Source organism: Pseudomonas jinjuensis, from assembly GCF_900103845.1.
GTDB lineage: Bacteria > Pseudomonadota > Gammaproteobacteria > Pseudomonadales > Pseudomonadaceae > Pseudomonas > Pseudomonas jinjuensis.
Genome location: NZ_FNIJ01000011.1, coordinates 1 through 57,671, shown reverse-complemented (window position 1 = coordinate 57,671; position 57,671 = coordinate 1). Strand labels below are relative to the sequence as shown.

The window sequence follows — 57,671 nt, the reverse complement described above, 5'->3', positions numbered from 1 at the left end:
GAAGGCCAGCGGCACGCTCAGCTGGTGCCGGCGCAGGTCCAGCCGCGGCAGGCGGGTCAACTGGATGTCGCTGCGGGCGAAGCGTCGCTGCAGGTAGTCGCGCAGTACGTAGGCGATGGTGTCCGGCGAGTCGAAACGGGTGTCCACCTGGCCGTCCCGGTAGCGCAGGCGGTCGGTATACAGCTCGACCTGGCCGCTCAGGGCGGTCCGGTATTCCGCCGGCAGCACCAGGTGAAATTCGCCGCGCAGGCGGTTCGGCGGCTCCGGAGCCAGGTCCAGGCGCAGGGTGTAGCCGCGCGCCAGACGCCGCGCTTCCGGCAGGTCCCGGTCCGGTTCCAGCCAGTTGATCTCCACCTCCGGCAGGGTGCCCCGGTCTCCCGGCAGCACATCCAGCCGCAGCGGCCCATCCGGCTGGGCCGGCAGGCTAATGCGCAGTTCGCGCCGGGCGTAGAAATCGCCGCCTTCGCGCAGGCTCAGCACGCCGTCGATCAGTTCGGCCTGTGCGGGAACGAAGGGCTCGCCGCGAAATTCGCCGCGCAGGTCGATCGCCAGTTCCGCCTGTGTGGTCGGCGCGGGACGCAGCCAGTCGAGGCCGAGGATGGCCTCCAGCCGCGCGCTGTCATGGCTGGCCAGCAGGGTCAGGCCGACCACCAGAGGAATCCAGCCCAGCGCGCCGAGCACCACGGCCCGGCGCAGCAGGCTCCAGTGACGCAGCAGGGGCCACAGGGCGAACGGCGGAACCAGGCTGGCGATTCCGGAAAGCAGGCTGCAACCGAAGGCCAGGATGACGAACCAGACGTAGCCGGCCAGGATCAGCACCAGCCCGCCAAGGATCAGCCACGTCTCCATCCCCTGCCCCGCCGCGGCTCAGCGCTCGTCGATCTTGAAGTGCGCGCGGGCGGTGGCGATGGGCTCGTCGCGGTTGGCCTGCCAGGCGGTGATGGCGACGTTCGCCACCTTGCGTCCCTGGCGCCAGACCTGGCACTGCGCGAAGGTATCGCGGAATTGCCCGGCGCGCAGGTAATCGATGGAGAAATCGATGATCTTCGGTATGCGCGGGACGCCCATGAACATCAGCAGGTGCAGCAGCGCCGAATGCTCCATGAAGCCGGCGATCGCTCCGCCGTGCAGCGCCGGCAGGATCGGGTTGCCGATGTTTTCCTGGCTGGCCGGCAGTTCGAAGATAGCCTCGTCGCCCATCGGCAGGCAGCGGATGCCGAGCAGCCGGGCGTAGGGGATATGTTCCAGCAGCGGGCTGTAGTCGTTGTTCGCGCGGGCTTCGAGGACCAGTCGTTCGAGCATGCTCATGCCGCACCCCCGGTCTTGAACGCCGCCGCCGATATCGGCTTGCCGATGCGCATGAAGGTGCCGACCACGTGCGCGACCGGCTTGTGCGGGTCGTCCTGGTAGGCGAAGCCGCGGGTAAAGATGACGTCACGGGTGACGCGGTAGCATTCGGCGAAGCCGTAGACGTCCTTGTGCGGTTCGGCCGGGCGCATGTAGTCGACGCGCAGGTCGATGGTCGGGCAGACCTCGGGGCTGGGCAGCACGCAGAGGGTCGACACCCCGCAGGCGGTATCCATCAGGGTGGTGATGGCGCCGCCGTGAATCACGCCATTTTCCGGATTGCCCACGATGGATTCGCTATAAGGCAGGCGCAGTGTCACTCCCTTGGGTTCTGCCGCAACAGCCTCGATACCGAGCAACTGACAATGGCGCAGAACCCGGAGAAAACCGCTCACGCGCTCTAGCAAGGGGGTTTCGTTCATATCGTCCTTTCGATCCGAAAACAGCGAGAGGCCGCATCATACTCCGGCCAATATTGCGCCTACAGAAAAAGCGAAGTGAAGATTTATATATTCCGTCAGGAACTTCTCACAAACGCTTCAACTCCAACGGCATAACACCACAGGACAGCCATCCCATGGAGGCAATGATGAAAAAAGCTCTTCCCCTCGCTCTGCTGCTGGCAACCGGCCTTGGCCTCGCCGCCTGCGACAAGAAAGAGGAACCCCAGGCGCCGACCACGCCGCCGGCTACCGAGCAACCCAGCGCACCGGCTCCGACCACTCCGCCGGCTACCGAACCCGCTCCGGCAACCCCGGCGACTCCGAGCACCGCACCGGCTCCGTCGGGTGAAGAGCAGGAAGGCCAATAACTTTCCCGCATTGAGCACGAGGCCCGCATTTGCGGGCCTCGTCGTTTCTATTCCGCCTCTTTCACAGGCTCCAGGCAGGTCTGGGTGAATACCATCACCTGCAGCACGTCCGAGTGGAACTCCCGGCGGTACAGCACCAGCACCACCCCAGTGGTCACCAGCATGAACAGCCAGGGATTGATGAACCAGGCGAGCATCGCCAGGCCGAAGTAGTAGGAACGCAGCCCCAGGTTGAACTGGTTGGCCGCCATCGATACCACCCGCGCGGCGCGATCGGCGAACGCCCTGCGCTCCTGCTCGTTGACGTGCCGTTCGCCGACCATCGGCGCCGACCCCACCAGTACCGCGGCGAAGTTGTACTGGCGCATGCACCAGCTGAAGGTGAAGAAGGCATACACGAACACCACCGCCAGGGCGAGCAGCTTCAGCTCGGAAAGGCTGCGGCTGGCCGTCTGGGTGAACGGCAGGTCCGCCAGTACCGAGATGGTCCGCTCGGCCGAGCCCAGCAGGGTCAGGATGCCGGCCAGGATGATCAGGGTGCTGGAGGCGAAGAAGGACGCGTTGCGCTCCAGGTTGCCGATCACGCTGGCATCGGCCACCCGGTTGTCGCGCAGCAGCAGGCGGCGCATCCAGTCTTCCCGGTAGAGATGCAGCACGCTGGCCAGGCATGGCGTATCGCGGCCCTTCCAGATGGCGTAGCGGGTGTAGCCAACCCAGCAGAACACGAACCACAGCACTGCGATGAGGTTCCACAGGTATTGCGCGTCGAACAGTTCGGAAACGTCGGTCATGACTATCCTTGGCCGGCCGTGACGAAGGGCGCGGCTCGATCCGGTGAATGAAGGGAAAGCGCCTGGATAGACGTCAAAATCGCCGAAAAAGACACCCGAACGCCAGGAAAAACATCACCCCCTGTAGGAGCAGGCCATGCCTGCGGCCGGCACTCGCCGCGCGCCCCTGCAGGGCGTGATATGCCTGCACACGAAAAAGCCGCCCGAAGGCGGCTTTTCCCGATACGGCGATGGTTCAGGCCAGCGCTTCGCTGGGTTTGCCCAGCAGGCGGTCGATGCCCACCATCAAGGCCAGGGTGGCTACCGAGGGGATCAGCCAGGCCAGGCCCTGCTCGGTCAGCGGCAGGTGGGTCAGCCACTGGGGCATCCACTGGTCGAGGCCGGCGCCCTTGAGCGCATCGATGACGCCGAGCAGCAGCGAAACCGCCATCACCGGGGCGACGATGCGGGTCTGCGAATGCCACAGGCCGGCACAGAAGCTCAGCGCCACCAGCACGATGCACGGCGGGTAGATGGCGGTCAGCACCGGCACCGAGAAGGCGATCAGCTTGGTCAGGCCGAGGTTCGACACCAGCAGCGAGAAACCGGCGAGGATGATCACCAGGCTGCGGTAGGACAGCGGCACGATGCGGCAGAAGTATTCCGCACAGGCGCAGGTCAGGCCGACCGCGGTGACCAGGCAGGCCAGGGCGATCAGCACGGCGAGGAAGCCGCTGCCCAGCGAGCCGAAGGTGTGCTGCACGTAGGCATGCAGAACGGCGGCGCCGTTGCTGGCGCCGGCGGCGATGTCGTGGCTGCCGGCGCCCAGGCGGAACAGGCTGATGTACACCAGCGCCAGCCCTACCCCGGCGATCAGGCCGGCGATGACGGCGTAGCGGGTGATCAGGCGCGGCGACTGCACGCCACGGGAGCGGATGGCATTGACGATGACGATGCCGAACACCAGCGCGCCGAGGGTATCCATGGTCAGGTAGCCATTGATGAAGCCCTGGGAGAACGCGGCGTTCTGGTAGGCCGGTTCCGCGTGACCGACGGTGCCGGCCGGCAGGACGAAGGCAGCGATGCCCAGCGCGGCGAGCGCGATGATCTTCAGCGGCGCGAGGAAGCGTCCGACGGTATCCAGCAGCTTGCCCGGATACAGGGAAATCAGCAGCACGACCAGGAAGTAGATCAGGCTGTAGATGAACAGCGGCATGGGGCCATGCCCGGTCAGCGGCGCCAGGCCGACTTCGAAGGACACGGTGGCGGTACGCGGGGTGGCGAACAGCGGGCCGACCGACAGGTAGCAGACTGCGGCGAGCAGACCGCCGGCGATCCGGCCGATCGGATGGCTGAGAGTGTCCATCGCCCCACCGACCTTCGCCAGCGCGACCACGGTGATCACCGGCAGACCCACGGCGGTAATCAGGAAGCCCAGAGCCGCCATCCACACGTGCGGCCCGGACTGCAGGCCGACGATGGGCGGAAAGATGATGTTGCCTGCCCCGACGAACAGGGCAAAAGTCATGAAGCCAAGCGCCAGGACATCCTGGCCTTTGAGAGTGTTCATTTAAGGGAAATACCACAATGCTGAAACGGGGTTAGCAGAGGTCTTCCTGAGGCTCGTGGCCTGCCAACGCTCCTGCGGTTGTTACCCGCCATCCGTGACGGTGAGGAATACGTCCGCCCGGATAGGGACGAACGGCACGCCGGGCATCACCCTTGTGGGGGAGTGGCCCAAGTAGTTGCTAGCCTAACGATTTGCGCCGATGACCGGCACTGACACATGTCAGGCTGTCCGGGGAATGCAAGCGACTGTCGCTTTGACGACAGTGAAAAACGAAAAAGGCCACCCGGGCGGGTGGCCTCTTCCAGTCAGACGGCAAGCGGATGCTTACTTCTTGACTTCCCAGCCAGTCAGCTCGGCCAGGGCCTTGCCGATGTCAGCCAGGGAACGCACGGTCTTCACACCGGCGTCCTGCAGGGCGGCGAACTTCTCGTCCGCAGTGCCCTTGCCGCCGGAGATGATGGCGCCAGCGTGGCCCATGCGCTTGCCCGGAGGGGCGGTCACACCGGCGATGTAGGAAACCACCGGCTTGGTGACGTTGGCCTTGATGTAGGCAGCGGCTTCTTCTTCAGCGGAACCGCCGATCTCGCCGATCATGACGATGGCTTCGGTCTTCGGATCTTCCTGGAACAGCTTCAGGATATCGATGAAGTTGGAGCCCGGGATCGGGTCGCCGCCGATGCCCACGCAGGTGGACTGGCCGAAGCCGGCGTCGGTGGTCTGCTTCACGGCTTCGTAGGTCAGGGTGCCGGAACGCGACACGATGCCTACCTTGCCCGGCAGGTGGATGTGACCCGGCATGATGCCGATCTTGCACTCGCCGGGAGTGATCACGCCCGGGCAGTTCGGGCCGATCAGGCGTACGCCCAGCTCGTCGCACTTGACCTTGGCTTCCAGCATGTCGATGGTCGGGATGCCTTCGGTGATGCAGACGATCAGCTTGATGCCGCCGAAGGCAGCTTCCAGGATCGAGTCCTTGCAGAACGGAGCCGGAACGTAGATGACCGACGCGTCGGCGCCAGTGGCTTCCACGGCTTCCTTGACGGTGTTGAACACCGGCAGGCCCAGGTGGGTGGTGCCGCCCTTGCCGGGGGTCACGCCGCCGACCATCTTGGTGCCGTAGGCGATGGCCTGTTCGCTGTGGAAGGTACCCTGGCTACCGGTGAAGCCCTGGCAGATGACCTTGGTGTCTTTGTTGATCAGGACGCTCATTACTTACCCTCCGCGGCCTTGACGACTTGCTGGGCGGCGTCGGTCAGACCGTTCGCAGCGATGATGTTCAGACCGCTATCGGCCAGGACCTTGGCGCCGAGGTCGGCGTTGTTGCCTTCCAGGCGAACCACGACCGGAACCTTCACGCCAACTTCCTTCACGGCGCCGATGATGCCTTCGGCAATCATGTCGCAGCGAACGATGCCGCCGAAGATGTTCACCAGAACAGCCTTCACGTTCTCGTCGGAGAGGATGATCTTGAACGCCTCGGTCACGCGCTCCTTGGTAGCGCCGCCGCCCACGTCGAGGAAGTTGGCCGGCTTGCCGCCGTGCAGGTTGACGATGTCCATGGTGCCCATGGCCAGGCCGGCGCCGTTGACCATGCAACCGATGTTGCCTTCCAGCGCGACGTAGTTCAGTTCCCACTTCTGCGCATGGGCTTCACGAGCGTCGTCCTGGGACGGGTCGTGCATGGCGCGCAGCTTGGGCTGACGGAACATGGCGTTGGAGTCGATGTTGATCTTGGCGTCCAGGCAGTGCAGGTTGCCGTCCTTCTTGATCACCAGCGGGTTCACTTCCAGCAGTGCCAGGTCGTAGTCCTGGAACAGCTTGGCCAGGCCGACGAAGATGTGGGTGAACTGCTTGATCTGGTCGCCTTTCAGGCCCAGCTGGAAGGCTAGCTCGCGGCCCTGGTACGGCTGAGCGCCAACCAGCGGATCGATGGTGGCCTTGAGGATCTTCTCGGGGGTCTCGTGAGCGACCTTCTCGATGTCCACGCCACCTTCGGTGGAGGCCATGAACACGATGCGGCGGCTGGAACGGTCGACAACGGCGCCGAGGTACAGCTCCTTGTCGATGTCGGTGCAGGACTCCACCAGGATCTTGCTGACCGGCTGGCCGTTGGCGTCAGTCTGGTAGGTCACCAGACGCTTGCCCAGCCAGTTGGCGGCGAACGCCTTGGCGTCCTCCTTGCTCTTGACCAGCTTCACACCGCCCGCCTTGCCGCGGCCACCGGCGTGTACCTGGGCCTTAACGACCCACTCGGTACCACCGATCTTTTCACAGGCTTCTGCGGCCTCTTCGGGGGTGTCTACGGCGAAGCCCTTGGATACGGGCAGGCCGTACTCAGCGAACAGCTGCTTACCCTGATATTCGTGGAGATTCATGCTTGTCTACCGTTTTCGTCTTGGGTATTGCGCATTCGGCGCGACGCTCGACGCATCGCACCACCTGTGACCATCTCCTCCGGGAAGGAGAAACGGTCCGGCGGGGTCGGCCGGCAGTCCCTCGCAAGTACTGCCGGCCTCCCCCGCCGTGGTTCTTTCGTCTTAGCGCTTCTTGCGGTTGGCGATGTGGATGGCGTGGCCATTCACTGCCAGGGCCGCTTCGTGCAGCGCTTCGGACAGGGTCGGGTGGGAGAAGACCATCATGCCCAGGTCTTCGGCGCTGGTGCCGAATTCCATGCCGATCGCGCCCTGCTGAACCAGTTCGGCAGCGCTTGGGCCGATCACGTGAACGCCCAGCACGCGGTCGGTCTTGGCATCGGCGATGACCTTGACCAGGCCGGTGGTGTCGTTGGCAGCCATGGCGCGGCCGCTGGCGGCGAACGGGAAGGTGCCGACGTTGACTTCGACGCCTTCGGCCTTCAGGCCCTGCTCGGTCTTGCCGACCCACGCGATTTCCGGGTGGGTATAGATGACCGACGGGATCAGGTCATAGTTCATCTGCGCCTTGTGACCGGCGATGCGCTCGGCGACCATCACGCCCTCTTCCGAGGCCTTGTGCGCCAGCATCGCGCCGCGGACCACGTCACCGATGGCGAATACGCCCGGAACGCTGGTCCGGCAGTAGTCGTCGACGAAGATGAAGCCGCGCTCGTCCAGGGTCACGCCGCTGTCGGCGGCCAGCAGGTCGGCGGTCACCGGGCGACGGCCGACGGCGACGATCAGCTTGTCGAAGGTTTCCTTCTGCTCGCCGTTGGCGTCGGTGAAGGTAACGGTGACCTGCTTCTTCTTGATCTCGGTGCCGGTGACGCGGGCGCCCAGACGGATGTTCAGGCCCTGCTTGGTGAGGACCTTCATGGCTTCCTTGGCGATCTGCTCGTCGGCAGCCGGGAGGAACTTGTCCAGGGCTTCCAGAACGGTCACTTCGGCACCCAGGCGGGCCCATACCGAACCCAGCTCCAGGCCGATGACGCCGGCGCCGATCACGCCCAGCTTCTTCGGTACGCTCTGGAATTCCAGGGCGCCGGTGGAGTCGACGATGACGTCCTGGTCGACCGGGGCCGGCGGAATCTCGACCGGCTTGGAGCCGGAAGCGATGATGATGTTCTCGGCTTCCAGAACCTGGGTCTTGCCGTCCAGGCCGGTCACTTCGACCTGCTTGTTGGCGAGGACCTTGCCGTGGCCTTCGAGGGAGGTCACGCCGTTGGCCTTGAACAGGGTGGCGATGCCGCCGGTCAGGTTCTTGACGATGTTGGCCTTGCGCTCGACCATCGCCGGAACGTCGATGGTGACGCCTTTGGCTTCGATGCCGTGGACCTTAAAGGCTTCCTTGGCTTCGTGGTACTTGTAGGAGCTGTCCAGCAGCGCCTTGGACGGAATGCAGCCGACGTTCAGGCAGGTGCCGCCGAGAGCGACCTTGCCTTCCTTGCCGATGTACTTCTCGATACAAGCGGTCTTCAGGCCGAGCTGGGCGGCACGGATGGCGGCAACGTAACCGCCGGGGCCGGCACCAATCACAACCACGTCGAATTTCTGACTCATATTCAATCCTTATTCCGGTGAGGCGGACGGCCCCTCGTGGGGGCCGCCGAGTAATACGGGGCCGTCGGGTAGAACGACTCAGACGTCCAGCAGCAGGCGCGCCGGATCTTCCAGAAGCTCCTTGATCGCCACCAGGAAGCTCACCGCTTCCTTGCCGTCGATCAGACGGTGGTCGTAGGACAGCGCCAGGTACATCATCGGCAGGATCACTACCTGACCATCCACGGCCATCGGACGTTCCTGGATCTTGTGCATGCCCAGGATTGCGGTCTGCGGCGGGTTGACGATCGGAGTGGAGAGCAGGGAACCGAATACGCCACCGTTGGAAATGGTGAAAGTACCGCCGGTCATGTCTTCGATGGTCAGCTTGCCGTCACGGGCCTTCTTGCCGAACGAAGCGATGGTGCCTTCGACTTCGGCGAGGCTCATGAACTCGGCGTTGCGCAGTACCGGTACGACCAGGCCGCGATCGCTGGAAACCGCGACACCGATGTCCTGGTAGCCGTGGTAGACGATGTCGTTGCCGTCGATCGAGGCGTTGACGCCCGGGAAGCGCTTCAGCGCCTCGGTGGCAGCCTTGACGAAGAAGGACATGAAGCCCAGGCGCACGCCGTTGTGCTTCTTCTCGAAGAGGTCCTTGTACTTGTTGCGCAGGTCCATGACCGGCTTCATGTTGACCTCGTTGAAGGTGGTCAGCATGGCCATGGCGGACTGGGCTTCGACCAGGCGCTCGGCGACCTTGGCGCGCAGGCGGGTCATCGGTACGCGCTTCTCGACGCGATCGCCGGCGGCGAAGACCGGAGCCTCGGCGGCCGGAGCGGCAGGCTTGGCGGCCGGGGCAGCCGGAGCGGCCTTCTTGGCCTCGACGGCGGCGACCACGTCTTCCTTGGTCACGCGACCGCCCTTGCCGGTGCCGGCGATGCTGTTCGGGTCGATGGCGTTCTCTTCGGCCAGCTTGCGCGCAGCCGGGGAAAGAATCGCTTCTTCGGCAGCGGCGGCTGCGGCAGGCGCAGCAGCCGGAGCAGCAGCGGCAGGAGCTGCTGCGGGCGCGGCGGCAGCGGCGCCGCCCTCGCTCAGACGGCCCAGCAGTTCGTTGCTGAGTACGGTGTCGCCCTCGTTCTTGACGATCTCGGCGAGGACGCCATCAGCCTCGGCCAGCACCTCGATCACGACCTTGTCGGTTTCGATGTCGACGATCAGCTCGTCACGCTGCACGGCGTCGCCCGGCTTCTTGTGCCAGGTGGCGACGGTGCCGTCAGCGACCGATTCCGGGAAGGTTGGGGCTTTGATTTCGATAGCCATTCTAAGTGTTCCTTAAAGATTCGGTTTCAACTGCGCTTGGGCGTTAAACAGTAAAGGCGTCCTGCAGCAGCTTGTCCTGCTGCTCCGCGTGCATCGACGCATAGCCACAAGCGGGAGCCGCCGAGGCGTCGCGGCCCGCGTACTCGAGGTTGAGGCCTTTCTTGTGCGCATTGATGACACGGCGCATGTGGTGCTGGCTGCAGTACCAGGCGCCCTGGTTCATCGGTTCTTCCTGACACCAGACCACGTGCTTGAGGTTCTTGTACGGAGCCAGGGCTTCGGCCAGATCCTCTTCCGGGAACGGATAGAGCTGCTCGATACGGATGATCGCGATGTCGTCGCGACCTTCGGCACGGCGCTTCTCCAGCAGGTCGTAGTAGACCTTGCCGCTGCACAGGACGATGCGGTTGACCTTCTTCGGATCCAGGCCGTCGATCTCGCCGATGACAGTCTGGAACGAGCCGTTGGCCAGTTCTTCCAGGGTCGAGATGGCCAGCTTGTGGCGCAGCAGCGACTTCGGCGTCATCACGATCAGCGGCTTGCGCAGCGGACGGATCACCTGGCGGCGCAGCATGTGGTAGACCTGAGCCGGGGTGGTCGGTACGCAGACCTGGATGTTCTGCTCGGCGCACAGCTGCAGGTAGCGTTCCAGACGCGCGGAGGAGTGCTCCGGACCCTGGCCCTCGTAGCCGTGCGGCAGCAGCATGGTCAGGCCGCAGAGGCGCTGCCACTTGATCTCGCCGCTGGTGATGAACTGGTCGATCACCACCTGCGCACCGTTGGCGAAGTCGCCGAACTGGGCTTCCCAGATCACCAGCGCGTTCGGCGTGGTGGTGGCGTAGCCGTATTCGAAGGCCAGCACCGCCTCTTCCGAGAGGTACGAGTCGTGGATGGTCATGCTCGGCTGGCCGTCATAGAGGTTGGCCAGCGGTACGTAGACCGAACCGTCCTTCTGGCTGTGCAGCACGGCGTGACGGTGGGAGAAGGTGCCGCGGCCGACGTCCTGGCCGGTCATGCGCACCGGGTGGCCTTCGAACAGCAGGGTCGCGTACGCCAGGTTCTCGGCGAAGCCCCAGTTGATCGGCAGACCGCCGGCGGTCATCTTCTGGCGGTCTTCGAGGATCTTCGAAACCTGGCGCTGGACGACGAAGCCTTCCGGGGTTGCCAGCAGCTTGCTGGACAGTTCCTGCAGGGTCTTCAGGTCGAAGCGGGTGTCGTGACGGGCGGTCCAGGCATGGCCCAGGTACGGACGCCAATCGACGAACAGTTCCTTGTTCGGCTCCTTGACCAGGCTTTTCACCACGTGCAGGCCGTTGTCCAGCGCGTCGCGGTAGCCGTCGACCTTGGTCTGGACCTGCTCGGCGCTCAGCACGCCGTTCCTGACCAGCGCGTCGGCGTACAGTTCACGGGTGGTGCGCTGTTTGGCGATCTGCTGGTACATCAGCGGCTGGGTGCCGCTCGGTTCGTCGGCCTCGTTGTGGCCGCGGCGACGGTAGCAGACCAGGTCGATGACCACGTCACGCTTGAACTGCATGCGATAGTCGACGGCCAGTTGGGTGACGAACAGCACGGCTTCCGGATCGTCGCCATTCACATGGAAGATCGGCGCCTGGATCATCTTCGCCACGTCGGTCGCATACTCGGTGGAACGAGCGTCGTCCTGACGGTTGGTGGTGAAGCCGACCTGGTTGTTGATCACGATGTGGATGGTGCCGCCCGTCTTGTAGGCACGGGTCTGCGACATCTGGAAGGTTTCCATGACCACGCCCTGCCCCGCGAACGCGGCATCGCCGTGGATGGAGATCGGCACGACCTTGTCGCCGTTGCCATCGTTGCGGCGGTCCTGGCGGGCCCGCACGGAACCCTCGACCACCGGGGAAACGATTTCCAGGTGGGACGGGTTGAACGCCAGGGCCAGGTGGACTTCGCCGCCGGTGGTCATGACGTTCGAGGAGAAGCCCTGGTGGTACTTCACGTCACCGGAGCCGAGCTCGACGATCTTCTTGCCTTCGAACTCGTCGAACAGGTCGCGCGGGTTCTTGCCGAGGGTGTTGACCAGCACGTTGAGGCGGCCGCGGTGGGCCATGCCGATGACGATTTCCTTGGCGCCGTAGGAGCCGCTGCGCTGGATGATCTCGTCGACCATCGGAATCAGGCTCTCGCCGCCTTCCAGGCCGAAACGCTTGGTGCCCGGGTATTTGGTGCCCAGGTACTTTTCCAGGCCCTCGGCCGCGGTCAGGCGCTCGAGCAGGTGGGCACGCGCTTCGGCGGAATACTCCGGACGGCCACGCACGCTCTCCAGGCGCTGGGCGAACCAATGGCGCTGCTCGGAGTCGACGATGTGCATGAACTCGGCGCCGATGCTGCCGCAATAGGTCTGCTTGAGGGAGTCGAGGATTTCGCGCAGGGACGCCTCTTCCTTGCCGATGTACAGCTCACCGGTGCGGAAGGTGGTGTCGAGGTCGGCAGCGGTCAGGCCGTAATGGTCGATCGACAGGTCGGAGGGCGCGGTGCGCACCCAGAGGCCCAGCGGATCGAGCGTGGCAGCCTGGTGGCCGCGCAGGCGGTAGGCCAGGATCAGACGCAGGACTTCTACCTGCTTCTTCTCGTGCTCGGTGCTTACGCTGCCAGCGGAGACCGGCTGTGCGCGGCGCTGGTTCTTGGCCAGCAGGACGAAATGATCACGAACGGAGGAGTGCGAAACGTCGGGAGCGGGATTACCGTCGGTGGGGAGTTTCTGGAAGTACGTGCGCCACTCTTCGGGCACAGCGTTGGGATCGTGCAGGTAGAGCTCGTAGAGCTCTTCGACGTAGGCAGCGTTGCCACCGGATAGATGGGCACTGTTCCACATCCGCTGCATTACGCTTTCGTGCATGCTTGGTCACCCTCGGTAAGGGGACACCACCTGGCATGAAGCCGAGCGGCTTGCGAGTTCTCCGTCGGGAGTTCGTCAAAGCCGTTGCGGTTACCGCCGGTAGCCCGGGTACCAGCCCGGATGCCCCTGCTGGTCATCTATATATTTTCAAATCAGAACCACCGCTTTGTGGGCGGTGGTTCGTTGGATGCTGCACCGCCGGAATGATTCCGGCGGCGCAGGTCTTGCTCTTACAACAGGTACAGCACTTGCAAACCGCGCAGATCAGGTACCGCTCTGCAGCAGCATGTTACGAATGTGACCGATCGCCCGGGTCGGATTCAGACCCTTCGGGCAAACGTTCACGCAGTTCATGATTCCACGGCAGCGGAATACGCTGAATGGGTCGTCCATAGTCGCCAGACGTGCCTGGGTCTCCGTATCCCGGCTATCGGCCAGGAAACGGTAGGCCTGCAGCAGCGCAGCAGGGCCGAGGAACTTGTCCGGGTTCCACCAGAACGACGGGCAGGAAGTCGAGCAGCAGGCGCACAGGATGCACTCGTACAGACCATCCAGCTTCTCGCGCTCCTCCGGCGACTGCAGGCGCTCGATGGCCGGCGCGGCATACTTGTTCTGCAGGTACGGCTTAACGCTTTCGTACTGCTTGTAGAAGATGCGCATGTCGACGACCAGGTCGCGGATCACCGGCAGGCCCGGCAGCGGGCGGATCACCAGCTTGCCGCCCTTGAGGCCGGCGGCCGACAACGGAGTGATGCACGCCAGGCCGTTCTTGCCGTTGATGTTCATACCATCGGAACCGCAAACGCCTTCACGGCAGGAACGACGATAGGAGAAGCCTTCGTCCTGCTCCTTGATCAGCGCCAGCACGTCGAGGACCATCACGTCCTTGCCGTCGGTATCGACCTCGAAGTCCTGCATGAACGGGGCTTCGTCCACGTCAGGGTTATAGCGGTAAACACTTACTTTCAACATGGCGGCCACCCTTAATAAGTACGAACCTTGGGTTCGAATGCCGGAACAGTCTTCGGCGCGAAGTTGACGGAACGCTTGGTGACGCGCTTCTCACCCGGGAAGTACAGGGTGTGGCACAGCCAGTTCTCGTCGTCGCGCTCCTCGAAATCTTCGCGGGCGTGCGCGCCGCGGGATTCCTTGCGGTGTTCGGCCGCAATCGCGGTGGCTTCGGCCACTTCGAGGAGGTTCTGCAGTTCCAGCGCTTCGATGCGCGCCGTGTTGAATGCCTGGCTCTTGTCGGCGATCTTGACGGTCGCGATGCGCTCGCGCAGATCGGCCAGCTGGGCGATGCCCTTCTGCATGTATTCGCCGGTACGGAATACACCGAAGTAGTTCTGCATGCACTGCTGCAGCTCGCGCTTGAGCGGAGCGACATCTTCGCCCTTGGTGCGTTCGTTCACGCCGTTCAGGCGCTTGAACGATTCTTCCAAGTCGCTCTCGGAGGCGCCACGAACGTCGATGCCTTCCTTGAGCGCCTTCTCCAGGTGCAGGCCGGCGGCGCGACCGAACACCACCAGGTCGAGCAGCGAGTTGCCGCCCAGGCGGTTGGCGCCGTGTACCGACACGCAGGCCACTTCGCCCACGGCGAACAGGCCTTCGATGATGGTGTCGTTGCCGTTGGCGTCCTGGGTGATGGCCTGGCCATGGATGTTGGTGGCAACGCCGCCCATCATGTAGTGGCAGGTCGGGATGACCGGGATCGGCGCGACGACCGGGTCAACGTGGGCGAAGGTCTTGGACAGTTCGCAGATGCCGGGCAGGCGGCTGTGCAGGACTTCCTCGCCGAGGTGGTCGAGCTTGAGCAGTACGTGGTCCTTGTTCGGGCCGACGCCGTTACCGGCGATGACTTCCTTGACCATCGAGCGCGCAACGACGTCGCGGCCAGCGAGGTCCTTGGCGTTCGGTGCGTAACGCTCCATGAAGCGCTCGCCGTGGGCGTTGATCAGGTAACCACCTTCGCCACGGCAGCCTTCGGTAACCAGTACACCGGCGCCGGCGATGCCGGTCGGGTGGAACTGCCACATCTCGATGTCCTGCACCGGTACGCCGGCACGCAGGGCCATGCCCACGCCGTCGCCGGTGTTGATCAGGGCATTGGTGGTGGAGGCATAGATACGGCCGGCACCGCCAGTGGCCAGAACCACGGCCTTGGAGCGGATGTACACGGTATCGCCGGTTTCGATATCGATGGCGATCACACCAACGATGGCGCCGTCCTGGTTCTTCACCAGGTCGACCGCATACCACTCGTTGAGGAACGAGGTGCCGCTCTTCAGGTTGGCCTGATAAAGAGTGTGCAGCAGGGCGTGACCGGTACGGTCAGCCGCAGCGCAGGTACGGGCAGCCTGGCCGCCCTTGCCGAAGTCCTTGGACTGGCCGCCGAACGGACGCTGGTAGATGCGGCCCTGCTCGGTACGGGAGAACGGCAGGCCCATGTGCTCGAGCTCGAACACGGCTTCCGGACCTACGGAGCACATGTATTCGATGGCGTCCTGGTCACCGATGTAGTCGGAGCCCTTGACGGTGTCGTACATGTGCCAGCGCCAATCGTCGTTCGGGTCGGCCGAAGCGATGGCGCAGGTGATGCCGCCCTGGGCGGATACGGTGTGCGAGCGGGTCGGGAAGACCTTGGTGACCACGGCGGTCTTGTGGCCGCCCTGCGCCAGTTGCAGCGCGGCACGCATGCCGGCGCCGCCGCCGCCAACGATGATGGCGTCGAAAGAAAGAGTACGAATGCTAGCCATGGATCAGTTACCCCAGAGAATCTGCACACCCCAGACGAAGAACGCGAACATGGCCATGCCGCAGACTGCCTGGACGAGGAAACGCACAACGGTCGCCGACTTGCCCAGCGCCATCGGGGTCAGGTAGTCAGTGGTGATGGTCCACATGCCGACCCAGGCGTGAACGCTCAGGGCCACGAGAGTCAGCAGGCTGAAGATGCGCATCAGGCCATGGGAGAACAGGCCATGCCATTCCTCGTAGGAGATATCCGGGTGAGCGACGAGGTAGCCCAGCAGGAAAAGAACATAAGCCGCGAGAACGACCGCGGAAACGCGTTGCGCCATCCAGTCATAGAGGCCCGAACGCGAGAAGTTTGTGACATTAGTTACCATACCCACACCCCCGCCAGAACGATCAGCACCACCGAAACGGCGATGACGATTTTGGAACCACGCTTACCGCCTTCCAGGGTCTCGCCGACACCTGCGTCCATGACGAGGTGACGAATACCGGCCACGAGGTGGTACAGCAGCGCAGACAGCAGGCCCCAGATCACGAACTTGGCCAGCGGACTGGTCAGACACGCCTTCACCTGCTCGAAGCCTTCTTCCGAAGCCAGGGACTTGTCGAGCGCGAACAGCAGCACGGCAATGCCCAGGAACAGAATTACGCCGGAGATACGATGAAGAATGGACGTGTAAGCAGTGACAGGGAGTTTTATGGTCCTAAGGTCTAGGTTTACTGGTCGTTTGCTATTCACGGCTTTTTTCACACTGAGAGCCCCAGGAAACAGGGCTAGTTGTCGGGAGGTGCACTTGTCAGGTACCCATCACCTTTTGGGAGTGACAACCGCCCCGTGGAGCAAGGCCTCGAGGGCCCTAGGCGGCTGGTCGCGCAGTATAGACAGTTAGGCTCCTAATGACAATGGAAACGCCTACTCCTAAGGACTTATTGTCGCACCTCCCCAAAAAGCGTAAAAAGCCGCTTTTTTCGCCAAAAACAATGGCTTGGGAGAGCTTCCGATACACCTTCTGGCAAATTGACTTTCAGATTTATCTCTCTATAGTGGTGCGGGCCCTGCGTGGGGGGTCGTACAGATGATTTCAAGCATAAATAGGAGGCCATCATGGCTGACAAAAAAGCGCAGTTGATCATCGAGGGCGCAGCCCCCGTCGAACTGCCCATCCTCACCGGCACCATGGGGCCCGATGTAGTCGATGTACGTGGCCTGACCGCCACCGGCAGCTACACCTTTGATCCTGGCTTTATGTCGACCGCCTCTTGCGAGTCGAAGATCACCTATATCGATGGCGACCAGGGCGTGCTGCTGCACCGCGGCTATCCCATCGAACAGCTCGCCGAGAAGTCCGACTACCTGGAAACCTGCTACCTGCTGCTGAAGGGCGAGCTGCCCAACGCCACGCAGAAGGAACAGTTCGTCAACACCATCAAGAACCACACCATGGTTCACGAGCAATTGAAGAGCTTCCTCAACGGCTTCCGCCGCGACGCCCACCCGATGGCCGTCATGTGCGGCGTGGTCGGCGCCCTGTCGGCCTTCTACCACGATTCCCTGGACATCAACGATCCGCGCCACCGCGAAATCTCCGCGATGCGCCTGATCGCCAAGATGCCGACCATCGCCGCCATGGTTTACAAGTACTCCATGGGCCAGCCGATGATGTATCCGCGCAACGACCTGAATTACGCGGAAAACTTCCTGCACATGATGTTCAACACGCCTTGCGAGACCAAGCCGATCAGCCCGATCCTGGCCAAGGCGATGGACCGCATCTTCATCCTGCACGCCGACCACGAGCAGAACGCCTCCACCTCCACCGTGCGCCTGGCCGGCTCCTCGGGTGCCAACCCATTCGCCTGTATCGCCGCCGGCATCGCCGCGCTCTGGGGCCCGGCCCACGGCGGTGCGAACGAAGCCGTACTGCGCATGCTGGACGAGATCGGTGACGTTTCGAACATCGACAAGTTCGTGGCCAAGGCCAAGGACAAGAACGATCCGTTCAAGCTGATGGGCTTCGGCCACCGCGTCTACAAGAACTTCGACCCGCGCGCCAAGGTCATGAAACAGACCTGCGACGAGGTTCTGGGCGAACTGGGCATCAACGACCCGCAGCTGGAACTGGCCATGAAGCTGGAAGAACTGGCTCGCCAGGATCCGTACTTCAAGGAGCGCAACCTGTACCCGAACGTGGACTTCTACTCGGGCATCATCCTGAAGGCCATCGGCATCCCGACCAGCATGTTCACCGTGATCTTCGCCCTCGCCCGTACCGTCGGCTGGATCTCGCACTGGCAGGAAATGCTCTCCGGCCCGTACAAGATCGGCCGTCCGCGCCAGCTCTACACCGGTTACCAGGAGCGCGACTTCATCGCCCTGAGCGACCGCAAGTAAGCGAACGCGAAAAGAAAAAAGGCTGCCTCGGCAGCCTTTTTTCATTGTTGCATCCCCTGCCCTGCAGACCCGCAGCGACACCTGCCAGGACGGATTACCACCTCGCCCGGGCTGTATTCGAAGCAAAAGAAAAGGCTGCCGTACAGGCTGTGCGAAAACGTAGCGAGCGAAGGTCAGGCAAGGCGCAACGACCAACGGGAGTAACAGCCGAAGGGCGAGCGTAGCGAGTCAATCAGGCGAAGAAGCGGAGTTTACGAGCTGTAAATGAGCATTCTGAGCCTGATTTCAACGCGGCATAACCGAGCGCAGTAGTTTTCGCACAGCCTGCGAAGCAGCCCCTCCTTTATATGCATGGCGGCCCGTCAATGCCGCCCTTGTTTATCTGCCAGCGTATACCGGCTGGCCAGGGAACTGCGGCTCCCGCGCCGGGCGCGCGCTGGCCTCGGGCATCGCTTCCGGCCGGTAACCCAGGCGCAAGCCACCCCACTGCTGGCCGGCGACATAGATCGGCACAGACAGATCGTGCATCAGCTCGCCGGTATCGCGGCAGTAGGTCTGCAGCAGCAGTGCCTGCTGGTGGCTGCCGCAGCGGATGCCGGTGCGGTCGTTGAACAGGCGCTTGCTGCGGCTTTTCATCCGGTCCACCTTCGGATCGCCGATCGGCGGCTGGTTGAACGCCTGGTTGTGGGTCGGCACGTACCCCTCCGGGGTGCAGGCGATGGCGTAGACCAGCCCCTCGTGGCGCTGCAGCAGGTTCTCCTGGATGCCCGGCAGGACTTCGTCGGTATAGCGGTCGAAGCGTGTGCGGTACTTCTGCGGATCGGTGCCGGCCAGCGGCCGGTAATCGCGGTCGAACAGGTCGTCGAGAGTGATCCGGCCGTTGTCGATATCCGCCGCGAAACGCTCGGCGATGGCCTGCGCGCCTTCGCGGGCGAGGTCGTAGGCACGCTGGTGATAGTCATCCAGCGCGACTTCCGCGAGCCGCTCGCTGATCGCTTCGGCCTGCGCCTCCAGTTGCATCGCCTCTTCGGCCAGACGATGGGTCTGTTCATCGCTGACGCGCAGGTCGCCGCGCATCTGGTCCACCGCGGCGAACAGGCTGTCCAGCTGCAGGCGGTTGATCTCGGCGCCCTCGGCGATCTCGGTGATCTGCCGCTCCACCCCGGAGGCCAGCTCGGCGATGGTTTCCAGCTGGCAGCCGGTGCGCTCGACCTCGGCGACACCCTGGTCGAGATCGGCGGCCAACTGGCGGATCTGCTCCACCACTTCGCCCGTACGCTGCTGGATGTCCTCGACCATCCGCTCGACTTCCTCGGTGGCATTCGCCGTCCGCCCGGCCAGCCCGCGCACCTCCTCCGCCACCACGGCGAAGCCACGGCCGTGCTCGCCGGCCCGCGCGGCCTCGATGGCGGCGTTGAGAGCCAGCAGGTTGGTCTGGCTGGCGATCGACTGGATCACGTGGGCGACGCGCTGGATCTCCTCGCTGCGCTGGCTCAGCGCCTCGATGGATTCGCGACTGGCACTGGCCCGGACGCTGAGCTGATGCATGCGGGCGATCGCCGTCTGCAGTTCGCCGCGCCCCTGGTCGCTGCCGATACGCGCCTTGGTCGCCGCTTCCATCGCCTGCCGGGCCAGGTTGGAGGTCGCGCGCTCGGTGTGGATCATCACCTCGGCGCTGCCAACGATCTGCTCGGCGCTCACCAGCTGCGACTCGAGCTTCTCTTCCAGCCGCTGCACCGCATAGGAAACTCCCGCTGCGGAAAGGGCATTGCCGCTGGTGCTCTGGGAAAGCTCGCGGGTCAATTCGGCCACGTCCGCCACATGCGGGACGGCTCCGCGGCCCCTGCGGCTGCGGGCGATGCACCACGGCAGCCAGACCAGCGCTGCGGCGAGCAGCAGGCACAGCGACAGCGGCCAGCCGCCCAGCGACTGGGCGATGAACAGCAGGGCGAGGCCGCCGGTCTGCAGGAAAAGGATGGGGAACAGGCGCGAACTCGGGGAGTTCATGAAGAGGTACCTCTGGAAACTTCGGTCATGCCACCACCGGGCCGCTGGAATAACCGACTATTGTTGTCGGCTGCCATTAAGCGGTGATTGGCCGTGACGGGCTATTGGCCCTTAGTGGTAGAGGCGCGATCAGGGAATCTTTTCCTGGGCCATGCCCGCGACCTCAGCCAGGCCGGGCGCAGAAGCGTGGGAACGATAACTGCAATACCGAAGGGCCTTCCCGGAAGCGCTGCGCCGCTTGTGGTATTTTGACCGGGTATCCCCACTACGCGAGCGGCAGTCGGTGAGCGTCCATCTTGCCCCTCCCCCAGTTCTCCGAAGGAGGCAATCCGCATGGCCCAACCCTTGAGTGTCAACCGCGCCCTGGTCGAGAAATACGACAAACCCGGCCCTCGCTATACCTCCTACCCTACCGCCCCGCAGTTCCACCAGGCCTTCGCCGTGGACGACTACCGGCAGGCCGCCATGCGCAGCAACCAGGCACCGGCCAAGCCGCTCTCGGTGTACATCCACATTCCGTTCTGCAAGAGCCTCTGCTACTACTGCGCCTGCAACAAGATCATCACCCAGAAGACCCACCGGGCAGTCGAGTACCTGGCCTATCTCAAGCGCGAGATCGCCATGCAGGCGGCGCTGTTCGACAAGTCGCGCAAGCTGACCCAACTGCATCTGGGCGGCGGCACGCCGACCTACCTGACCAGCGAGCAGCTCGGCGAGGTAATGGCCTGCCTGCGCGAACACTTCAACCTGGACGAGAGCGACGACCACGAGTTCTCCATCGAGGTCGACCCGCGCACCATCAGCCGCGAACGCATTGCCGAGCTGCGCGCTCAGGGCTTCAACCGCCTGAGCTTCGGCGTGCAGGATTTCGATACGCGGGTGCAGGAAGCGGTGAACCGCGTGCAGAGCGAAGAGCAGATCTTCAACCTGGTAGCGGCTGCCCGCGAGGCCAATTTCAAATCGGTGTCGGTGGACCTGATCTATGGGCTGCCGCTGCAGACCGTGGCCAGCTTCGACGCCACCCTGAGCAAGATCATCGCCCTGCGCCCGGACCGCATCGCCACCTACAGCTACGCCCATCTGCCGGAACTGGTGCGCGCCCAGCGACTCATCCGCCGCGAACACATGCCGCCGCCGGAGCGCAAGCTTGAGCTGTTGGAGCTGACCGTCCAGCGCCTGACGGCAGCCGGATACGTCTACATCGGCATGGACCATTTCGCCCTGCCCGAGGACGAGCTGAGCCTGGCCCGTGAGCAGGGTTCGCTGCAACGCAACTTCCAGGGCTATTCGACCCACGCCGATTGCGACCTGATCGGGCTGGGCGTTTCGTCCATCGGCAAGGTGGCCGACAGCTACAGCCAGAGCGTGAAGGAGCTTTCGCAGTATTACGCGCGGCTGGACCAGGGCCTGCTGCCGGTGCATCGCGGCTACCGGCTCAGCGCAGACGACACGCTGCGGCGCGAGGTGATCGGCGCCCTGATGTGCACGGGAAGGATCGACTTCCCCGCCATCGAGGCGCGCCATGGCATCCGCTTCAAGGAGTACTTCGCCGAGTCGCTGGCCAACCTCGAGGAACATGTCGCCGACGGACTGGTGGAGATCCGGGACGACGCCCTGCTCCTGCTGCCGCAAGGGCAGCTGATGCTCCGCAGCGTGGCGATGGCGTTCGATGCCTACCTGGGCGCAGGTCAGAGCGGGCGTTTCTCGCGGACGATCTGAGGACGGGGCCGCTCCCAGCGAGTCACCAATCTTCCAGGGCGAGGATTATCCGGCTTCACCAGGGCCAGGAATGCTCGCCTGCTGGTTTCATCTTCGACAGTCGACGCCTGCCATGGATTGCTCTGTAGATTCATGAATGCTAATTTTGAATCTACAGAGCAATACTTGAGGCATCCACCATGAGCGCAGCCCTCCAGGCACAGGACTTCACGAAAAAGCAATGCGTGGCGGGCTTGCGCGCGGCGCTGAACATTCTGGAAAAGTGGAAAGCCTCCTGCGAACAGGCCTGCCGGATCCTGCGTATCTCCCGCAGCACCTACACCCGCGCCAGACAGCAGGATTCCGAGTGGGCGGTAAGCCTGGACCTGGACCAGATGCAGCGCATCAGCATGGTGCTGAACATCCATGCCGCGCTCCGCCTGATTTTCGACAATCCCGAGAACGTCTACGGCTTCCCCGCGATGGAGAATCGCAACGAATTCTTCAACGGTCGCGCGCCGCTCGACATCATGGCCCAGGGCGACATGATCTCCCTGTACGAGACGTTCCGACGAATCGATGCGCTGCGGGGTGCCCAGTGGTAGCGCTGGATAGCCTCGCGGACCTCGCAGGCGAAGAACTGCAGGCCTACCGCCTGGTCAACTCGAAATTCCCGCCCATCGCGTTGTTCGACGATGTCGCCGACGCCGACGACTTCGAGGCGCTTTACCAGCTCCAGGCCCTGACGAATCCGCGCCTGCAGAACGAAATCGGCCGGCTGGAACTCATCGCGCTCGCGGAAATTCCCTTCGGCATTCCCGGCTGCTCGTACGCGACGGCGCCCTTCACCCATGTGAATCCGGCCGGCTCGCGCTTTAGCAACGGCAGCTTTGGCGTGCTGTACCTGGCCGATACGCTGGATACGGCCGTCGCCGAGGTGCGCCATCATCAGGACCGCTACTGGTCGAACGTGCAGGGGCTGAACTATGAGCGATTCGTCTTCCGCGGCTTGTCCTGCGCCTTCACGGATGCCGGGATGAAGGATGCCGCGGCACTGCCGCTTTCCCACCCCATCCACGCCCCGGACGACTACAGCCACTCCCGGCGCCTCGGCGGCGAGGTGAAACGGGGCGGTTATCCCGGCCTGCGCTACAACTCGGTCCGCTCGCCGGGCCACATCTGCTTGGCACTGATGACGCCGCGGCCGGTCACGTCGATCGTCCAGTCCGCCCACTACGAGATGATCTGGAACGGGCAGATCACCGGGGTCAACCGGATCACCGTGCTCTCGATCAGTTGAAGGTCGATGCGCGGCGGCATCGCCGGGCCGGACGCTTATTTCGGGACTAGAGAGGCAATCAGTTGCGCTCCCTCATTCCCGAACCAAACGCATTACCTTGGTATAGAGAACTTCCAGCAATTCCTTCAGGTCTTGGGAGTAGTGCAAGGCACGATGGCAATTGGGGCATAGGGCTACGGCGTTCGTCGTGGTGTCCGACCCGCCATCTGCGAGGCGCCTGACATGGTGCACCTCCAAGAACGGCCGGCCATCACTGTCTAGAAATGGAGCTGGATCACTACAACACTCACAGAGCCCCCGGGAATTATCTAGGACCCAGGCCTTTACAGCCGGATCACGCTCGTACTGCGTGATAGCAACGGTCTTGCTGAGAGGCCTCTTCTGCCCATTTGGCGGAATTTTGTAACGGCCGCGCTTTTCCCTAACCTGCTTCTCAAACTCAGCCACGGGAACCGCCAGCCGCTGCTCAATTTCATTGATGTACGACTCGATGAGCGCCGCCACATGAGTACCAACATTCCTTTTCGGCTTGAGCCCTGGAACCCAGTCGCGTCCCATCAACGACAAGACATAAGAGATGTTTTGCATCCGGAACTCGAAGGACTTCGCTGTCCGCCCAAACTGTTCAGCAAGCGCATCGTAATAGGCTTTTTTAATAACCTTCTGCCCTGACCTTACCTTGTCGGCAATTTCAAGGTAGGCCTTCACCGATGTCCTTAGTTCTTCAACGCTCCAGCCATCGCTCACAGGATCCTCTAGCACATCACTGTCTGTAGGAAAATTCATACAGACTACCAGGGATTGGGCTTCACTGCGTTCAGCGCCTCACAACCGCCAGGCCGGAGATATATAGGCGGATGCTCACCTGAATTGATGGAATCGCCGTCTGGTATGCGAACCCTGTTCGCCGATCAATTGAGGATCGCGGAGAAGCTGATGGCGGCACAGGCGTTGCAGTTGCAGTCCCAGGTCGAGGCGATGAGCAGGAAGATCCAGAACGATGAAACCATCATCGAACAGCTCACTTACGAAATCGCCATTCTCAAACGCCACAAGTTTGCCAAGCGAAGCGAGCAAATCAGCCCGGCGCAAGGCTGCTTGCTGGATGACCTGCTCGATACAGACCTTGAAGCTATCGAGGCCGAGCTGAAACAGCTCCTCCCAGCTTCGCCACAGGCCGAACCACGGCAATCCCCCAAGCGTGCGCCATTGCCGCCGCAGTTTCACGCACGGTGATTCGCCACGAGCCAGAAAACACTCAGTGTGCCTGTGGCTGCCAACTTCAGCGCATCGGCGAAGACGTCAGTGAAAAGCTGGATTACACGCCGGGAGTGTTTACCGTCGAGCAACATGTGCGTGGCAAATGGGCCTGCCGTCAGTGCGAAACCCTGATCCAGGCGCCGGTACCGGCCCAGGTCATCGACAAAGGTATTCCGACCGCAGGCCTGCTGGCCCACGTGATGGTGGCCAAGTTTGCCGATCACTTGCCGCTGTACCGGCAGGAGAAAATCTTTGGCCGCGCCGGGCTGGCAATCGCTCGCTCGACCTTGGCCCAGTGGGTCGGACAAACCGGCATGCGACTCCAGCCGCTGGTCGATGCATTGCGTGAAGCGGTGCTGAGCCCGGGCGTGATTCACGCCGATGAAACACCGGTGCAAATGCTTGCGCCAGGCGAGAAGAAAACCCACCGGGCCTACGTCTGGGCCTACAGCACTACGCCGTTTTCGGCGCTCAAAGCAGTGGTCTACGACTTCAGCCCAAGCCGTGCCGGAGAACACGCGAGTAACTTCCTGGGCGACTGGAATGGCAAGTTGGTCTGCGATGACTTCGCTGGCTACAAAGCCGGTTTTGAGCAAGGCATCACTGAAATCGGCTGTATGGCCCACGCCCGTCGCAAGTTTTTCGATCTGCACGTGGCGAACAAAAGTCAGTTGGCTGACCAGGCCTTGCACTCGATCAGCGGCTTGTACGAGGTCGAACGCCAAGCGCGGGACATGAGTGATGAAGATCGTTGGCGAATACGTCAGGAAATGGCGGTACCAATCAGCAAAACATTGCATGACTGGATGTTGGCCCAGCGCGACCTGGTGCCCCACGGATCAGCCACGGCCAAAGCCCTCGATTACAGCCTGAAGCGCTGGGTAGCGCTCACCCGCTACCTGGACGATGGGGCTGTGCCCATCGACAACAATCAGGTTGAGAACCAGATATGGCCATGGGCCCTCGGACGCTCGAACTGGCTGTTCGCCGGGTCGTTGCGCAGCGGAAAGCGGGCGGCTGCAATCATGAGCCTGATCCAATCGGCGCGCATAAATGGGCATGATCCGTATGCCTATCTCAAAGATGTGCTGACGCGGCTGCCGACACAGCGAGCCAGTGAGATCGGGCAATTGCTACCGCATCAATGGATGCCGGCCTGACGGATAATGAATCGCCCCGAAGCAGAAGCTTAGGAGCGATTCACGATTACAGCCCTAGCCGGGCAGGCTCAGGTGTAGCAAGGGGAAGGGGCGGCCCTCGCCATCCAGCGGAGAACGACCCGTTTGAACAAACCCGTAATGTAAATAGAACCCTACCGCTTCGGGGTTCTGCTCATTCACATCAACACTCATCTGACTGCGCGAACTGCGGGCATGATCCAGCAGCGCGTGGCCAATACCTTTCCCTCGCAGATCTGGCTCGATGAAGAGCATCTCTACGTGGTTTTCATTGAGCCCGATAAACCCTAGCGGGCAGTCCTCGGCATCTACCGCAACCCATAATTCAACAGCGGGTAGGTAAATATCGCGGAGCTGAGGAAGCAATGCCTCAATATCGGATTCTTGCAGGAAGTGATGAGTGGCGCGAACGGAGCGCAGCCAAATGTTGAGCAGTTGCGGATGGTCGGCGTTAGTAGCCTGACGAATGATCATAGAATCATCCTTTACACTTGATATCGGAAATGAGGCGCGCTAGTAGATAGCGACCGTATAAGTGTCGGCAACTTGTATGACCGCTTCGCGAGTTAACGCTTGGGCGGTTCACGGCAGAGGTAGCCGGAAAGGAGGGGGGAAGGACGATACTGAGAGGCTTTCGGGGGCGTCAATAAAAAATTACGGCCGCTAGGGATCTGCTGCGGAACGCTAGAAACGGGTCATGTAGTCGTCAGGAGCTTACGGTGACTTACCCGGACGCTTACCACGTTTCCACCGCCATGGAAGAGGCGAACAAGGCCCTGGAAGCGGCGGCCCAGGCCATGGGCGCAGGGGAGATTCGATTGCTGCGCAGGATCGTATTTGGCGTCATGCAGGATATGGCGGCCAGGATGCGGGCTGGCGCGAGTCGCTGATCCTGCCGGTGCATGCGACCGCGTCCGATGCCGCCAGACCCGACCGCCCTTGCCGTGCCCGCCAGAACGCCGGGCGCCATTGGCTGCGCACCCCGGACGCCCGGCGGGCAATGCCTGCCGGTCACAGCCTGCGGCGCATGCCGGTGACCATCGACAGGGGCAGGTTCTCCCGCAGGCGCAGGCTTTCCACCAGTGCTGCCGCGATGTGCAGGCCAACCAGGGCGAGCAGGCCGTTCGCCATCGCTTCGTGGATGTCCCGCGGCAGGTCCTCGCCCCAGAAGTAGTCCACCTCGGTCATCAGGAAACCGGAGATGCCGAGGCCGAGCATCAGCAGCAACATCAGGATCATCACCAGCGCGCCGATCGGCGAATGCCCCATGCGGTGGTAGTCCTCGCCGGCGAGCAGCGCCCGTGCATGTCCAAGCAGGCGCCGTGGGGTCGGCCAGAAATCGGACCAGCGCGCTGCCGGCGAGCCGATGAAACCCCATATGGAGCGCACCACCACCACGGCCACGGCGTAGTAACCCAGCCAGAGATGCCAGGTCTCGCCTGCTTCGTTGATGAAGTAGTTGCCGACGAAGGCGCCCGCGAGGGACCAGTGGCAGATGCGTACCAGCGGGTCCCAGAGGCGAAGGGTTACGCCACTCATGCCGTTACCCTTCGACTTCTTCCTTCACGGCCTTGCCGCTGACCGGGTCGTAGTAGATCTCGACCTTGCGCTTGTCCTTGTCCCAGCCGTAGATCTCGTAGCAGTTGGTGTCGGTCACCTTGAACTTCTTGATCTCGTAGCCCTGGGCCTTGAGGGATTCCTGGAATTTTGCCTGATCCTGCCATTGGGACTTGTCGGCGGTGGTGCACTGGGGATCGGCGAAGGCCGCCAGCGGAGCGGTTGCAAGAAGGGAGGCCAGAAGAAGCTTGCGCATGGTGTTTCCTCGAACTGTTTACTCATAAGGGACCGAGAGGAGTCCTCATCGGCCGATACAGCATCAGGCTTCGCCGAGCCTCGAATTCGTGCCGCGGGCAAACCTTGCCCCGCACGCCTCGTACTTACCGATATGCCCGTATCTGGACCGGGGGTTTTTCCGATGGGTTCCTACCGTCTGTCAGGGGTGCCTTGCGCCGAAGAGAGGTTCCGCCGAGGCGGACCGATGTCTCGCCAGGCCGTCTGACAGCCCCTTCCGCCCCGTGCCAGACACCCCGGCGCGCTTCCCTCGACCACGGCTGCCCGGTGGTTCCGGAGCGCGATCCGGTCGGCCCGGATGGCGCCTGAAAACCGATGACCGGTAGCGGCCCGCCCCGTTCCGCCTCTCTGCGATCGATATCGCCCCGCGCATTCGCTGCCCCGCCTCCCCTCACCGCCAGTACGGCTCCCGCAGGTCGCGCTTGATGATCTTGCCGGCCCCGGAGAGCGGCAGGCTGTCGCGGAATTCCACGCTCTTCGGGCACTTGTAGGCGGCGATGAAGTCGCGGCAGTAGTTGCGCAGCTCTTCCTCGCCGGCCTGCGCGCCGGGCTTGAGGGTGACCACGGCGTGCACCGCCTCGCCCCAGCTGTCGTGGGGGATGCCGATCACCGCGCAGAGCGCGACCGCCGGATGGCGGGCGAGGACGTTTTCCACCTCGACCGAGTACACGTTCTCGCCGCCGGTGATGATCATGTCCTTGACCCGGTCGACCACGAACAGGTGGCCCGTGTCGTCCATGCAGGCGGCATCGCCGGTGTGCAGCCAGCCGTCCTTCAGCGTCTTCGCGGTTTCCTCCGGCAGGCCCCAGTAGCCCTGCATCACCGAAGGGCCCCTGGCGACCAGTTCGCCCACGGTGTTGCGCGGCACTTCGTTGCCCTCCTCGTCGACGATCCGCACCCACTGCCCCAGCGTGGCCCGGCCCACCGAATGGCAGAGAGGGTGGCCGGGGCTGTGGTTGCGCGGCGGGTTGGAGGAAATCTGACCGCCGTTCTCGGTCAGGCCGTAGACCTGGACGAAGCCGGTCTTCGGCAGCCCCTTCATGGCCTTGTCCAGCAGCGTCGCGCTGATCGGCGCGGCGCCGTAGACGACGCGCTGCAGCGAGGACAGGTCGAACTCGGCGAAGCGTGGATGGTCGAGGATCGCCTGCAGCATGGTCGGCACCAGCAGGGTCTCGTTGGCGCGCTCGCGCTGCACGCTTTCCATCACCTCCAGCGCATCGAACACCGGCACGTAGACGTTGGTCGTGGCGGTCAGCACCCGCGCATAGGCGGAGGCGAAGCCGGCGATGTGGAACAGTGGCGCGACACACAGGCCGATCATGTTCTCCACCGGCGGCAGGTCGGCCAGGCGCATCAGCACACCGGCCAGCAGGTTGCGGTGCGACAGCATCACGCCCTTGGGCCGGCCGGTGGTGCCGCCGGTATACATGATCACCGCCAGCGCATCGCCGCCAGTTGTGGTATCGGCCATCGGCGCGGACTCGGCGACCAGCCGTTCGAAGGACAGCATGCCCTCCGGCGTTTCCGCGTCGCCGGCATGGATCAGCAGCGGCCGGCGCCTGATGCCGCCGAGGATCGCTTCGATCTGGGGCAGGAAATGATCGTCGACGACCAGCACCGAGGCGTCGCAGTCGTCCAGCGAGTAGGCGATTTCCGCCGCGCTCCAGCGGATGTTCACCGGATTCGCCACCATCCCGGCCCACCAGCAGGCCAGCATGGCTTCCTGGTAGCGGTCGGAGTTCAGCGCCAGTATCGCCACCCGCTCGCCCTCCTCCACGCCCCGGTCGCGCAGGGCGGCGGCCAGGCGGGCGACGCGCAGGGCGGATTCGCGGTAGGTGCGGCGACGGCCCCCGCAGACGGTGGCCGTGTGTTCAGGGCTCAGTTGCAGCGAGGTGTGCAGTGCCTGGGTGAGATGCATGATGGGTCAACCTTTCTTGTAGTCGTTCGGAGTCGCCATGGGGCGCCCCGTGGGGCGGGTGCAATCCGCCGTTGGCCTGGTCTTCAGGGCGTGACGATGTCGAACCAGAAGTCGAAGTCGTCCATCAGCCCCATCAGTTCGCCGAAGGCTTCCTTGCGCCCCTCGACCTTGACCTTGCCGCTGGCGACCTGCTGCTCGAAGCTGGCCTTGCCCAGCTGCACGTCGTCCAGCGCCGCCTTGGTCAGGGTCAGGCTGGCATCGGCCTTGTCCGCCGGCTTCGTCGAGTAGTTGAGCACGCCGTTCTCCAGATGCAGCGCGTACTGCTTGTCGAGGTCGGTGAAGGCCATGTTGAGAGTCAGTGTCCTGCCCGCGGCCTTCGGGCCGTTGAGGCGCACGGCGAGATAGTCGAAGAGCATTTCCGGCGTCATGCCGCGAATGATGTCCGGGCTGGCGGTGCGGGTCGCCGCGCCCTTCGGCACGCCGTTGCGCAGCTCGTAGGCGCCCTGCAGGTATACCGAGCGCCACGGGCCGGATTCGGCCTGGTAGCCGAGCTGTTCGTAGGTGTCGGCCAGCAGTTGCTTCGCCGGCTCGTTGGACGGGTTGGCGAAGACCACGTGCTTCAGCGCCTCGGCCACCCAGCGGTATTCGCCCTTGTCGAAGTCCGCCTTCGCCCGCTTCATCACGGCCTCTTCGCCGCCCATGTACTCGACGTACTTCTTCGCCGCCGGCTCCGGCGGCAGGTTGTTCAGGTCCGACGGGTTGCCGTCGTACCAGCCCATGTAGCGCTGGTAGATGGCCCGCGAGTTGTGCCGCAGGGTGCCGTAGTAGCCGCGGTTCGGCCAGTAGCGGTCGAGTTCCGGCGGCAGCTGGATGCGCTCGGAGATTTCCTCGCCGGTGTAGCCCTCGTTCATCAGGCGCACCGTCTGGTCGTGCATGTACTTGTAGAGGTCGCGCTGCTTCTTCAGGTAGTCGACGACCCGCTCATGCCCCCACATCGGCCAGTGGTGGCTCTGGAACTTCACCTGGATGTCGTCGCCGTAGAGTTCCAGGGTCTCGTCGATGCCGCCCGCCCACTTCAGCGGATCGCGCACCAGGGCGCCGCGCAGGGTGAGGATGTTGTGCATGGTGTTGGTGGTGTTCTCGGCCATCCACATCGCCTTGAACTGCGGGAACCAGGTGTTCATTTCCGCCGGCGCTTCGGTGCCCGGGGTCATCTGGAAGACCATCTTCACGCCGTCGACGGTCAGCTCGTCGCCGGTCTTGCGGATGATCTCGGTCGGCTCGATCAGGGTCGTGGTGCCCGACGAAATCGTCTGGCCCAGCCCGGCATTCACGCTGCCCTGGGCATTGCGCGGCAGCAGCGCGCCGAACATGTAGACGCCACGCCGGCTCATGGCGTTGCCGGCGATCACGTTCTCGCTGATGGCATGCTCGGTGAAGCCCTCGGGCGCGATGATCCGCACCTTGCCGGCCTTGACGTCCGCCTCGTCGACCAGACCGCGCACGCCGCCGAAGTGGTCGGCATGGGGGTGGCTGTAGACCACCGCGACTATGGGTTTCCTGCCCAGGTGCTGGTTGACCAGCTCCATCGCGGCCTTGACCGGTTCCACCGTGATCAGCGGGTCGAACACGATCCAGCCGCTGTCGCCCTGGATGAAGGTGATGTTGGAAAGGTCGTAGCCGCGCACCTGGTAGATGCGGTCGGTGACCTTGAACAGGCCGTACTGCATGTTCAGCTGGGCGTTGCGCCACAGGCTGGGGTTGACCGTGTCCGGCGCCGGCTTGTCCAGGCCGATGAATTGCGCGTAGCTCTGCATGTCCCAGACCACCCGGCCGCTGGCGTCCTTGATGGTCAGGGTGTCGGGTCTGGCGATGAAGCCGCGCTCGGCGTCTTCGAAATCCCGCTTGTCGTCGAACGGCAGGCTGTTCAGCAGCGCGGCATTGGCAGCGCGGGTGGCCTCGCTGGCCGGCTTCGCGGGTGCGGGGACGGCGGCCACCGGATTGGCGATGGCGGCGATGATCACGGCGGCGGTGAGGGCGGTGAGGCGGCTCAGGGTTGCGGGCATGGAAATGCCTTCCTTTTCTTGGTTCTGGCTGTTGTGCGACAGGTCGGGCCGCCACGCGGGCGGCCGGAAGAACTTGCTTCAGGCCGCGGCGATCCACTCCGCGGCGCGCTCGGCGATCATGATCGACGGGGCATTGGTGTTGCCGCCGACCAGCGTCGGCATGATCGAGGCGTCGACCACTCGCAGCCCCTCGATGCCATGCACGCGCAGGCGATCGTCCACCACTGCCAGCTCGTCGCTGCCCATCTTGCAGGTGCCGACCGGGTGGTAGACCGAGTCGGTGCGCCGGCGCAGCAGCTCGATCAGCTGTTCGTCGCTGTGCATGCCCTTGCCATAGATGTCCTTCAGGCCGAAGCGCGCCATGGGCGACTGCTCGACGATTTCCTGGACCATGCGATAGCCCTTCAGCAGCGTGCGCACGTCGTCCTCGTGGCCGAGGAAGTTCGGGTCGATGCGCGGCGCGGCGAAGGGGTCGGCCGAATCCAGGCCGACGCTGCCGATGCTCTTCGGCCGCAGCACGCAGACGTGGCAGCTGAAGCCGTGGCCCCAGTGCAGCTTGCGGCCGTGGTCGTCGATGGTGCCGATCACCGCGTGCAGCTGGATGTCCGGGCGCGACAGGCTGGTGTCGGTGCGCAGGAAGGCGCCGCTCTCCGCGCAGTTGCTGGCCAGCGGCCCGGTCCTGTGGCGCATGTATTCGGCCAGGCCCTTGCCCATATTCACCGTGCCGGTGGGGGAAATGCCGAGCAGCGAGGTGTCGTGGCTCTTGTAGCAGAGCACCAGGTCCGGGTGGTCCTGCAGGTTCTGGCCGACGCCGGGCAGTTCGTGGCGCATGGCGATGCCGTGGGGGCGGATCTCGGACTCCGCGCCGATCCCGGACAGCATCAGCAGCTGCGGGCTGCCGAAGGCGCCGGCGCTCAGCAGCACCTCGCGGCGCGCCTTCAGCTCCATGCGCTGGCCCTTGACCGACACCTGCACGCCGGTGGCGCGCTTGCCCTGCAGGATGATGCGCTGGGCGCGGGCGCCGGTCATCACGGTGAGGTTGCCGTGCAGCTCGCGGATCGGCTTGAGGAAGGCCGTGGCGGCGCTCCAGCGGCGGCCGTCGCGGATGGTCACGTCATAGGGGCCGACGCCTTCCTGCTCGGCGCCGTTGAAGTCGGGGTTGTAGTCGTGGCCGGCGCGCTTCGCCGCCTCGATGAAGGCACCGGTGGCGGCATGCTCCTGCGCCCGGCCGACGTACAGCTCGCCATCGCCGCCGTGGAATTCGCTGCTGCCGCCATGGTGCTTCTCGCTCTTGCGGAAGTACGGCAGCACCTCGTCGTAGGACCAGCCGGAATTGCCCAGCTCCGCCCAGTCGTCGTAGTCGCTGCGGTGGCCGCGGATGTAGATCATGCCGTTGATCGAGCTGCTGCCGCCCAGCGCCTTGCCGCGCGGCTGGTAGCCGCGGCGCCCGCCGAGGCCCGGCTGCGGAACGGTGTGGAAGGCCCAGTTGACGTGTTTGGTCGGCAGGATGGCGGCGACGCCGAGCGGCGTGTGGATCAGCGGGGAAGTGTCCTCCGGGCCGGTTTCCAGCAGGCAGACCCGCACGGACGGATCGGCGCTCAGGCGGTTGGCGAGGACGCAGCCGGCGGAGCCGGCACCGACGATGATGTAGTCGAATTCCATGATTGTTGTTCTCGGTTGCGCTGAAGACAGGCGCCGGGCCGCAGATCGGCGGAACGGTGCATCGAGCTGGAATTCTTCGCCCATAGCGTGCAGATTTATTGATCTTCGCCGACTTGTTTTTGATCTTTGACGACTATGACCGCACTGATCCGCACCACCTCGTTCATCGGTTTTCCCGAGCTGACGGCCCGCCTCGGCGGCGATCCGGACGCCCTGCTGCGGCACTTCCGCATCGATCCGCGGGCGCTCCGGGAAGACGACGCGCGGGTGCCGCTGCGCTCGCTGGTGGGCGTCCTGGAATACGCGGCGCAGACGCTGGACTGCCCCGACTTCGGCCTGCGCATGGCCGAATACCAGGACCTCCACGTGCTCGGCCCGGTGGCGCTGATCGCGCGCAACTCGACCACGGTGGGCCAGGCGCTGGAGGAAGTCTCGCGCTTCATCGGCTACCACAGCCCGGGCATCCACGTGGAACTGGACCGCAGCGAACCGGGAACGCCGCGGCTGGTGGTGGAAATCCGCCTGTCCGGCCTGCTGCAGCGGCGCCAGATGCAGGAACTGGCGCTGGGCGTGGCGCACAACACCATGAAGCTGCTCTGCGGCAGCCAGTTCAGCGCCCAGTCGCTGCTGCTGAGCGGCGTCAGCCCGCTGCCGCCGGCGCGCTACCGGCGCTACTTCAACACCACGGTCTATACCGGCCAGGCCTGCGACGCCCTGGTGCTGCGCGACGAGCACCTGGCCCAGCGCATCGAGCAGCAGGACCCGCAACTGCACCGGATGCTGGTGGAGTACCTGAGCGCCCGGGGCGCCCAGCCGGCGGCCGACCTGGCGCAGCAGGTGGAGAGCCTGATCCTGCGCATGCTGCCGACCCAGCGCTGCCGCCTCGGGCTGATCGCCGAGCAGCTCGGCCTGCACGAGCGCGTCCTGCAGCGGCGCCTGGCCGAGCTGGGCTGCGGCTTCGACGAACTGCTGGAACGCGCCCGGCGCTCACGTGCGGAGGTCTATCTGGCCGAACGGCACATGCCGATGTCGCAGGTCGCCGGCCTGCTCGGCTACAGCGAGCAGAGCGTGTTCAATCGCGCCTGCCGACGCTGGTATGGCATGACGCCAAAGGAAGTGCGGCGACGGTTGCTGGCGGAGTGATTTTTGTAGGAGTGGGCCATGTCCACGACCGACCGCGATGTCGCGGGCATGGCCCGCTCCTACAGGTTTCCCCTGCGCTCGCAGACATGGCCCGGTTGACAGCGGACCTGTAGGAGCCAGGGGGACGCCTAGTTCTTGCTGGCGATCCGGTTTTCCTTCAGCGCCGGTGTGGCCGGATAGTGCTTCTTGTAGGAATGGGCCATGCCCACGACCGGCCGCGATGTCGCGGGCATGGCCCGCTTCCTACAGGTTTTCCCCTGCGCTCGCAGACATGGCCCGGTTGACAGCGGACCTGTAGGAGCCAGGGGGACGCCTAGTTCTTGCTGGCGATCCGGTTTTCCTTCAGCGCCGGTGTGGCCGGATAGTGCTTTTTTGTAGGAGTGGGCCATGCCCACGACCGGCCGCGATGTCACGGGCATGGCCCGCTACAGGTTCTGCGTGACCGTTTTGCGTAGGGCGGGTGAAACCCGCCAATCGGAATCACTTCACCAGCCCCAGCTCCTTGGCGCGGACGATGGCCTGGGTGCGGCGCTCCACGCCGAGCTTGGCGTTGATGCGCTGGGCGTGGCTCTTCACCGTGTGCAGGGAGATGAACAGGCGTTCGGCGATCTCGTGGTTGGACAGCCCCTGGGCGATCATCTCCAGCACGGAAAGCTCGCGCCGGCTGAGCAGCACGGCCACCGGGGACTGGCCTTCGGCGCAGAGGGTTTCCTTGCCCCAGCGGACCAGCCCGGGATTGCGCAGGGCGCAGAACTGCTCGGCGCTGACCAGGCCGATCCGGCGCGACAGAGCCATGCCGTCGAGCAGCGCCCGCTGCGCCCTGCCCTGCTGGCCTTCCGCGTAGCAGGCCTCGGCGAGGACGAACCACAGTTCGCAGGCCAGCACCTGACGCCCTTCCGCCAGCGCCTCGCGCAGCATGGCTTCGAGTGGCTCGATCACGCTCTCGCCGGCGGCCAGGCGCACCTGCGCCAGCGCCAGTCGAAGCCGCTGCACCAGCTCGGGGCTGCCATAGGGCGGCTTGCGTTCCTCCGGCCCGCTGAACTGGGCGAGGCACTCTTCCAGCACGCTGCGCGCCCGCTCGACCTGGCCTTCCTGCAGCCACAGCCGGGCATGGCCCAGGACCAGCAGGCTCTGGTACAGCGGTTCGGTGATGTTGCGAAACTGCAGCAGGCGCTCGCCGTCGATCAGCCGGGTGTTCGCCTGCGGTAACGCGTTCTCCGCCGCGTCCAGTTCGGCCAGGCCGATATAGCCCCAGCAGGCGGCGGGGTCCTCGCAGTCCAGGCATTCCTGCAGTCCCGCCTGGTAGAGTTCCCGCGCCTGGGCGTACTGCCCCATCCGCACGAGGATGGCCGCACGGCGCAACTGCACCCGGCCGCGCAGGGGGGTGGCCTCGCCCTTCCACTCCGCGTTCAGTTCCGCGTGCAGTTGCTCGATCAGGCTGAGCGCGGCCTTCAGCTCGCCGCGAATCTCCAGCAGGTGCACCCGCTGCAGCAGCAATACGCCTTCCAGCACACGGCTACGGTGCTTGCGCGCCAGCTTGACGGCATCGTGGTTGAGCGCTTCGGCCGACTCGACCCGGCCTTCCGCCAGCTCCAGTTCGATCAGTGCGGTCAGCAGCAGCACGCGCTGTGCCCAGGCCGCCTCGGCCAGATGGGCAGCCGCTTCGGCCATGTGCGGGGCATTCACCCTGCCCCGGTGATATTCGAGCTTGCCGACCAGCGCCTGGCACTGCGCCAGCAGCTCGCGCTGGCGGCGGGCGTTCGGTTGCGGCAGGAAGCGTTGCAGCTGCCGGGCGCACAGCTCGGCCTCGTCCAGCCGGCCGCTGATGATCAGCGCCCAGGCGTTGAGGATCAGCAGGCGCGGCGTGCTGGCGAGCAGTTCGTCCGGCAGTTCGTTGCGCCATTCCAGCACGCAGGCCAGATGACGGCCCTGCAACAGCCGGTCCCTGGTGAAGCGCTGCAGCAGGCTGGCGGCCACTTCGAGCTGGTCGGCCAGCAGCGCGTAGTCGATGGCCTCGCGAACCTGCTCCCTGCCGGCCGCCCATTGGCAGGCATGGCGGTACAGCGCCCGCCGCGGTCCTTCGGCGATGTCCGCCGCCAGCACGGGGGCGATGGCCGGATGCACACGATACACGCCGGCATCGCTGTCCAGCGTCTCGATGAACGCGCCGCATTCCTGCAGGCGCCGCAGCAGTTGCGCGCCCTCGCCCATCCCCAGCAGGTGCTCGCACAGCGAAGCGTCGAACTCGCGCAGGCAGGCGAGCGTGCCGAGCGCCTGGCGCAGGTCCCCGGGCAGCTCGTCCAGCACCTCGCGCTCCAGATAGCTGCGGACGAGCTGGCTGCCCCGTGCGCTTTCCAGCGGCTGGCCCGGTTCGAGGCCATGCAGGCGCAGGCGGACGCCGGCGTACCAGCCGGCGGTCTGGACCATCAGCATGTCGATCATCGGGCCCTGGGCATCGCAGCCGAGGCTGTCGAGCAGTTCGCCGAGTTCGGCGGGATTCAGTGCCAGATCCGCCATGCCGAGCTCGAACAGATCGCCTTCCAGCAGCAGGCGTTCCAGCTTGCAGGCCGGCCGCCGGCGGCTGGCGATCCACCAGGACACGCAGGGCGGCGACATCTGCAGGAGCCGGTCGAGGCAGGCGTCCAGGCGCTCATCGGGGAAGCGTGGGAGATCGTCGAGCATCAGCCAGATCGGGCTGGTCTGCCGCATCAGGTGCCCCTGGATCGAACCGAGGTCGCTGCGATCGAGGCCGAGGGTGGCGGCCAGCAGCTGGAGAAACTCTCCGTCGCCGAGCGGCTGGCCACGGAGATCGAGCCAGTACAGGCGGGTGTCGTCCGGGCAGGCTTGCGCGCATTCGCGCAGCAGGAAGCTCTTGCCGCTGCCGGCGGGGGCGCAAATCAGGCGCAGGCGGCTGCGGGCGGCGAGCAGCGCCGCGCTGAGACGGGGACGCGGCAGGAACCCGGCAGGCAGGGGCGGAGCGCTGGGCAGGCTGGTTTCGTTTCTCGCCGTGGGCATGGCGTCACTCGTTGGAGACAGCGAAAGCGTGGGGGCAAGTATGGTACGGATCGCAGGCCGGGAATGCACTTCGTGAATTCCGGCGGGCGGACAGGATCGCTCTTCGTAGGAGCCAGCTTGCTGGCGATCATTCGCATGCACCAGATGCATCGGCGGTGCGGGAAACCTCGGATCGCCAGCAAGCTGGCTCCTGCAGGAAGCGCATCGCCAGGCACCAGAAAAAGAGAAGGCGGCCCGCAGGCCGCCCCAATCAGGAGTTGCTCGATGACCCGGCTGGCGCTCAGCGCACGCCGGTCTGGCGCAGTGCGGCGGGGGTGTAGTCGCCGGCCACGGCCTTGGCGCCGAAGACGATGCTCTGCTTCTCCTCGTTCTTCAGGCCGAGTACCGAGTAACGGCCGGAAACCAGGTCGTACAGGGTTTCGGCGGTATAGCCGGGCACCTTGTGGTGGTAGTACTGCTGCGCGTGTCCCTCGGCCACGCGCCAGAGCTGGCCGCGGCCGTCGTAGTGGTCGACCTCGGCCAGCTGCCAGGTGTCCTCGTCGAAGTACATGTCGCGCTTGGCATAGATGTGGCGCTCACCCTGCTTCAGGGTGGCGACCACGTGCCAGACACGATGCAGCTCGTAGCGGGTCAGGTCCTGGTTGATGTGGCCGGGCTTGATGATGTCCTCGTACTTCAGCTTCGGCGAATCGAGCTTGTAGCTGTTGTAGGGGATGTACAGTTCCTTCTTGCCGACCAGTTTCCAGTCGTAGCGGTCCGGCGAGCCGTTGTACATGTCGTAGTTGTCGGAGGTCGCCATGCCGTCGGCGGCGGTCGCCGGGCCGTCGTAGGCCACCTGGGGCGCGCGCCGCACGCGGCGCTGGCCGGCGTTGTAGAGCCATGCCTGGCGCGGTTCCTTGACCTGGTCGATGGTCTCGTGCACCAGCAGCACGTTGCCGGCCAGGCGCGCCGGGGCGTTCACCCGCTGGATGAAGTAGAACAGGGCATTCTCCCCTTTCGCCTTGTCGAGATCGGGCAGGTTGGCCGGATAGGAAATCTCGTCCTCGAAATGGACCATGGTGAAGGAGCCGCTCACCTGCGGCTGCACGCGGGTGATGTAACGGTGGATGTTACCGCCGCGGTAACGGGTCTCGTGGTTCCACACCACCTCGACGCCGGACTGCGGGATCGGGAAGGCGTAGTAGTGGCTGTCGAAGTTCTTCAGGCCGTTGCCGCCGCCGACCAGCTCGGTCTTCCCGGCGCTGGCGCGGATCGCCTGGTACATCTCGTCCGGCAGGGCCGCGGTGCGATGGCTCGGGTAGACCGGAATTTTGTAGGTATCCGGGTAGCGCTTGAACATCGCCATCTGGCCGGCGGTCAGCTTGTCCTTGTACTGCTCGGCGTTGGCCGCGGTGATGGTGAACAGCGGCTTCTCGCTGGCGAAGGGATCGGCCAGGAAGCCCTTGGCGTCCACCGCGCCGGCATTGGCCGGCAGGCCTCCGGTCCAGGCGGGGATGGTGCCGTCGGCATTGCCGGCCTTCTCCGCGCCCATGGGCGTCAGGGAGGTGCCCAGCTTGGCGACCTGGTCGGCGGGAACCGCGGCCATCACGCTGCCGGCGAGCAGCGAAAGGGCCAGGGTCCCGGTCTTGAGCAAGGTTCGAGTGGAAAGCATGTGCGTGATCTCCTGCTTCAGAAGTTCATACCGAGACTGAATGCGACGAAGTCACGGTCAATCGAGGTGTTGAAGTCGCCACCGAAGAAATCCGTGTAGGAAAGGCTGGCGGTGTAGGTGTTGGCGTAGTCGGCATCCAGGCCGAGGCTGACGGCCTTGTTGCCCTCGTTGAACAACCCGTTCGGGCCGTAGCCGTCGACGTCGTGGGACCAGCTGACGTTCGGCCGCAGGTTCACCCCGGCGAAGACGTCGTTGTAGTCCCAGATGGCGCGGGCGCGGTAACCCCAGGAAGTGCTGGTCACGAAACCGTCGTCCGTGCAGTTGCTGGTGAGGTTGGCGAAGTTGGGAGTGCCCGCCGCGCCGGTGATGGTCGACTGGTTCAGCGCGCGGCAGGTATTCACCGGGCCGGTCGCCGGCAGCGGGCCCGGGCCGAATACCGGATCGCGGCCATAGCGCGCCTGGCTGGTGGATTCCAGCCCGCCGACATGCACCACACCCAGTTCGCCCACCAGCGTCACCCGTTCGGCGCCCATCACCTGGTCGAAGAAGTGCACCAGGGTGGTCTGGAACTGGGTGATTTCCTTGCGCTCGTAGCCGTGCAGGTCGGAGCCTGGCGTGGCTTCCAGAACCGAGGCGTTGCCGAAGGCGGCGAAGGCCGGGCTTAGCGCCGCCAGCGGGGCGACGTTGGCGAACAGCAGATCGGTGGTGTTCAGCTGCACCGGCGCGTTCGGCCGGTAGCTGATCTCGCCGCTCCACGCGGTGCCGGTGGGCAGCGTGGTGGAGAAGCTCAGGCCGTACAGGTGGATGTCCTCGGGATATTCCATGAAGTAGCTGGCGTTCCCGGCGACCACCAGCGGCGCGCCGGCGCCGGCCTGCGCCGCGATGTTGTAGAGCCTCTGCCCCGGCGCCGAGGTGCCTAGGAAGGGCGCGCGGCTGTGGTAGTTCATGTAGTAGGCGCCGAATTCGGTGTCCAGCGGATCGAACATGTAGCGCAGCGCCATCCCCCACTGCCCGCTGTCGCGCGCGTCGCGGTCGCCGGCGCGGCGGACCAGGGTGCCCTCGCCGTTCTGGTCGATGTCGAAGGCGGTGCCGGGCAGCGCGGCGTTGATCGCCTGTCCCGCCGCGAGGTTGTTGGTCAGCACGCGGAGGTTGTCGGTGCAGCCGTCGGCAGCCACGTCCGGCTGGGAGAAGAAGGTGCCGCAGTTGTCGATGACGGTCTGGTCCCACTCGATCTGGTAGAAGGCCTCGGCGGACAGGTTGTCGGTCAGGCTCTGCGACAGGTAGAACATGTTCACCGGGATCAGGCCTTCCTTGATCTCGGCGCCCGGGCGGCGGAAGGCGGAAACGTCGATCGGGTTGATCGAGTTGATGCCGTTCTGGATGAAGGTGCTTTCGCCCCAGCTCACCACCTGCTTGCCCAGGCGTACCGAGCCCGGCTGATCGGCGATGCTGTAGTTGTGGTAGACGAAGGCGTCGAGCAGCTGGCCGCCGGCGGACTTGGCGCCCTCCTTGCGGCCGCTGTCGTCGATGTCCTTGAACAGGCGGTGCTCGTCCTTCAGTTCGAAGTCGTACCAGTACTTGCCGCGCAGGAACATCCCGCTGTCGCCGTACTTCAGTTCGAGGTCATGGATGCCCTTGAAGATCTTCGAGAAGGTCTCGCCCTTCTTGAAGTTCAGGTGGCCGTCGTCGGAGGTCTGCGACAGGCCCTTGCCGCCGTTGTTGACCCCGATCAGGTCCGGATCTCCACCGCGCACAGCCCAGCTGGCACCGATGGACAGCGAGGAATCGAAGCTTCCCTCGATCTCTCCCATGTTGAAGGTGACGCCCTGTGCCTCGGCGATGCAGCCGAGCGTAATGGCGACGGCCAGCGCTTTCAGTCTGAATTCGGCGCGCGCTGTTGTTGTTTTCATGCGGCTCCCCTGTTGGGTGTTTGGTGGCCGCGAAAGCTAAACAGTCGTAACCCGCGCACGTAAGCGACGAAGTAGTGATTCGCAAATTCATACTTTGGGATGAATGCCCGTCCACGACCCGGAATCCCACGGGTCTGGCCGTGGAAGCGCGGGCGGTGGCACGGGCAAAAAGGACCGACGGCAGGAGCGGATCAATCGCCTCCGCCGATGAACCAGCGGTAATACGGATTGTTCCCGTCGTTGCGCACGACTTCCCGGGCCTCCCGGGCCCAGGCCGCGCGGTTGCCGTTGTAGGCGTGCAGGACCAGCCCGTAGAAACGCCTCAGGGACCGCCACTCGTCACCGATTGCCGCGCGCACCGCCTCGTCCGCGCCCTGCAGCGGCGGGGGCTCGCGCAGCGACAGCAGTTCCGGCAGGACGCGGGTGATTTCCTTCGGGCGGACCCAGGGGGCGTATTCGATGCGCGGCTGGTCGTCGGTGACCGGCCGCGCCTCGCCGGCGAAACGCAGCAGCCCCTCGCGGCCGGTCACCCGCGTGGCCAGCAGCGCCGCGGCGGAATCCACCCCGACTTCGCGCAGGGTGGCGGCGACGTCCGGTTGTTCGAAGCGCTGGCGGATGCGTTCGGCATCCAGCACCTGCGGCTCCAGCGAGCCGATCAGCAGCATCTCGTGGAACTCGGTGGTCCACAGCGAGGCATGGGGGAAAACGTCCGTGAAGCTGCGCACCAGCGAGCGGCTGTCCCCGGTGTTCTGCGTCGGCAACGGCAGCCACTGGGCGAACAGCCCGCCCGGCTGCAGACGGGCGGCGGCCAGCTGGTAGAAGTCCCGCGAGTACAGGTTGACCACCCCGGCGGCCGAGGGCGGCGGCGGTTCCAGAGTGATCACGTCGTAGCGCTCGGCGCTGCGCAGCAGTTCCCGGCGGCCATCGCGCAGGCGGATGTCCAGGCGCGGGTCGTCGATCGCGCCATAGTTGCCCCTGAACAGATGGGCCGCCTGCAGCACCTCCGGCAGCAGTTCGGCAACCACCGGCCGCTGCAGGCCGGGATGGCGCAGCATGGCGCCGGCGGTGATGCCGGTGCCGAAGCCGATGACCAGCGCCGAGCGCGGCTCGCCCCGATGGATCAGCAGCGGCAGCAGCGCCTGCAGGCGCATGTAGCGCAGCGACGGCATGGAGTCCCCGGTATTCGACACCCCCTGGATATACAGGCGATTGAATTCGCGCCCCTCGCGCCCCTGGGCCACCACCGCCACGGTGCCGCCCCGCCCTTCCTCGTAGAACGCGATACGGCCGTTGCGCGCACCGGGCAGCAGTTCGGCCAGGCGCTGCGGCGGTGTCAGCACGCCGGCGGCCAGCGTCGCCAGGCAGATGGCGATGACCGTCCGGCGCATGCCCGCGGTGACCTGCGGCCCGCGCCAGACGGCGACGCAGCCGACGGCTGCCGCCAGCACGGCGAGCACCGCCAGGGTCCGCACCAGGCCGATGCCGGGCACCAGCAGGAAGCCGGTGAGCATCACCCCGACGATTCCGCCCAGGGTATTGAGCGCCACCACCGCGCCGACATCGCGGCCGACATGCCCGCTGTCCACCGCCAGGCGCAGGGCCAGGGGAAACGCGGCGCCGAGAAGGGTGGTCGGCAGGAACACCACGCACAGCGCCGCGACCGCGAAGCGCGTGCACATGCCGGCCAGTTCGCTGCCGGTGAGTTGCAGCATCCACAGTTCGGCGCGCGTCTGGGCGAACACCAGCCAGCGATCGAGGCCGGCGATCTGCAGCAGGGCGAGCAGCCCGGCGACGGCGATCAGCACGCCAAACAGCCCCCACGGATCGCCAATGCGGTCGGCGCGGCGGGCGTACAGCGCACTGCCCAGCACCAGCCCGGCCAGATAGGTGGCGAGCACCATGGCGAAGGCATAGGTGCGCGTGCTCATGAACTGCACGATGGATTGCGTCCACACCACCTCGTAGCCCAGCGCCACGCCACCGGCCACGCAGTACAGGGCGATGGCCAGGCGCGCCGCCGTCGGGCGCGGCGCAGGCTGCGGTCGCGCCGGTTCGGGCAGGCGTTCGTCGCCGCGCCGGGCCAGCCAGGCGCCGCCCGCGGCGAGCAGGTTGAGCAGCGCGGCGGCGCAGGCGCTGCCGGTCACGCCGAGCTGCGGCAGCAACACGAAGGCGGCCAGCAACGTCCCGCCGATGGCGCCGGCGGTATTCGCCGCATACAGCCGGCCGCCGGCTTCGCCCAGTTGTCCGGCGGGCGGCGCCAGGGCGCGCACCAGCACCGGCAGCGTGCCGCCCATGAGGAACGCGGGCAGGCCGACCAGGGCGAACGGCAGCAGCCAGGCGAGCGCGCCGATCCGCTCTTCCAGCCGGGCGAACGGGCCGGCCGCGTGGGCCAGGGCAAGGGTTGCGCCGATGCCGAGCAGCGCCACGCCCAGCTCCAGCCCGGCGTACAGGCGCACGGGCCGGCGCAGCCGGTCGGCCCAGCGGCCGAACACCAGCCCGCCCAGGGCCAGCCCGGCGAAGAAGGCACTGATGCCGGTGGTGACGGCGTAGACCTCCACCCCCACCACCAGGGAAAGCTGCTTGACCCAGAGCACCTGGTAGACCAGCGCGGCGGCGCCGGAGACGAACAACAGGGCTGCGGGGAGCAGGAGCCGCAGGGTCAAGCGCTTGCGGGCACCCGCAGCGACCGCCACGCGGGGAGACATGGGAGACGAACTTCCGGCTGAGGACATCGGACTGGACCTTGTCGGATCAGGGAAAACCCGCGGCGGGGCGAACCGCCGCGGGTGTCGGGTGCCTTTCCAGTAGCGGCACGCTGGCGCAGGACTATTGCTTCTGCTTCATCTTCTCTTCGATCTTCTTGTCCACGTCGGCACGGATCTGGTCGATGCTGAAGCTCGCCGGACGCTGGCTTGGCGGATATTCGACGAAGGTCTGCAGGAAGGCCGCCGCCTTGCGCGTACCCTGGAACAGCAGGTAGTCGTTCTTGGTCAGCCAGTCGTAGTACTGGTCGGAAACCACGTCCGCCCGCTCGTAGGGGTCCATGCGCAGGTTGAACAGCTTGGGCACCCGCAGGCAGGTGAACGGCTCACTCCAGACCTGCAGGCCACCCGGTGCGCGCTGTTCGCACCAGACGATCTTCCAGTCGTTGAAGCGCATGCCCACCAGTTCGGCTTCGTCATTGAAGTAATAGAACTCGTTGCGGGCGCTCTTGTCGGACTTGCCGGTCACGTAGTCCAGCTGGTTGAAGCCATCCAGGTGCACCTTGAAGGTCTTGCCGCCGATATCCGCGCCCTTGAGCAGGCGTTCCTTGATGTCGGTGTCACCCACCGCGGCGAGCAGGGTCGGGAACCAGTCCAGCCCGGAGAACATCTGGGTCGATACCGTTCCCGGCTTGACGTGGTTGGGCCAGCGGATGATCGCCGGCACCCGGTAGGCGCCTTCCCAGTTGGAGTTCTTCTCGTTGCGGAACGGCGTGGTCGCCGCATCCGGCCAGGACCACTGGTTCGGACCGTTGTCGGTGGTGTAGACGACGATGGTGTTGTCGGCGATCTTCAGGTCGTCCAGCGTCTTCAGCAGCTTGCCGACGTCGCCGTCGTGTTCGAGCATGCCGTCGGCGTACTCGTTGCCCGGCATGCCGCTCTGGCCCTGCATGGATTCCCGCACATGGGTGAACGCATGCATGCGCGTGGTGTTCATCCAGACGAAGAACGGCTTGTCGGCCTTGACCTGCTTGTCGATGAAGTTGATCGCGGCCTGGGTGGTCTCGTCGTCGATGGTTTCCATGCGCTTGCTGTTCAGCGCACCGGTGTCCTCGACCTTGCCGTCGGCGCTGGACTTGATCACCCCGCGCGGCGAAGCCGCCTTGGTGAAGGCTTCGTCGTCCTTCGGCCAGTACGGACGCTCCGGCTCCTCCTCGGCATTGAGGTGGTAAAGGTTGCCGAAGAACTCGTCGAAACCGTGGTTGGTCGGCAGGTACTCGTCACGGTCACCGAGGTGGTTCTTGCCGAACTGGCCGGTGGCATAGCCGTGCGCCTTGAGCGCCTGGGCGATGGTCACGTCGCGGTCCTGCAGGCCGACTGGTACACCCGGCATGCCCACCTTGGACAGCCCGGTGCGCAGAATCGACTGCCCGGTGATGAAGGTGGAGCGCCCGGCGGTGCAGCTGTTCTCCGCGTAGTAGTCGGTGAACATCATGCCTTCCTTGGCGATGCGGTCGATATTCGGTGTCTTGTAGCCGACCACGCCGAACGAGTAGGCGCTGATGTTGGTCTGGCCGATATCGTCGCCGAAGATCACCAGGATGTTCGGCTTGTCCGCGGCGCCCGCGCTCGAAATTCCCGCCAGCGCGGTCGCCACGAGGGCAAGCCTGGGTAACCATCTTCCTCTGCGCTTCATTTGGATGTTCTCCATTCCGGTTACATGTCGTGACCCACGACTACGTACACTGAAGATGGCGACTGCCCGGCTGCGTATCTCCGTGCTCCTGCGGCTCTCAGGGTTTGCTGGGCTCCGTGTCGAACGGATAGACGCGCGACCATTCGCTGGCCATGTCCACCACAACCCAGTTGTTGCTCGTCGCGGCGTCGAGCGCCTTGTCCAGGCGCCCCACCTTGCTCTCGCGGTCATAGGCCCACTCGCGCTTGCCGTCGGTGTGGCGCACCAGCCCGGCAAAGCGCCGGCCCGGGCCGGCCATGGTCCATTGCAGCATCTGCAGGTCGCCGTCGGAGTTGCCGAAGGCGAACACCGGGCGGCGGCCGATGATCGATTCGATGCTTTCCGGCTTGCCCGGGCCGTCGTCGTTATGGGCGAGCTTCGGCAGGCGCAGGATCGACAGCTGGCCGTCCTTGTCCTGGAACTGGCTGGCGAAGGTGGTGCCGATCACCTGCTCCGGCGGAATGCCGTAGACCTCCTCGGCGAAGGTGCGCATGAAGGCCACCTCGCCGCCGGAAACGATCCAGGTCTTGAAGCCGTGCGCGCGCAGGTAGTCGAGCAGCTCCAGCATCGGCTGGAAGACCATCTCGGTGTAGGGCTTGCCGCTGCGCGGGTGTTTGGCACTGGCCAGCCAGCGTTCGGCGTTGGCGGCGAAGGCCTCGCTGGTCATGTTGGTGTGGGTCGCCCCGACGATCTCCAGCAGCCCGTGCATGCCGCTGGCGGCCAGGGTTTCCCTGTCGCCTTCCAGCAGCGCCTTGAACGGCTGCTTCTCCTTCCATTCCGGATGCTGCGGCGCCATGCGCCTGGCCTCGTCGAAGGCGAACAGCACCTGGAAGTACATCGGCTGTTCGCTCCACAGGGTGCCGTCGTTGTCGAACACGGCGATGCGTTCGGCGACCGGGATGAAGTCCTTGCTGCCCTGGGTGGTGGTGGCGCTGACGAATTCCTCGATGGCCCGTCGTGAAGGCCCGTCGTTCCACGACGCCAGCGGCTCGGCCGCCTGGCCGAGCAGCGGCAGGACCAGCAGCACAGCGAATATCCAGCGAAATACATGCAGTCGGTTTGTCTGGTTCATGGTTCATCCCTGTTTTGTGCGAATCGTTGGGAGCCTCGCGGATTCAGCGCCTTCAGCCCCCCTCGTGGCTGCGCATCGGCAGGCTGCCGGGCAAGGGTCCGGCGAAGCTCGGGTAGCGCGTCTTCAAGCCCGGCGTCCGAGCCAGCACGCCGGCCGTAGCGGCCTGCGAGGAAGGCTAGCAAACGATCCGACAAGGTCGCCGACACTGGTCGCAATAGTGCGACAAGGTCGAGGCTGCCGGTGCTCCGGCGAATCCACAGGTACAGCGCGTCGAGTCGCAGCGGCCGTGCCGCCAGCTGCCGTCGCGCCTGGCGCCAGGCGTGCTCGGCGGAATCCAGCCAGGCCTGCCGGCGCCGTTCGCGCCACTGCCGCCATGTCCGGGTGACGCCGGCGATCCAGGGCCGGCCGAAATGGAACGCGGCGCCCGCGACGAGCAGCACGCAGGCAGCCAGCAACCAGTGGCCGGCGATGCGCACCTGCGCCTTGCGGCCCAGTTCGCGCAGATCGTCGGCGATGGAGAACGGCGCCTGGTAGGCGGCGCCGGCCTTCGCCTCGATCGTCACCTCCGGCACCGAGGCTCGGCGTTCCTCGCCGGTGCCGGCGTCCCGCCAGCGCAGTTCGATGGCCGGCAGGCGGAATTTCCCGCCTTCGCCCACCACGTAGGTGACCGCGTCGTCGCGGGAGCCGCCGATGACGGTGCCGCGCCCGTCGCCGAGCGGCTTCACCGAGGGCGTCTGCACATAGCGTTTCAGCCCCTCCACCTCGGCGAATCCGGGCGGCGGGATCAGCATCGCCTGGGCGCCCTCGGCGCGCACGCTGAGGCGCCGCGTGACGCTGTCGCCGACCCGCAGCGGATCGTGGGAAGGCTCGACCTGCTGGGTGAACTCCACGCTCTGCGCCACCAGCCCCTGCATGTCACCCGCCCCGCCCATCTGCCGGGCGACGAAGCTCTGCGGCTCGGTCCTGAGCGTCAGCGGACCACTGCCCTGCCCCGGCTGGACCTGGATGTCCAGCGCCGGAATGTCGAAGCGCTGCGCCCGCTGCGGACTGATCCGGTAGACGAAGCGCAGGCCGAAGAACTTCCGGCCGTCGATCTGTTCGGTGAGGTGGGTCGCCTCGCTGCTCGGCGCCGAGACCAGCGCGCCCTCCAGCTCCAGTTTCTGCAGCTGCGGCGGGCTGCTGAACCAGGTATCCACCAGCAGGTCGACCTGCAGTTCCAGCGTTCCGCCGACCATGGGCGAATCCGCCTGCGCCAGCCGGGTCCGCACCCTCACCTCGGGTTCGGCGGCCGCCGCGAGGGTGGCGATCAATGCCAACAGCAGGGCCAGCCATCTCATGGCGCACCTCCCGCGTCCGGCCGGCGCGCCGCCTGCTGCAGGAGGAACTTGCGCTTGAGGAACTGCGCCGGCGAGGTGTTCAGGTTCTGCAGCCACAGCTGGTCCGAAGTCGCCTGCGCGGTCTTCTGCTGCACCTTCTTGCCCTTGCCGGGCTCGTTGTCGAACTCCACCTTGTCGGGCTTCTCGTCCGGGTTTCCGGCTTCCTGCTGCGATTCGCGCGCCTTCTCCAGCGCCTCGGCCAGCGCCAGGTTGGCCTTCGCCTCGGGGAAGTCCGGCTGCAGTTGCAGCGCCTTGCGGTAGGCGGCGATGGCCTGCGGGAACCGCGACAGGCGCACATAGCTGTTGCCGAGGTAGAAGTACGCCGGCGCGCTGTCCAGCCGCGCGAAGCTGGCCAGGGCGGCGTCGAAATCCGCCGCGCGGTAGGCTGCCAGGCCTTTCCAGAACGGATCGGCGAAATGCGCCGCCGCCTGCGGGAAGTGCCGGTGTTCGTAGGCCCAGCGGCCCTGCTGGTCGGCGGTGAAGAAGGCGTCCGCCAGCACTCCGGCCCGCGCCGGCGCGGATGGCAGGCCCAGGCTCACCGCCAGCGCCACGCCGGCCAGCCAGTGCACCCGCCAGCCACGGCGCATGCAGTACAGCCCGACCAGCGCCAGCGGCCAGCACAGCCAGTAGCCGGCGTCCTTCCAGTGCACCTCCTGCGCATCGTCGCTGGCGGCCTGGAAGTGCTGGCGGGCGTGCAGCTCGATCCAGTCGAGGTCGTCGTCGTTCAGGGTCAGGCTGCCCAGCGGCGCGTCGGCTGCACTGGCCAGTTGCCTGATGGCCGCTGCATCGAAGCGGGCGAGCAGCGGACGGCCGTCGGCATCCACCCGCGGCTGTCCATGGGCATCGCGCAGCATGCCGCCATCCTGCGCGCCGACCGCGAGAACCAGCACCTGCAGGCCACTGCCCTGCAGGCGCTTGCCGATCCCGTCGAACTGGCCGGAGTCGGCGCCATCGGTCAGCAGCACCAGGGTGCCGGGCGAGCGCTCGGCTTCCAGAAGGCGCCGGGCCTCGTCGATCACCCCGAGCACGTCCTTCCCGGCCGTATCGATGAGGTCGGTGGACAGCGCCTGCAGGAAGGTATCCAGCAGCGCCGGATCGTCCGTGGCCGGCAGCACCACATGGGCGCTGCCGGCATAGGCCAGCAGCGCGGTGCGCGCCCCCGCCCGGCGCTGGATGAGGTCATGCAGCTTGTGCTTGGCGGCGGAGAGGCGCGAGGGTGGCAGGTCGTCGGCATCCATCGAGGGCGACAGGTCCAGCGCCAGGATCAGCGGGGCGCGATCGTCGACGAAGTCGGGACGGTCCTGCTCCCAGGTCGGCCCGGCGGCGGCGACCGCGCCGAGCACCAGCAGGACACCCAGCAGATGCACCGGCCGCAGGCGACGCTCGTCCCGCGGCGCGATCACCAGCAGGCCGAGCAGGTGCGGGGCGATGATGCCGTCGAGCTGGCGCGCGAGGTCATGCCGGCGCAGCCACAGCAGGGGGAACAGCAGCCCCGGCACGATCAGCAGCAGCCAGAGCGGACGCAGGAAATGGAAGGCGCTGAAATCGAGATTCATCTCAGGCCTCCCCTTCCGCTCGCCGCTGCCGCGCCGACGATAGTTGCGCCGCAAGGGCCGCCAGCCCCTGGCAGGCCGCCTGCAGGAGCAGCGCCACGCCCAGCGGCATCCAGAACAGATCGCGCCGGGGTTGGTGGCTGAAGGTCTTCACCTTGTGCGGGGTGATCCGGTCGAGGGTCGCGTAGACCTCCTGCAGTGCGCCGCTGTCGCCGGCCTGGAAGAAGCGGCCGCCGGTGGTGCGGGCGATGTCGCGCAAGGCCTGCAGGTCGACCTTGTCGTCGCCGCTGGCCCCGGGGTCGCCGATGCCGATGGTGTGCACCACGATGCCCTGGTCGCGGGCCATCTGCGCCGCGTGGTCGGGGGCGATGGCGCTGCCGGTGTCGTTGCCGTCGGTGAGCAGGATCAGCACCTTTTCCTGCTCCCTGGCGTCCTGCAGCAGCTTGATGGTCAGGCCGATGGCGTCGCCGAGCGCGGTATTCGGCCCGGCCATGCCGATGCCGACCTCGTCGAGCAGCAGCGACAGGCTGGCGTGATCCAGGGTCAGCGGCGCCTGCGGATAGGCGCCGGTGCCGAAGACGATCAGCCCGATGCGGTCGTCCTTGCGCCGGGCGATGAAGTCGCGCACCACGTTCTTCACCGCGCTCAGCCGGTCGATGCGCTGGCCGGAAGCGTCGGTGTAGTCGGTGGCTTCCATGGACTGCGAAATGTCGATGGCGAGCATCAGGTCGCGGATCGGCCGCTCCCGCTCGATGGGCCTTTCCACCCACACCGGCCGGGCGCAGGCGGCGAGCAGCAGCAGCCACACCAGCAGGTTGAGCGCCGTCTGCCAGCGGCCACCGCTCCCTCCTGCCCGCCCCGGCGCGTGGCCGGCGGCGCGGCTCATGCCGATGAAGAACGGCACGCGCAGGGCGCTGCGCGATTCGCGGTACTCGGCGAGCAGCCGGCGGACCAGCAGCGGCAATGGCAGCAGCAGGAACGCCCAGGGGTACTCAAACTGCCACATGGTGCGCCTCGATCCAGTGGCGGGTGCTGTCCAGCAGGACCTGCACTTCCTTGTCAGGTATGGCCTGCACGCGTTCGGCAGGGGCATAGGACAGCAATGACATGCGCTGGGCGAAATCCGCCGGCAGCGCCGTACCGGCGTGGCGTTGCAGGAATGCCTGCCACTCGGCACCACCCAGACGCTCGACGGCGGGCCCCTGCGGCATCGACAGCGCCACGCGCTTGAGCAGCTCGGGCAACTCGCGCAATGCCGCCAGGCGCGTCTCCGCGCTGCCGAGGTCCCGTGCCAGCTCGTCGAGACGCTGCAGGGCTTCCCGGCGATAGCGTTCGCGCTCCCGGCGGCGCCGCCGCATCAGCAGCCAGCCCGCCAGCAGCATGGCCAGCAATACCGCCAGCGCCAGCCAGCCCCAGGTCTGCGGGAAATAGCTGACCACCGGCGCCGGGTCCGCCATGTCCTGCAGCTGAGAAATGTCCGGGCGCGCATCGGTACTCATCGCGGCGCTCCCGCCAGGCGGCCCAGCTCGCGGCGCAACTGTTCCAGCGCGTCCCCGCCGGTATCGATCATCAGCAGCGGCACCCGGCTGCGGCGCAACAGCGTGGCGACCTCCTGCAATCGGCCGGCGAGGAATTCGCCCAGCGGGCGCTGCACCTGGCGGCGCTCCATTTCCAGCTCGACCTGCAACTCGCCCTGGGTCACCCGTATCCGCCCGCGCTCGGGCACCTTCAGCGCCAGCGGGTCGTAGACCTGGACGGCGATCACGTCGTTGTGCGCGTTCAGCTGGCGCAACAGCTGCAGGGTCTGCGGCCCGACGCCGGCGAAATCGCTGATGATGCAGATGAGGTGATCGTGGCTGGCGACGCCCAGGCAGCGGCGCAGGACCCGGTCGAGCTGGCCCGGCTCCGCCGCGTCCGGCTCGCTGGCGCTCAGCGCATGGTTGTTGCCGACGATGGCGGCGAGCAGCGCCTCGACCCGGGTACGGCTGCGCAACGGGCGAACGTGGTCGATGCGCTGGTCGCCGAAGACCATGCCACCGACGCGGTCGCCGGCGTGGAAGGCCATCCAGGCCGCGATCGCTCCCAGCTCCGCGGCGGTCGCCGACTTGAAGCTGCGCTGCGAGCCGAAATACATGCTCATGCGCTGGTCCACCAGCAGCAGGGTCGGCCGGTCGCGTTCCTCGGTGAAGGTGCGCACGAAAGGCTTGCCGTAGCGCAGCGAGGCTTTCGCATCGATATGGCGCAGGTCGTCGCCGGGGATGTAGTGGCGCAGTTCGTCGAAGCTCAGCCCGCGTCCGCGCAGGCGCGATGCGTGGTTGCCGGAAAGCACGCTGGACAGCGGCTGGCGCGCGACGAAGCTGAGCCCGCGGGCGCGGTGCTCCTGCGCCATCAGCTGGGACAGCGACACGTAGACGAAGCCATCGGCGACGGGTGCGTTCTGCGGCATGGCGCCCTCCCCTTCAGGCCGGAATCGCCACCTTGTCGAGCAGGCGGTCGATCACCTGGTCGGCGCTCACGCCATCGGCCACCGCGTCGTAGGACAGCTGCAGGCGATGGCGCAGCACCGGATGCGATACGGCGCGCACGTCGTCCGGCGAAACGAAGTCGTTGCCGCTCAGCCAGGCGTGGGCGCGCGACACCCGGTCCAGGCTGATGCCGCCGCGCGGGCTGGCGCCGATGTTGACCCAGCGCGCCAGGTCGGCGTCGTAGTCGGCGGGCCGGCGGGTCGCGTTGATCAGGTCGATCAGGTAGCGGTCGATGGCCTCGGAGACGTACACCGCGCTGACCTCCCGGCGCGCGGCGAAGATGGCGTCCTGGGCCAGTCGGGCCTGCTCCTGCGCATCGCCTGCCGTCTGCTGCTGTTCCTCGTCGCGCAGCATGCGCAGCACGCGGGTTTCGTCCTCTACCTTGGGGTAGTCGATCATCAGCTTCATCAGGAAGCGGTCCATCTGCGCCTCGGGCAGCGGATAGGTGCCTTCCTGTTCGATGGGGTTCTGCGTCGCCAGCACCATGAACAGGCCGGGCATCGCGTGGGTCGTGCCGGCGACCGTGATCTGCCGCTCCTCCATGGCCTCCAGCAGCGCCGCCTGGACCTTGGCCGGGGCGCGGTTGATCTCGTCGGCGAGGATCACGTTGCCGAACAGCGGTCCGGCCTGGAACCTGATCTCGTTGCGACCTTCGGCCTGCTGGAGAATCTCGGCGCCGGTGATGTCCGACGGCAGCAGGTCGGGGGTGAACTGGATGCGGCTCATCTGCGCATCCAGCTGCCTCGCCAGCGCCTTGACCGTGCGTGTCTTGGCCAGCCCGGGCAGGCCTTCCAGCAACAGGTGACCATTGGCGAGCAGGCCGAGCAGCACGTGGCGAATGGTCTGTTCCTGGCCGAGAACCGATTGCCCGACGCTCTGTTCGAGGGACTGGATCTGTTCACGCACGCTCACGGGCTCACTCCCTTGTGACGGCGCCTGCAACCGACCAGGCGCTGGAAACGGGCGTACTCCCTGCAGGCTCTCCGCCTGTCACGCCGATGGACCGCGCCCCGCGGGACTGCCGGTTCGGGTAACTGTAGACGGCCGATTGCGAATCGCCCCCGATCCGCTGCCATCTACTGCGTTTTTCGGCTATCGGGAAGCCCATGCGGCAGTTGCGCAACCGGAGCGAGCATCTAGTCTGGCTCCAAGAGCATTCGCCCAGCAGAGGAAGCCCCATGACGAAGCCCCGACATTCCCGCATTCCGCTACTGGCCTGTGCATTCGGCCTGCTGCCGGCTGGAGCCTGGGCCGGCGGCGACATGCTCTACGAAGCCGGCCAGGAAAGCGCCGGCCTGGCCAATGCCGGCGCCGCCGCACTGGCCAGCGACCCCAGCGTGCTGATGAGCAACCCCGCCGGGATCACCGAACTGAAGGGCACCCAGCTGAACGTCAACGGTCAACTGATCCTCGGCCACATCAAGTTTTCCCGCGACGACGGCAACCAGTTCGCCGGCAACGAGGGCGGCAACGCGCTGCAGTACCTGCCCGGCGCCAGCCTGTTCATCAGCCACCAGATCGACGAGCGCAATGCCGTCGGCTTCGGCATGTACGGCAACTTCGGCCTGGCGCTGGACTACGACGACGACTGGGCCGGCCGCTACTTCACCCAGGACGCGGCGATCATCGGCATCTCCTTCCAGCCGACCATCGCCCACAAGTTCACCGACGACCTCTCCGTCGGCTTCGGCCCGCGCATCATGCTCGGCTACTACCGCACCGAAGTCGGCATCGACAACAACCTGCTGGGCCTGGCCAACCGGCCGGACGGCCAGCTGGAATACCAGGACACCGACACCGGGGCCGGCTTCAATCTCGGCCTGCTCTACCGGGTCAACGAACGGACCCGCATCGGCCTCGCCTACACCAGCAAGATCGACCTGGAGTTCCGCGACAGCCCGGACCTCGACGGCATCAGCAACCCGCTGCTGAACCTCGCCCTGCGCCGCCTGGACGTGGACAAGCTGGAGCTGGACGTGACGGTGCCGCAGACCGTGACCTTCAGCGTCGCCCACGATCTCGATGCCGAGTGGAAGCTGCTCGGCAGCCTCGGCTGGCAGGACTGGAGCGAGTTCGGCCAGTTCGGCGTCGAGATCGACGCGGACGCCACCGACGTCAGCCGCACCGTCGACCGCCAGTACAAGGACACCTGGCACGCCTCCCTCGGCGCGCAGTACCAGGCCTCGCCCCAGCTGCGCTGGAGCATGGGCGTGGGCTACGACAGCTCGGCGGTGGACGACGACGACCGCACCGTGGACAACCCCATGAACGACACCTGGCGCCTGGCCGCCGGGGTCAACTACGCCCTCGACGAAGGGCTGGACCTGCACTTCGCCTACACCCTGGTCTGGCTCGGCGACATGGACGTGGACCAGACCAAGCGGCGCTCCGGCACCACGCTTTCCGGCACCTACGACAACGCCATGCTGCACATCCTCGGCGGCGGCGCGGTGTGGCGGTTCTAGCAGCCCACGCCCTGGCGGGCACGGGTGGCACTCGTTGTTTGCCCAAGTCATGTGGACAAGCGACGCCGGTGCAGTAATCGATGCTTACGCGCTACGCGCAAGCACGTATTTTTCGTCACCAGCGCGTCGGTGGTTGGGAGCATGAACAAGCGGCTCCACGCCGGGCCAGGTGGCCGGGGCGAGCCCCGAGGCGGGTTGCTGAATAGAAGTAAACCGGCAGAAGGCGGCCAGGAGCGGCCAGGAGCGGCCGGTGACTGCCGAAAAATAAATCAGTCGTCCTTCTTCCTGATTCGGGCGATGAGTTATGTAACAGCCTTGGAGGCACAGCAGGACATCAGTCATTACCTGATGCAATAAAGTCGCATCAATTCAGCGACGGGCTACCGCCCGGCGTGGCCGAAGAAGAACTTAACCCACTGTCCGGGATGGGTGACCACTACAGAATTGATGGCTCAAGCATAGAGGCGCGGAGTGCGGTGGTACACGACACGCCCCAGGCAGTCTCTGAGCTTACGTCCTCTTCTCTTTTGTTCGCCAATCTTTAATGTAAAGCAGTTGGTCGCGGTTCAATTGCAATACTTTATTTGACTGCAAGGTTTTCTGGGTTTCCGTGTTGAATTTTTTCGCCTCGTCAAAAGCAAGGAATATTTGTTTTTTCTTGAAGGCGCTTAGAATTCGGATAATGTTCTCAGTTGCAGAGATCTCAATATTTTTGTAGATCATTGAGTCATGGATGATGAAGGGCAGGTTCGTGAGTGACAGCACCGCAATATCAAAGCCAACCAAACCGGCGTAAGACTTACCCGTACCAGTATCTAGTGGTGATGTAAAGCTATAAGAGTTGGCATTTTTAATTCGCAATTGTGAAGGGTTTCGCTCAGGGCCGTAAACGATTTTGTTGAACTCTTCGAGTTCTGAATTGATAGAATATTCGATGCTGAGGAAGATTTGATCATAGATCGCATCAAGGCGAGCTTTAGAAGCCGCCTCGCTCTCGTCAATGGAAGTCTTCTGCTCAAAGAATTTATTTTCTTCCCTGGCTTTGTCGGTAACTTCTTTAAGTTCAAAAACTTTTGCAAATATATCTGTGGGTGTGCCCTTTAGATTGAGTGCTAGCTTTATTTTCTGATCAAGATCGGTAATGCTTCCATTGATCTCGGACTCTTGAGTAAGCAGGGCTTCAAGCTCGTTTTTTAATTCTCTGCCAACTAGCTTTCCAATTTTTTTGTGGAATTGCTCTACTTGTTGTAATCGCTCAAGGTCAGCCTCAGGGAAGAACTCAGCAACAAGCGCGATATTTGCAGTCAGGCGAGGGGATAGTCCAGAGATGTCTCTCTGAAGTTTTTCTCTTCGGGCTGAAATTAGGCTCCGCTGTTTTATTAACTCGTTTTTGCTCTGTTGGATTTCTCTTAGCTTTTCGTCGAACAAAGCCTCGTACGCGGTGATGGCTCCCGCAAAATTGTCCTTGAGGTCGCTAATGGCTTGCGCGTTGTCTTTGATCAGTTTTTGGTTTGATCTATATTGGGTCGTCGTGATCCGAGGAATTATTTCCGCAGTCATCGACCTTTTCATTAGATCTTTCTTGTCCTTCAATATCTGTAGTACAGCGCGCTCCACCGAAACATCGCTGGTGCGCTCAAATAGATCGAGCAGCCTGAATATGCCAGCGCTCAGTTTTTCTTTGGAAGCTCCTGCCAAGGGATGATCTGGGTCAGACTCGCCTTTGTTCCATATCCGTGCAAATGGGCTAACGATAGAGCGGAATGTGCTCTCTAATCCAGATAGACCGTAAAGGCGCTTGAGGTGTTCTCTGTACGCCTCTAGGGACATCTCGTCATGTTTTATGTGTTTGGAGTCGCAAACGTCTACAATATCAGGTCGCTCAGTTGATCTTCGAACAAATAAGGGTTCGCCTTTAAATTCAAAGGTGATGTCGTATGAATGATCTCCCAACGCCTTGATGACGCCGGCGTCGTCTACTAAGAGGCTGGTTCCGCCCATTGCGAAATCAATCACTAGGAGGGCTGATGACTTGCCAATTGAGTTCTTGGCTTCGTCATCGCCCAAGATGATGTTCAGCCCGTCATGAAAGTCGATCTGTTTGTGATTGAATAGATTGCATTTGATTTGTTTAAGCATAGTCAATCACTCCAGTGTCTTCTTGGACATCCAGATAACCTAAGAAAAATAATACGTCCATCGCCACAAGAAATTCAGACGCATCTAGAAATTCCCCCCTAGTCTTGGCGAAAATCTGCGCCACTGTATCGCCAGGCTGCTTTTCTGCAAGGATTGCGTGCATTCTAAAAATGGTGGATTCTTCAAGCTTTGTGAATTTACTTGGCACTAGCATCGAAGACCTCGCAGTTCTGTACAAAGAATGAAGTAACGATTCTGGAGGCGTCTATAGATTTGCCACTTTTGGCGCTGATCCATTGGGCGATGTAATTAAATATTGCATCTTTGTTATCTGGATGCTCGCTATGCATCGCCCAGAAGTAAGTGTTGACTTGGTTAAGTAGCATTTTCACTGCCGCTTGGTCGCGTTGTTCCAGTAGTCGCAACTCGTCCTGGATGGTTACGAAATAGTCCACCACATCATTTCGGATATTTCGCCTTAGGACGGGGCTCGCTCCTTTTTTCAACTTTTCACTCAAGGTAGAAGCATTGAGCTGTAGATCGAAGCTGATCAGGCTTTCATCGTCCAGATTAGATATTTTCTCAATTAGCTCTTTTATTTCTTCTCTGAGGCTGTGTTCTGAAATTGACTTCCTTGCGTTTGCATCCCGGATAAATCCATCCTTAATGGCTCGCAGTCTGTCGTATTCTTCAATCTTGAAATCTTTGTCATATTTTCTATGGCAGGTTGGGCATAAGCAGATCACGTTAGCAAGATCATTGATGTCGGCTGGCATCGTGTGACTAGCAAGTGCAATTTTTTGTGCAGCAGTTGGATTCAAAGGGTAGATGTGAGCTACTTCATAACCCTTTTTTGGATTTTTCGAGCCTGGTTTGGTAAATATAATTGCGCAAGCACAGAGGGGACATATGCCGCCTGTCTCTGCGTAAAGCATACTGTGCTCTTCAGGGTGGTAAGTTATCCGTGCATTCGCCATATCAAACCTTTGAACCTAAATTGTCTGCATGCCATTCAGGGCTAAACTATGCCCTAATTTGCTGATGTTAGAGTGGTTGACTCGGGCAAGCGAACGCTCCATGCAACGTGATGGAGAGGGCATACCTATGACTGTTTGGGATAGGAGCGAGACGCTTTCGATTGGCGGTACGCCAGCGCCTGGTGATGTATACACGGCGCCTACGCAACCTGCCTGTTCAGAATCCCACATTCCTTGTGCCTGTTTTCCACTTGTGAGGCAGAAAATACCATTTCGCCATCATGGCCGGTATATCCAAATGGCTAGATTTAGATGGCTGTTCCTGGGCGAGTGGGGTGACTGTCCGCTCTTGGCCCAGGCTGTGTAAAAACGTTGGCATCGACCTTGCTCGGATTTGATGGAATCAAACTCAGCAGGGCGGCCCATGAAGCGTTTCATCCAGGGAGAACATCGAGGTCAAAGCACGCTGCTTCCGGAGAGCCTGGATGACTACGTCGCGGACACCAACCCGGTGCGGGTGGTCGATGTGTTCGTCGATGAACTCGACCTCGGCCAGTTGGGTTTCGACGGTGTCGTCCCGGCGGAAACGGGCAGACCTGCTTACCATCCTGCCGATCTCCTGAAGATCTACATCTACGGCTATCTCAATCGCATCCAGTCCAGTCGCCGG

General features: G+C 64.4%; 45 protein-coding genes and 4 pseudogenes (1 of these 49 running past the window's edge). 11 read left to right on the top strand and 38 right to left on the bottom strand.

What is annotated here, in order from left to right; translation table 11 throughout:
• The 3 genes in view from BLR75_RS16450 to BLR75_RS16440 are tightly spaced (at most 18 nt apart) and all read right to left on the bottom strand, a layout consistent with a single transcriptional unit that may run on beyond the window.
• Positions 1 to 849: the 5' portion of an MFS transporter gene (locus tag BLR75_RS16450; protein WP_084311037.1), read on the bottom strand. It extends 399 nt beyond the left edge of the window; only the first 849 of its 1,248 coding nucleotides appear in the window; the start codon lies at positions 847 to 849; the stop codon falls past the left edge of the window.
• 18 nt (positions 850 to 867) lie between these two features.
• Positions 868 to 1,308 carry a PaaI family thioesterase gene (locus tag BLR75_RS16445; RefSeq protein ID WP_084311035.1) on the bottom strand — a complete coding sequence of 147 codons (441 nt, stop codon included), beginning with the start codon at positions 1,306 to 1,308 and terminating at the stop codon, positions 868 to 870.
• On the bottom strand, positions 1,305 to 1,769 hold the full coding sequence (locus BLR75_RS16440; RefSeq protein ID WP_084311033.1) for a PaaI family thioesterase: 465 nt from the start codon (positions 1,767 to 1,769) through the stop codon (positions 1,305 to 1,307). Before BLR75_RS16440 ends, BLR75_RS16445 begins: the two co-directional genes overlap by 4 nt.
• A 167-nt stretch (positions 1,770 to 1,936) precedes the next feature.
• On the opposite strand from BLR75_RS16440, the gene BLR75_RS16435 reads away from it, so the two are divergent.
• Positions 1,937 to 2,158: a hypothetical protein gene (locus tag BLR75_RS16435; protein ID WP_084311266.1), complete on the top strand. Its 222-nt coding sequence runs from the start codon at positions 1,937 to 1,939 to the stop codon at positions 2,156 to 2,158.
• A 47-nt stretch (positions 2,159 to 2,205) separates the two neighbouring features.
• Here BLR75_RS16435 and BLR75_RS16430 read toward each other — a convergent pair whose 3' ends face one another.
• From BLR75_RS16430 to sdhC, 11 genes are all read right to left on the bottom strand, one after another.
• Entirely contained in the window at positions 2,206 to 2,949 is a 744-nt protein-coding gene (locus tag BLR75_RS16430) for a DUF599 domain-containing protein (protein ID WP_084311031.1), read from the bottom strand.
• A gap of 235 nt (positions 2,950 to 3,184) precedes the next feature.
• Positions 3,185 to 4,498 carry a branched-chain amino acid transport system II carrier protein gene (gene brnQ, locus BLR75_RS16425; RefSeq protein WP_084311029.1) on the bottom strand — a complete coding sequence of 438 codons (1,314 nt, stop codon included), beginning with the start codon at positions 4,496 to 4,498 and terminating at the stop codon, positions 3,185 to 3,187.
• Positions 4,499 to 4,822: 324 nt separating this feature from the next.
• On the bottom strand, positions 4,823 to 5,707 hold the full coding sequence (gene sucD / locus BLR75_RS16420) for a succinate--CoA ligase subunit alpha (protein WP_084311027.1): 885 nt from the start codon (positions 5,705 to 5,707) through the stop codon (positions 4,823 to 4,825).
• Positions 5,707 to 6,873: an ADP-forming succinate--CoA ligase subunit beta gene (sucC, locus tag BLR75_RS16415; RefSeq protein ID WP_084311025.1), complete on the bottom strand. Its 1,167-nt coding sequence runs from the start codon at positions 6,871 to 6,873 to the stop codon at positions 5,707 to 5,709. The genes sucD and sucC overlap by 1 nt, the downstream gene beginning before the upstream one ends.
• A gap of 162 nt (positions 6,874 to 7,035) precedes the next feature.
• The gene (gene lpdA / locus BLR75_RS16410) at positions 7,036 to 8,472 is read right to left on the bottom strand and encodes a dihydrolipoyl dehydrogenase (protein WP_084311023.1); all 1,437 of its coding nucleotides are present in this window, start codon (positions 8,470 to 8,472) and stop codon (positions 7,036 to 7,038) included.
• 78 nt (positions 8,473 to 8,550) lie between these two features.
• Positions 8,551 to 9,774 carry a 2-oxoglutarate dehydrogenase complex dihydrolipoyllysine-residue succinyltransferase gene (gene odhB, locus BLR75_RS16405; RefSeq protein WP_084311021.1) on the bottom strand — a complete coding sequence of 408 codons (1,224 nt, stop codon included), beginning with the start codon at positions 9,772 to 9,774 and terminating at the stop codon, positions 8,551 to 8,553.
• A 43-nt stretch (positions 9,775 to 9,817) separates the two neighbouring features.
• A complete protein-coding gene (locus BLR75_RS16400) occupies positions 9,818 to 12,649 on the bottom strand; it encodes a 2-oxoglutarate dehydrogenase E1 component (protein ID WP_084311019.1) in 2,832 nt (943 codons plus the stop codon).
• Between the two features lie 264 nt (positions 12,650 to 12,913).
• Entirely contained in the window at positions 12,914 to 13,621 is a 708-nt protein-coding gene (locus BLR75_RS16395; RefSeq protein ID WP_084311017.1) for a succinate dehydrogenase iron-sulfur subunit, read from the bottom strand.
• Between the two features lie 11 nt (positions 13,622 to 13,632).
• Positions 13,633 to 15,405, bottom strand: coding sequence for a succinate dehydrogenase flavoprotein subunit (gene sdhA, locus BLR75_RS16390; protein WP_084311015.1), 1,773 nt, complete (start codon positions 15,403 to 15,405; stop codon positions 13,633 to 13,635).
• Positions 15,406 to 15,408: 3 nt separating this feature from the next.
• Positions 15,409 to 15,777 carry a succinate dehydrogenase, hydrophobic membrane anchor protein gene (sdhD, locus tag BLR75_RS16385; RefSeq protein ID WP_084311014.1) on the bottom strand — a complete coding sequence of 123 codons (369 nt, stop codon included), beginning with the start codon at positions 15,775 to 15,777 and terminating at the stop codon, positions 15,409 to 15,411.
• Positions 15,771 to 16,157: a succinate dehydrogenase, cytochrome b556 subunit gene (gene sdhC / locus BLR75_RS16380; protein ID WP_174688563.1), complete on the bottom strand. Its 387-nt coding sequence runs from the start codon at positions 16,155 to 16,157 to the stop codon at positions 15,771 to 15,773. Before sdhC ends, sdhD begins: the two co-directional genes overlap by 7 nt.
• 354 nt (positions 16,158 to 16,511) lie before the next feature.
• Here sdhC and gltA point away from each other — a divergent pair, with 354 nt between their 5' ends.
• On the top strand, positions 16,512 to 17,798 hold the full coding sequence (gene gltA / locus BLR75_RS16375) for a citrate synthase (protein ID WP_084311010.1): 1,287 nt from the start codon (positions 16,512 to 16,514) through the stop codon (positions 17,796 to 17,798).
• A gap of 378 nt (positions 17,799 to 18,176) precedes the next feature.
• On the opposite strand, the gene BLR75_RS16370 is transcribed toward gltA, so the two are convergent.
• Positions 18,177 to 19,418, bottom strand: coding sequence for a methyl-accepting chemotaxis protein (locus BLR75_RS16370; RefSeq protein WP_425439019.1), 1,242 nt, complete (start codon positions 19,416 to 19,418; stop codon positions 18,177 to 18,179).
• A gap of 720 nt (positions 19,419 to 20,138) precedes the next feature.
• Here BLR75_RS16370 and hemN point away from each other — a divergent pair.
• The 3 genes from hemN (at position 20,139) to BLR75_RS16360 (ending at position 22,803) form a co-directional block, all read left to right on the top strand.
• Positions 20,139 to 21,524 (top strand): oxygen-independent coproporphyrinogen III oxidase, encoded by a 1,386-nt coding sequence (gene hemN, locus BLR75_RS16365; RefSeq protein ID WP_084311006.1) that lies wholly within the window; start codon positions 20,139 to 20,141, stop codon positions 21,522 to 21,524.
• A gap of 179 nt (positions 21,525 to 21,703) precedes the next feature.
• Positions 21,704 to 22,108, top strand: a complete 405-nt coding sequence (locus BLR75_RS27085) for an antitoxin Xre-like helix-turn-helix domain-containing protein (protein WP_245726158.1) — start codon at positions 21,704 to 21,706, stop codon at positions 22,106 to 22,108.
• Positions 22,102 to 22,803: an RES family NAD+ phosphorylase gene (locus tag BLR75_RS16360; protein WP_245726157.1), complete on the top strand. Its 702-nt coding sequence runs from the start codon at positions 22,102 to 22,104 to the stop codon at positions 22,801 to 22,803. The genes BLR75_RS27085 and BLR75_RS16360 overlap by 7 nt, the downstream gene beginning before the upstream one ends.
• 72 nt (positions 22,804 to 22,875) lie before the next feature.
• On the opposite strand, the gene BLR75_RS27205 is transcribed toward BLR75_RS16360, so the two are convergent.
• A complete protein-coding gene (locus BLR75_RS27205) occupies positions 22,876 to 23,550 on the bottom strand; it encodes an HNH endonuclease (protein WP_281246542.1) in 675 nt (224 codons plus the stop codon).
• 126 nt (positions 23,551 to 23,676) lie between these two features.
• Here BLR75_RS27205 and tnpC point away from each other — a divergent pair.
• Positions 23,677 to 25,223: pseudogene (tnpC, locus tag BLR75_RS16350) on the top strand (IS66 family transposase).
• A gap of 54 nt (positions 25,224 to 25,277) precedes the next feature.
• Here the strand turns inward: tnpC and BLR75_RS16345 are convergent.
• Positions 25,278 to 25,715, bottom strand: coding sequence for an acetyltransferase (locus BLR75_RS16345; protein WP_084311000.1), 438 nt, complete (start codon positions 25,713 to 25,715; stop codon positions 25,278 to 25,280).
• A gap of 245 nt (positions 25,716 to 25,960) precedes the next feature.
• Between BLR75_RS16345 and BLR75_RS26755 the strand changes: the two genes are divergently transcribed.
• Entirely contained in the window at positions 25,961 to 26,131 is a 171-nt protein-coding gene (locus BLR75_RS26755) for a hypothetical protein (RefSeq protein ID WP_169720231.1), read from the top strand.
• 121 nt (positions 26,132 to 26,252) lie between these two features.
• On the opposite strand, the gene BLR75_RS16340 is transcribed toward BLR75_RS26755, so the two are convergent.
• The 5 genes from BLR75_RS16340 to BLR75_RS16320 form a co-directional block, all read right to left on the bottom strand.
• Positions 26,253 to 26,780: a cytochrome b/b6 domain-containing protein gene (locus tag BLR75_RS16340; RefSeq protein WP_084310998.1), complete on the bottom strand. Its 528-nt coding sequence runs from the start codon at positions 26,778 to 26,780 to the stop codon at positions 26,253 to 26,255.
• A 4-nt stretch (positions 26,781 to 26,784) separates the two neighbouring features.
• Positions 26,785 to 27,054: a PepSY domain-containing protein gene (locus BLR75_RS16335; RefSeq protein WP_084310996.1), complete on the bottom strand. Its 270-nt coding sequence runs from the start codon at positions 27,052 to 27,054 to the stop codon at positions 26,785 to 26,787.
• Between the two features lie 429 nt (positions 27,055 to 27,483).
• On the bottom strand, positions 27,484 to 29,010 hold the full coding sequence (locus BLR75_RS16330) for a class I adenylate-forming enzyme family protein (protein ID WP_084310995.1): 1,527 nt from the start codon (positions 29,008 to 29,010) through the stop codon (positions 27,484 to 27,486).
• 83 nt (positions 29,011 to 29,093) lie between these two features.
• On the bottom strand, positions 29,094 to 31,076 hold the full coding sequence (locus tag BLR75_RS16325; RefSeq protein WP_084310993.1) for an alkyl/aryl-sulfatase: 1,983 nt from the start codon (positions 31,074 to 31,076) through the stop codon (positions 29,094 to 29,096).
• 78 nt (positions 31,077 to 31,154) lie between these two features.
• Positions 31,155 to 32,738 carry a GMC family oxidoreductase gene (locus tag BLR75_RS16320; protein ID WP_084310991.1) on the bottom strand — a complete coding sequence of 528 codons (1,584 nt, stop codon included), beginning with the start codon at positions 32,736 to 32,738 and terminating at the stop codon, positions 31,155 to 31,157.
• A 135-nt stretch (positions 32,739 to 32,873) separates the two neighbouring features.
• Between BLR75_RS16320 and BLR75_RS16315 the strand changes: the two genes are divergently transcribed.
• A complete protein-coding gene (locus BLR75_RS16315; protein WP_084310989.1) occupies positions 32,874 to 33,881 on the top strand; it encodes an AraC family transcriptional regulator in 1,008 nt (335 codons plus the stop codon).
• A 480-nt stretch (positions 33,882 to 34,361) separates the two neighbouring features.
• Here BLR75_RS16315 and BLR75_RS27365 read toward each other — a convergent pair.
• The 13 genes and pseudogenes from BLR75_RS27365 to BLR75_RS16255 form a co-directional block, all read right to left on the bottom strand.
• Positions 34,362 to 34,550: pseudogene (locus BLR75_RS27365) on the bottom strand (response regulator transcription factor); the annotation flags it as partial.
• 123 nt (positions 34,551 to 34,673) lie between these two features.
• A pseudogene (locus BLR75_RS27430) lies at positions 34,674 to 36,308 on the bottom strand (winged helix-turn-helix domain-containing protein); the annotation flags it as partial.
• A gap of 868 nt (positions 36,309 to 37,176) precedes the next feature.
• Complete coding sequence (locus BLR75_RS16305) at positions 37,177 to 38,547, bottom strand: DUF1329 domain-containing protein (protein WP_084310985.1); 1,371 nt, start codon at positions 38,545 to 38,547, stop codon at positions 37,177 to 37,179.
• A 17-nt stretch (positions 38,548 to 38,564) separates the two neighbouring features.
• Positions 38,565 to 40,457: a DUF1302 domain-containing protein gene (locus tag BLR75_RS16300; protein WP_084310983.1), complete on the bottom strand. Its 1,893-nt coding sequence runs from the start codon at positions 40,455 to 40,457 to the stop codon at positions 38,565 to 38,567.
• A gap of 191 nt (positions 40,458 to 40,648) precedes the next feature.
• Complete coding sequence (locus BLR75_RS16295; protein WP_245726156.1) at positions 40,649 to 43,162, bottom strand: fused MFS/spermidine synthase; 2,514 nt, start codon at positions 43,160 to 43,162, stop codon at positions 40,649 to 40,651.
• A gap of 121 nt (positions 43,163 to 43,283) precedes the next feature.
• Complete coding sequence (locus BLR75_RS16290; RefSeq protein WP_084310979.1) at positions 43,284 to 44,855, bottom strand: arylsulfatase; 1,572 nt, start codon at positions 44,853 to 44,855, stop codon at positions 43,284 to 43,286.
• A 97-nt stretch (positions 44,856 to 44,952) separates the two neighbouring features.
• Entirely contained in the window at positions 44,953 to 45,966 is a 1,014-nt protein-coding gene (locus BLR75_RS16285) for an HAD family hydrolase (protein ID WP_084310977.1), read from the bottom strand.
• Positions 45,963 to 47,303, bottom strand: a complete 1,341-nt coding sequence (locus BLR75_RS16280; protein WP_084310975.1) for a BatD family protein — start codon at positions 47,301 to 47,303, stop codon at positions 45,963 to 45,965. The genes BLR75_RS16285 and BLR75_RS16280 overlap by 4 nt, the downstream gene beginning before the upstream one ends.
• Positions 47,300 to 48,898 (bottom strand): VWA domain-containing protein, encoded by a 1,599-nt coding sequence (locus tag BLR75_RS16275; RefSeq protein ID WP_084310973.1) that lies wholly within the window; start codon positions 48,896 to 48,898, stop codon positions 47,300 to 47,302. The genes BLR75_RS16280 and BLR75_RS16275 overlap by 4 nt, the downstream gene beginning before the upstream one ends.
• Position 48,899: 1 nt before the next feature.
• Entirely contained in the window at positions 48,900 to 49,901 is a 1,002-nt protein-coding gene (locus BLR75_RS16270; protein WP_084310972.1) for a vWA domain-containing protein, read from the bottom strand.
• On the bottom strand, positions 49,888 to 50,394 hold the full coding sequence (locus BLR75_RS16265; RefSeq protein ID WP_084310970.1) for a DUF4381 domain-containing protein: 507 nt from the start codon (positions 50,392 to 50,394) through the stop codon (positions 49,888 to 49,890). Before BLR75_RS16265 ends, BLR75_RS16270 begins: the two co-directional genes overlap by 14 nt.
• The gene (locus BLR75_RS16260) at positions 50,391 to 51,341 is read right to left on the bottom strand and encodes a DUF58 domain-containing protein (RefSeq protein WP_084310968.1); all 951 of its coding nucleotides are present in this window, start codon (positions 51,339 to 51,341) and stop codon (positions 50,391 to 50,393) included. The genes BLR75_RS16265 and BLR75_RS16260 overlap by 4 nt, the downstream gene beginning before the upstream one ends.
• A 13-nt stretch (positions 51,342 to 51,354) precedes the next feature.
• A complete protein-coding gene (locus BLR75_RS16255; RefSeq protein WP_084310967.1) occupies positions 51,355 to 52,332 on the bottom strand; it encodes an AAA family ATPase in 978 nt (325 codons plus the stop codon).
• Positions 52,333 to 52,598: 266 nt separating this feature from the next.
• Between BLR75_RS16255 and BLR75_RS16250 the strand changes: the two genes are divergently transcribed.
• The gene (locus tag BLR75_RS16250) at positions 52,599 to 53,885 is read left to right on the top strand and encodes an OmpP1/FadL family transporter (protein WP_084310965.1); all 1,287 of its coding nucleotides are present in this window, start codon (positions 52,599 to 52,601) and stop codon (positions 53,883 to 53,885) included.
• Between the two features lie 303 nt (positions 53,886 to 54,188).
• Positions 54,189 to 54,316 (top strand): annotated as a pseudogene (locus BLR75_RS26560) (IS3 family transposase); the annotation flags it as partial.
• Between the two features lie 79 nt (positions 54,317 to 54,395).
• Here BLR75_RS26560 and BLR75_RS27075 read toward each other — a convergent pair.
• Genes BLR75_RS27075 through BLR75_RS16235 form a run of 3 tightly spaced genes read right to left on the bottom strand, consistent with a single transcriptional unit; the run spans position 54,396 to position 56,959 of the window.
• Positions 54,396 to 56,024 carry a DUF2326 domain-containing protein gene (locus BLR75_RS27075; RefSeq protein ID WP_084310963.1) on the bottom strand — a complete coding sequence of 543 codons (1,629 nt, stop codon included), beginning with the start codon at positions 56,022 to 56,024 and terminating at the stop codon, positions 54,396 to 54,398.
• Positions 56,017 to 56,238 (bottom strand): ABC-three component system middle component 7, encoded by a 222-nt coding sequence (locus BLR75_RS16240; RefSeq protein WP_084310961.1) that lies wholly within the window; start codon positions 56,236 to 56,238, stop codon positions 56,017 to 56,019. The genes BLR75_RS27075 and BLR75_RS16240 overlap by 8 nt, the downstream gene beginning before the upstream one ends.
• Positions 56,222 to 56,959, bottom strand: coding sequence for an ABC-three component system protein (locus BLR75_RS16235; RefSeq protein WP_245726155.1), 738 nt, complete (start codon positions 56,957 to 56,959; stop codon positions 56,222 to 56,224). Before BLR75_RS16235 ends, BLR75_RS16240 begins: the two co-directional genes overlap by 17 nt.
• Before the next feature lie 466 nt (positions 56,960 to 57,425).
• Here BLR75_RS16235 and BLR75_RS16230 point away from each other — a divergent pair.
• Positions 57,426 to 57,671 (top strand): transposase (locus BLR75_RS16230; protein WP_139207037.1); only part of this gene is annotated, 246 nt, incomplete at its 3' end.

Excerpts from the sequence above, each read along its gene's own strand:
- BLR75_RS16445 (WP_084311035.1), bottom strand. The coding sequence starts at position 1,308 with ATGAGCATGCTCGAACGACTGGTCCTCGAAGCCCGCGCGAACAACGAC.
- BLR75_RS16330 (WP_084310995.1), bottom strand. The coding sequence starts at position 29,010 with ATGCATCTCACCCAGGCACTGCACACCTCGCTGCAACTGAGCCCTGAA.
- brnQ (WP_084311029.1), bottom strand. The coding sequence starts at position 4,498 with ATGAACACTCTCAAAGGCCAGGATGTCCTGGCGCTTGGCTTCATGACT.
- sucC (WP_084311025.1), bottom strand. The coding sequence starts at position 6,873 with ATGAATCTCCACGAATATCAGGGTAAGCAGCTGTTCGCTGAGTACGGC.
- BLR75_RS16400 (WP_084311019.1), bottom strand. The coding sequence starts at position 12,649 with ATGCACGAAAGCGTAATGCAGCGGATGTGGAACAGTGCCCATCTATCC.
- BLR75_RS16270 (WP_084310972.1), bottom strand. The coding sequence starts at position 49,901 with ATGTGGCAGTTTGAGTACCCCTGGGCGTTCCTGCTGCTGCCATTGCCG.
- sdhA (WP_084311015.1), bottom strand. The coding sequence starts at position 15,405 with ATGGCTAGCATTCGTACTCTTTCTTTCGACGCCATCATCGTTGGCGGC.
- BLR75_RS16250 (WP_084310965.1), top strand. The coding sequence starts at position 52,599 with ATGACGAAGCCCCGACATTCCCGCATTCCGCTACTGGCCTGTGCATTC.
- BLR75_RS16320 (WP_084310991.1), bottom strand. The coding sequence starts at position 32,738 with ATGGAATTCGACTACATCATCGTCGGTGCCGGCTCCGCCGGCTGCGTC.
- sdhD (WP_084311014.1), bottom strand. The coding sequence starts at position 15,777 with ATGGTAACTAATGTCACAAACTTCTCGCGTTCGGGCCTCTATGACTGG.
- BLR75_RS16295 (WP_245726156.1), bottom strand. The coding sequence starts at position 43,162 with ATGTCTCCCCGCGTGGCGGTCGCTGCGGGTGCCCGCAAGCGCTTGACC.
- BLR75_RS16285 (WP_084310977.1), bottom strand. The coding sequence starts at position 45,966 with ATGAACCAGACAAACCGACTGCATGTATTTCGCTGGATATTCGCTGTG.
- BLR75_RS16370 (WP_425439019.1), bottom strand. The coding sequence starts at position 19,418 with ATGGAAGCGGCGACCAAGGCGCGTATCGGCAGCGACCAGGGGCGCGGC.
- sucD (WP_084311027.1), bottom strand. The coding sequence starts at position 5,707 with ATGAGCGTCCTGATCAACAAAGACACCAAGGTCATCTGCCAGGGCTTC.
- BLR75_RS16265 (WP_084310970.1), bottom strand. The coding sequence starts at position 50,394 with ATGAGTACCGATGCGCGCCCGGACATTTCTCAGCTGCAGGACATGGCG.
- odhB (WP_084311021.1), bottom strand. The coding sequence starts at position 9,774 with ATGGCTATCGAAATCAAAGCCCCAACCTTCCCGGAATCGGTCGCTGAC.
- BLR75_RS27085 (WP_245726158.1), top strand. The coding sequence starts at position 21,704 with ATGAGCGCAGCCCTCCAGGCACAGGACTTCACGAAAAAGCAATGCGTG.
- BLR75_RS16345 (WP_084311000.1), bottom strand. The coding sequence starts at position 25,715 with ATGATCATTCGTCAGGCTACTAACGCCGACCATCCGCAACTGCTCAAC.
- BLR75_RS16395 (WP_084311017.1), bottom strand. The coding sequence starts at position 13,621 with ATGTTGAAAGTAAGTGTTTACCGCTATAACCCTGACGTGGACGAAGCC.
- lpdA (WP_084311023.1), bottom strand. The coding sequence starts at position 8,472 with ATGAGTCAGAAATTCGACGTGGTTGTGATTGGTGCCGGCCCCGGCGGT.
- BLR75_RS16340 (WP_084310998.1), bottom strand. The coding sequence starts at position 26,780 with ATGAGTGGCGTAACCCTTCGCCTCTGGGACCCGCTGGTACGCATCTGC.
- BLR75_RS16435 (WP_084311266.1), top strand. The coding sequence starts at position 1,937 with ATGAAAAAAGCTCTTCCCCTCGCTCTGCTGCTGGCAACCGGCCTTGGC.
- BLR75_RS16280 (WP_084310975.1), bottom strand. The coding sequence starts at position 47,303 with ATGAGATGGCTGGCCCTGCTGTTGGCATTGATCGCCACCCTCGCGGCG.
- BLR75_RS16300 (WP_084310983.1), bottom strand. The coding sequence starts at position 40,457 with ATGAAAACAACAACAGCGCGCGCCGAATTCAGACTGAAAGCGCTGGCC.
- BLR75_RS16335 (WP_084310996.1), bottom strand. The coding sequence starts at position 27,054 with ATGCGCAAGCTTCTTCTGGCCTCCCTTCTTGCAACCGCTCCGCTGGCG.
- BLR75_RS16290 (WP_084310979.1), bottom strand. The coding sequence starts at position 44,855 with ATGAAGCGCAGAGGAAGATGGTTACCCAGGCTTGCCCTCGTGGCGACC.
- BLR75_RS16315 (WP_084310989.1), top strand. The coding sequence starts at position 32,874 with ATGACCGCACTGATCCGCACCACCTCGTTCATCGGTTTTCCCGAGCTG.
- gltA (WP_084311010.1), top strand. The coding sequence starts at position 16,512 with ATGGCTGACAAAAAAGCGCAGTTGATCATCGAGGGCGCAGCCCCCGTC.
- BLR75_RS16430 (WP_084311031.1), bottom strand. The coding sequence starts at position 2,949 with ATGACCGACGTTTCCGAACTGTTCGACGCGCAATACCTGTGGAACCTC.
- BLR75_RS16305 (WP_084310985.1), bottom strand. The coding sequence starts at position 38,547 with ATGCTTTCCACTCGAACCTTGCTCAAGACCGGGACCCTGGCCCTTTCG.
- BLR75_RS27075 (WP_084310963.1), bottom strand. The coding sequence starts at position 56,024 with ATGCTTAAACAAATCAAATGCAATCTATTCAATCACAAACAGATCGAC.
- BLR75_RS16275 (WP_084310973.1), bottom strand. The coding sequence starts at position 48,898 with ATGAATCTCGATTTCAGCGCCTTCCATTTCCTGCGTCCGCTCTGGCTG.
- BLR75_RS16260 (WP_084310968.1), bottom strand. The coding sequence starts at position 51,341 with ATGCCGCAGAACGCACCCGTCGCCGATGGCTTCGTCTACGTGTCGCTG.
- BLR75_RS16240 (WP_084310961.1), bottom strand. The coding sequence starts at position 56,238 with ATGCTAGTGCCAAGTAAATTCACAAAGCTTGAAGAATCCACCATTTTT.
- BLR75_RS16325 (WP_084310993.1), bottom strand. The coding sequence starts at position 31,076 with ATGCCCGCAACCCTGAGCCGCCTCACCGCCCTCACCGCCGCCGTGATC.
- hemN (WP_084311006.1), top strand. The coding sequence starts at position 20,139 with ATGGCCCAACCCTTGAGTGTCAACCGCGCCCTGGTCGAGAAATACGAC.
- BLR75_RS16440 (WP_084311033.1), bottom strand. The coding sequence starts at position 1,769 with ATGAACGAAACCCCCTTGCTAGAGCGCGTGAGCGGTTTTCTCCGGGTT.
- BLR75_RS16235 (WP_245726155.1), bottom strand. The coding sequence starts at position 56,959 with ATGCTTTACGCAGAGACAGGCGGCATATGTCCCCTCTGTGCTTGCGCA.